This is a genomic window from Arthrobacter sp. M2012083, assembly GCF_000281065.1.
Lineage (GTDB): Bacteria > Actinomycetota > Actinomycetes > Actinomycetales > Micrococcaceae > Arthrobacter.
On sequence record NZ_AKKK01000023.1, the window covers coordinates 1 to 56,370 of the forward strand.

At 62.3% G+C, this 56,370-nt stretch carries 58 protein-coding genes (1 of these 58 only partly in view); 32 read left to right on the forward strand and 26 right to left on the reverse strand.

The features are described from left to right. Positions 1-847, reverse strand: an 847-nt coding sequence (locus A477_RS22280) for a hypothetical protein (RefSeq protein ID WP_017199211.1), incomplete at its 3' end; no start/stop codon positions are given. A 7-nt stretch (positions 848-854) separates the two neighbouring features. Then, positions 855-1,532: a DUF6318 family protein gene (locus A477_RS23310; protein ID WP_157367088.1), complete on the reverse strand. Its 678-nt coding sequence runs from the start codon at positions 1,530-1,532 to the stop codon at positions 855-857. A 174-nt stretch (positions 1,533-1,706) separates the two neighbouring features. Between A477_RS23310 and A477_RS0111880 the strand changes: the two genes are divergently transcribed. The 11 genes from A477_RS0111880 to A477_RS0111930 all read left to right on the forward strand — a co-directional run bounded on the left by A477_RS0111880 (position 1,707) and on the right by A477_RS0111930 (position 8,552). Next, entirely contained in the window at positions 1,707-2,225 is a 519-nt protein-coding gene (locus A477_RS0111880; RefSeq protein ID WP_017199213.1) for a hypothetical protein, read from the forward strand. A gap of 92 nt (positions 2,226-2,317) precedes the next feature. After that, complete coding sequence (locus A477_RS0111885; protein WP_017199214.1) at positions 2,318-2,764, forward strand: Asp23/Gls24 family envelope stress response protein; 447 nt, start codon at positions 2,318-2,320, stop codon at positions 2,762-2,764. Further along, positions 2,761-2,952, forward strand: coding sequence for a hypothetical protein (locus tag A477_RS0111890; RefSeq protein WP_014920563.1), 192 nt, complete (start codon positions 2,761-2,763; stop codon positions 2,950-2,952). Before A477_RS0111885 ends, A477_RS0111890 begins: the two co-directional genes overlap by 4 nt. Further along, positions 2,949-3,329, forward strand: coding sequence for a hypothetical protein (locus A477_RS0111895; RefSeq protein WP_017199215.1), 381 nt, complete (start codon positions 2,949-2,951; stop codon positions 3,327-3,329). The genes A477_RS0111890 and A477_RS0111895 overlap by 4 nt, the downstream gene beginning before the upstream one ends. Next, positions 3,326-3,973 carry a DUF6286 domain-containing protein gene (locus A477_RS0111900; RefSeq protein WP_017199216.1) on the forward strand — a complete coding sequence of 216 codons (648 nt, stop codon included), beginning with the start codon at positions 3,326-3,328 and terminating at the stop codon, positions 3,971-3,973. Before A477_RS0111895 ends, A477_RS0111900 begins: the two co-directional genes overlap by 4 nt. Continuing rightward, the gene (locus A477_RS0111905) at positions 3,970-4,581 is read left to right on the forward strand and encodes a hypothetical protein (protein ID WP_017199217.1); all 612 of its coding nucleotides are present in this window, start codon (positions 3,970-3,972) and stop codon (positions 4,579-4,581) included. Before A477_RS0111900 ends, A477_RS0111905 begins: the two co-directional genes overlap by 4 nt. Positions 4,582-4,687: 106 nt before the next feature. Beyond that, a complete protein-coding gene (locus tag A477_RS0111910) occupies positions 4,688-5,524 on the forward strand; it encodes a DUF4397 domain-containing protein (protein WP_017199218.1) in 837 nt (278 codons plus the stop codon). Positions 5,525-5,648: 124 nt separating this feature from the next. Next, positions 5,649-6,329 carry a class F sortase gene (locus A477_RS0111915; RefSeq protein WP_017199219.1) on the forward strand — a complete coding sequence of 227 codons (681 nt, stop codon included), beginning with the start codon at positions 5,649-5,651 and terminating at the stop codon, positions 6,327-6,329. 16 nt (positions 6,330-6,345) lie between these two features. After that, complete coding sequence (locus A477_RS0111920; protein WP_017199220.1) at positions 6,346-6,960, forward strand: RNA polymerase sigma factor; 615 nt, start codon at positions 6,346-6,348, stop codon at positions 6,958-6,960. Further along, positions 6,947-7,738, forward strand: a complete 792-nt coding sequence (locus A477_RS0111925; protein ID WP_017199221.1) for an anti-sigma factor domain-containing protein — start codon at positions 6,947-6,949, stop codon at positions 7,736-7,738. The genes A477_RS0111920 and A477_RS0111925 overlap by 14 nt, the downstream gene beginning before the upstream one ends. A 97-nt stretch (positions 7,739-7,835) precedes the next feature. Continuing rightward, positions 7,836-8,552 carry a DNA alkylation repair protein gene (locus A477_RS0111930; RefSeq protein WP_017199222.1) on the forward strand — a complete coding sequence of 239 codons (717 nt, stop codon included), beginning with the start codon at positions 7,836-7,838 and terminating at the stop codon, positions 8,550-8,552. A gap of 6 nt (positions 8,553-8,558) precedes the next feature. Here A477_RS0111930 and A477_RS0111935 read toward each other — a convergent pair whose 3' ends face one another. Continuing rightward, a complete protein-coding gene (locus A477_RS0111935) occupies positions 8,559-8,960 on the reverse strand; it encodes a helix-turn-helix domain-containing protein (RefSeq protein WP_017199223.1) in 402 nt (133 codons plus the stop codon). A 249-nt stretch (positions 8,961-9,209) separates the two neighbouring features. Here A477_RS0111935 and A477_RS0111940 point away from each other — a divergent pair, with 249 nt between their 5' ends. The 4 genes from A477_RS0111940 to A477_RS0111955 all read left to right on the forward strand — a co-directional run bounded on the left by A477_RS0111940 (position 9,210) and on the right by A477_RS0111955 (position 13,740). After that, positions 9,210-10,556 carry an ABC transporter substrate-binding protein gene (locus A477_RS0111940; protein WP_017199224.1) on the forward strand — a complete coding sequence of 449 codons (1,347 nt, stop codon included), beginning with the start codon at positions 9,210-9,212 and terminating at the stop codon, positions 10,554-10,556. A gap of 96 nt (positions 10,557-10,652) precedes the next feature. After that, entirely contained in the window at positions 10,653-11,618 is a 966-nt protein-coding gene (locus tag A477_RS0111945; RefSeq protein WP_026005566.1) for a carbohydrate ABC transporter permease, read from the forward strand. Further along, on the forward strand, positions 11,615-12,577 hold the full coding sequence (locus A477_RS0111950; RefSeq protein ID WP_017199226.1) for a carbohydrate ABC transporter permease: 963 nt from the start codon (positions 11,615-11,617) through the stop codon (positions 12,575-12,577). Before A477_RS0111945 ends, A477_RS0111950 begins: the two co-directional genes overlap by 4 nt. A 113-nt stretch (positions 12,578-12,690) precedes the next feature. Next, the gene (locus A477_RS0111955) at positions 12,691-13,740 is read left to right on the forward strand and encodes a LacI family DNA-binding transcriptional regulator (protein ID WP_017199227.1); all 1,050 of its coding nucleotides are present in this window, start codon (positions 12,691-12,693) and stop codon (positions 13,738-13,740) included. Between the two features lie 14 nt (positions 13,741-13,754). Here A477_RS0111955 and A477_RS0111960 read toward each other — a convergent pair whose 3' ends face one another. The 5 genes from A477_RS0111960 to A477_RS0111980 form a co-directional block, all read right to left on the reverse strand. After that, the gene (locus tag A477_RS0111960) at positions 13,755-14,642 is read right to left on the reverse strand and encodes a DUF8083 family protein (RefSeq protein WP_017199228.1); all 888 of its coding nucleotides are present in this window, start codon (positions 14,640-14,642) and stop codon (positions 13,755-13,757) included. 48 nt (positions 14,643-14,690) lie between these two features. After that, the gene (locus tag A477_RS0111965) at positions 14,691-15,497 is read right to left on the reverse strand and encodes an exodeoxyribonuclease III (RefSeq protein WP_026005567.1); all 807 of its coding nucleotides are present in this window, start codon (positions 15,495-15,497) and stop codon (positions 14,691-14,693) included. Between the two features lie 85 nt (positions 15,498-15,582). Further along, positions 15,583-16,149, reverse strand: coding sequence for an HdeD family acid-resistance protein (locus tag A477_RS0111970; protein ID WP_017199230.1), 567 nt, complete (start codon positions 16,147-16,149; stop codon positions 15,583-15,585). 27 nt (positions 16,150-16,176) lie between these two features. Beyond that, on the reverse strand, positions 16,177-16,803 hold the full coding sequence (locus A477_RS0111975) for a response regulator (protein WP_017199231.1): 627 nt from the start codon (positions 16,801-16,803) through the stop codon (positions 16,177-16,179). After that, on the reverse strand, positions 16,800-18,032 hold the full coding sequence (locus A477_RS0111980; RefSeq protein WP_017199232.1) for a sensor histidine kinase: 1,233 nt from the start codon (positions 18,030-18,032) through the stop codon (positions 16,800-16,802). The genes A477_RS0111975 and A477_RS0111980 overlap by 4 nt, the downstream gene beginning before the upstream one ends. 196 nt (positions 18,033-18,228) lie before the next feature. Between A477_RS0111980 and A477_RS0111985 the strand changes: the two genes are divergently transcribed. Then, on the forward strand, positions 18,229-18,804 hold the full coding sequence (locus A477_RS0111985; protein ID WP_017199233.1) for a GlcG/HbpS family heme-binding protein: 576 nt from the start codon (positions 18,229-18,231) through the stop codon (positions 18,802-18,804). Positions 18,805-18,853: 49 nt separating this feature from the next. Continuing rightward, positions 18,854-19,510, forward strand: coding sequence for an ankyrin repeat domain-containing protein (locus A477_RS0111990; RefSeq protein WP_017199234.1), 657 nt, complete (start codon positions 18,854-18,856; stop codon positions 19,508-19,510). A gap of 34 nt (positions 19,511-19,544) precedes the next feature. Here A477_RS0111990 and A477_RS0111995 read toward each other — a convergent pair whose 3' ends face one another. The 3 genes from A477_RS0111995 to A477_RS0112005 are packed head-to-tail and all read right to left on the reverse strand — an operon-like array spanning position 19,545 to position 22,197. After that, positions 19,545-20,759 (reverse strand): acetyl-CoA acetyltransferase, encoded by a 1,215-nt coding sequence (locus tag A477_RS0111995; protein WP_017199235.1) that lies wholly within the window; start codon positions 20,757-20,759, stop codon positions 19,545-19,547. After that, complete coding sequence (locus A477_RS0112000) at positions 20,756-21,460, reverse strand: CoA transferase subunit B (protein WP_026005568.1); 705 nt, start codon at positions 21,458-21,460, stop codon at positions 20,756-20,758. The genes A477_RS0111995 and A477_RS0112000 overlap by 4 nt, the downstream gene beginning before the upstream one ends. Positions 21,461-21,480: 20 nt before the next feature. Then, positions 21,481-22,197, reverse strand: a complete 717-nt coding sequence (locus A477_RS0112005) for a CoA transferase subunit A (protein WP_017199237.1) — start codon at positions 22,195-22,197, stop codon at positions 21,481-21,483. 185 nt (positions 22,198-22,382) lie between these two features. Between A477_RS0112005 and A477_RS0112010 the strand changes: the two genes are divergently transcribed. Then, positions 22,383-23,147 (forward strand): IclR family transcriptional regulator, encoded by a 765-nt coding sequence (locus tag A477_RS0112010; RefSeq protein WP_026005569.1) that lies wholly within the window; start codon positions 22,383-22,385, stop codon positions 23,145-23,147. On the opposite strand, the gene A477_RS0112015 is transcribed toward A477_RS0112010, so the two are convergent. Beyond that, complete coding sequence (locus tag A477_RS0112015) at positions 23,140-23,712, reverse strand: GNAT family N-acetyltransferase (protein ID WP_017199239.1); 573 nt, start codon at positions 23,710-23,712, stop codon at positions 23,140-23,142. The two genes, A477_RS0112010 and A477_RS0112015, sit on opposite strands and share 8 nt — an antisense overlap. A gap of 226 nt (positions 23,713-23,938) precedes the next feature. Between A477_RS0112015 and A477_RS0112020 the strand changes: the two genes are divergently transcribed. Then, positions 23,939-24,619, forward strand: a complete 681-nt coding sequence (locus A477_RS0112020; RefSeq protein ID WP_017199240.1) for a fasciclin domain-containing protein — start codon at positions 23,939-23,941, stop codon at positions 24,617-24,619. Between the two features lie 75 nt (positions 24,620-24,694). Here the strand turns inward: A477_RS0112020 and A477_RS0112025 are convergent, their stop codons facing one another. The 11 genes from A477_RS0112025 to purU all read right to left on the reverse strand — a co-directional run bounded on the left by A477_RS0112025 (position 24,695) and on the right by purU (position 39,263). Continuing rightward, positions 24,695-24,883 (reverse strand): hypothetical protein, encoded by a 189-nt coding sequence (locus tag A477_RS0112025; RefSeq protein WP_011773232.1) that lies wholly within the window; start codon positions 24,881-24,883, stop codon positions 24,695-24,697. A gap of 45 nt (positions 24,884-24,928) precedes the next feature. Further along, positions 24,929-26,908, reverse strand: coding sequence for a BCCT family transporter (locus A477_RS0112030; RefSeq protein ID WP_083848044.1), 1,980 nt, complete (start codon positions 26,906-26,908; stop codon positions 24,929-24,931). Between the two features lie 375 nt (positions 26,909-27,283). After that, on the reverse strand, positions 27,284-28,090 hold the full coding sequence (locus A477_RS0112035; protein ID WP_017199242.1) for an IclR family transcriptional regulator: 807 nt from the start codon (positions 28,088-28,090) through the stop codon (positions 27,284-27,286). A gap of 40 nt (positions 28,091-28,130) precedes the next feature. Continuing rightward, positions 28,131-29,006, reverse strand: coding sequence for a formate dehydrogenase accessory sulfurtransferase FdhD (gene fdhD / locus A477_RS0112040; RefSeq protein ID WP_017199243.1), 876 nt, complete (start codon positions 29,004-29,006; stop codon positions 28,131-28,133). Further along, positions 28,994-30,274, reverse strand: coding sequence for a molybdopterin molybdotransferase MoeA (locus tag A477_RS0112045; RefSeq protein ID WP_017199244.1), 1,281 nt, complete (start codon positions 30,272-30,274; stop codon positions 28,994-28,996). The genes fdhD and A477_RS0112045 overlap by 13 nt, the downstream gene beginning before the upstream one ends. A 124-nt stretch (positions 30,275-30,398) precedes the next feature. Then, a complete protein-coding gene (gene fdhA / locus A477_RS0112050) occupies positions 30,399-31,616 on the reverse strand; it encodes a formaldehyde dehydrogenase, glutathione-independent (protein WP_026005570.1) in 1,218 nt (405 codons plus the stop codon). A gap of 197 nt (positions 31,617-31,813) precedes the next feature. Further along, positions 31,814-34,132 (reverse strand): FdhF/YdeP family oxidoreductase, encoded by a 2,319-nt coding sequence (locus tag A477_RS0112055; RefSeq protein WP_017199246.1) that lies wholly within the window; start codon positions 34,130-34,132, stop codon positions 31,814-31,816. A 10-nt stretch (positions 34,133-34,142) separates the two neighbouring features. Beyond that, positions 34,143-35,045 (reverse strand): bifunctional 5,10-methylenetetrahydrofolate dehydrogenase/5,10-methenyltetrahydrofolate cyclohydrolase, encoded by a 903-nt coding sequence (locus A477_RS0112060; RefSeq protein ID WP_017199247.1) that lies wholly within the window; start codon positions 35,043-35,045, stop codon positions 34,143-34,145. After that, complete coding sequence (locus A477_RS0112065; protein ID WP_017199248.1) at positions 35,042-35,668, reverse strand: cyclodeaminase/cyclohydrolase family protein; 627 nt, start codon at positions 35,666-35,668, stop codon at positions 35,042-35,044. The genes A477_RS0112060 and A477_RS0112065 overlap by 4 nt, the downstream gene beginning before the upstream one ends. Positions 35,669-35,799: 131 nt before the next feature. Next, on the reverse strand, positions 35,800-38,292 hold the full coding sequence (locus tag A477_RS0112070; RefSeq protein ID WP_017199249.1) for a GcvT family protein: 2,493 nt from the start codon (positions 38,290-38,292) through the stop codon (positions 35,800-35,802). 56 nt (positions 38,293-38,348) lie between these two features. Next, positions 38,349-39,263, reverse strand: coding sequence for a formyltetrahydrofolate deformylase (gene purU, locus A477_RS0112075; RefSeq protein WP_017199250.1), 915 nt, complete (start codon positions 39,261-39,263; stop codon positions 38,349-38,351). A 119-nt stretch (positions 39,264-39,382) separates the two neighbouring features. Here purU and A477_RS0112080 point away from each other — a divergent pair, with 119 nt between their 5' ends. The 3 genes from A477_RS0112080 to A477_RS0112090 all read left to right on the forward strand — a co-directional run bounded on the left by A477_RS0112080 (position 39,383) and on the right by A477_RS0112090 (position 41,359). Further along, on the forward strand, positions 39,383-40,063 hold the full coding sequence (locus A477_RS0112080; RefSeq protein WP_017199251.1) for a GntR family transcriptional regulator: 681 nt from the start codon (positions 39,383-39,385) through the stop codon (positions 40,061-40,063). A 152-nt stretch (positions 40,064-40,215) separates the two neighbouring features. Further along, complete coding sequence (gene pdxS / locus A477_RS0112085) at positions 40,216-41,130, forward strand: pyridoxal 5'-phosphate synthase lyase subunit PdxS (protein WP_017199252.1); 915 nt, start codon at positions 40,216-40,218, stop codon at positions 41,128-41,130. Positions 41,131-41,134: 4 nt separating this feature from the next. Continuing rightward, entirely contained in the window at positions 41,135-41,359 is a 225-nt protein-coding gene (locus A477_RS0112090; RefSeq protein WP_017199253.1) for a hypothetical protein, read from the forward strand. Between the two features lie 135 nt (positions 41,360-41,494). Here the strand turns inward: A477_RS0112090 and A477_RS0112095 are convergent, their stop codons facing one another. After that, complete coding sequence (locus tag A477_RS0112095; protein ID WP_017199254.1) at positions 41,495-42,427, reverse strand: LysR family transcriptional regulator; 933 nt, start codon at positions 42,425-42,427, stop codon at positions 41,495-41,497. Positions 42,428-42,587: 160 nt separating this feature from the next. Here A477_RS0112095 and A477_RS0112100 point away from each other — a divergent pair, with 160 nt between their 5' ends. Together A477_RS0112100 and A477_RS0112105 are read left to right on the forward strand one after the other, a co-directional pair. Further along, entirely contained in the window at positions 42,588-43,889 is a 1,302-nt protein-coding gene (locus A477_RS0112100) for an aromatic ring-hydroxylating oxygenase subunit alpha (protein WP_026005572.1), read from the forward strand. Next, complete coding sequence (locus tag A477_RS0112105; protein ID WP_017199255.1) at positions 43,886-45,304, forward strand: ferredoxin reductase; 1,419 nt, start codon at positions 43,886-43,888, stop codon at positions 45,302-45,304. The genes A477_RS0112100 and A477_RS0112105 overlap by 4 nt, the downstream gene beginning before the upstream one ends. A gap of 5 nt (positions 45,305-45,309) precedes the next feature. On the opposite strand, the gene A477_RS0112110 is transcribed toward A477_RS0112105, so the two are convergent. After that, a complete protein-coding gene (locus A477_RS0112110; protein ID WP_017199256.1) occupies positions 45,310-46,584 on the reverse strand; it encodes a helix-turn-helix transcriptional regulator in 1,275 nt (424 codons plus the stop codon). Positions 46,585-46,734: 150 nt separating this feature from the next. Here A477_RS0112110 and hxlB point away from each other — a divergent pair, with 150 nt between their 5' ends. Together hxlB and hxlA are read left to right on the forward strand one after the other, a co-directional pair. Further along, complete coding sequence (hxlB, locus tag A477_RS0112115) at positions 46,735-47,325, forward strand: 6-phospho-3-hexuloisomerase (RefSeq protein ID WP_017199257.1); 591 nt, start codon at positions 46,735-46,737, stop codon at positions 47,323-47,325. Positions 47,326-47,403: 78 nt separating this feature from the next. Then, positions 47,404-48,027, forward strand: a complete 624-nt coding sequence (hxlA, locus tag A477_RS0112120; RefSeq protein WP_017199258.1) for a 3-hexulose-6-phosphate synthase — start codon at positions 47,404-47,406, stop codon at positions 48,025-48,027. A 3-nt stretch (positions 48,028-48,030) separates the two neighbouring features. Here hxlA and A477_RS0112125 read toward each other — a convergent pair whose 3' ends face one another. Further along, the gene (locus tag A477_RS0112125; RefSeq protein ID WP_017199259.1) at positions 48,031-50,184 is read right to left on the reverse strand and encodes an amylo-alpha-1,6-glucosidase; all 2,154 of its coding nucleotides are present in this window, start codon (positions 50,182-50,184) and stop codon (positions 48,031-48,033) included. A gap of 279 nt (positions 50,185-50,463) precedes the next feature. Between A477_RS0112125 and A477_RS0112130 the strand changes: the two genes are divergently transcribed. The 6 genes from A477_RS0112130 to mmsB form a co-directional block, all read left to right on the forward strand. Further along, a complete protein-coding gene (locus A477_RS0112130; RefSeq protein WP_017199260.1) occupies positions 50,464-50,802 on the forward strand; it encodes a hypothetical protein in 339 nt (112 codons plus the stop codon). 92 nt (positions 50,803-50,894) lie between these two features. Beyond that, positions 50,895-52,301, forward strand: a complete 1,407-nt coding sequence (locus A477_RS0112135; protein ID WP_017199261.1) for a cryptochrome/photolyase family protein — start codon at positions 50,895-50,897, stop codon at positions 52,299-52,301. A gap of 41 nt (positions 52,302-52,342) precedes the next feature. Further along, the gene (locus A477_RS22285; protein ID WP_017199262.1) at positions 52,343-52,915 is read left to right on the forward strand and encodes a hypothetical protein; all 573 of its coding nucleotides are present in this window, start codon (positions 52,343-52,345) and stop codon (positions 52,913-52,915) included. Positions 52,916-53,036: 121 nt separating this feature from the next. After that, positions 53,037-54,536: a CoA-acylating methylmalonate-semialdehyde dehydrogenase gene (locus A477_RS0112145; RefSeq protein WP_017199263.1), complete on the forward strand. Its 1,500-nt coding sequence runs from the start codon at positions 53,037-53,039 to the stop codon at positions 54,534-54,536. Then, positions 54,536-55,597, forward strand: a complete 1,062-nt coding sequence (locus tag A477_RS0112150) for an enoyl-CoA hydratase/isomerase family protein (protein WP_017199264.1) — start codon at positions 54,536-54,538, stop codon at positions 55,595-55,597. The genes A477_RS0112145 and A477_RS0112150 overlap by 1 nt, the downstream gene beginning before the upstream one ends. A gap of 11 nt (positions 55,598-55,608) precedes the next feature. Next, a protein-coding gene (gene mmsB, locus A477_RS0112155) for a 3-hydroxyisobutyrate dehydrogenase (RefSeq protein ID WP_017199265.1) crosses the window boundary here: on the forward strand, positions 55,609-56,370 show its 5' portion. The gene runs 180 nt beyond the window's last position; 762 of the gene's 942 nt are visible here — the first part of the coding sequence; the start codon lies at positions 55,609-55,611; the stop codon falls past the right edge of the window.

Consider the following 56,370-nt stretch of genomic DNA (forward strand, 5'->3'; position numbering starts at 1 on the left):
CGGGTGTGGTGATGTCCAGGGTTCCGTTGATGGGTAGTGGGGGTCCGTTGTTGACGGAGTAGGTGCCGGTGAAGCTTGTGGTGAGGCTGGCTTGGTAGTTGCCGGTGTCTGTGTAGGTGTGGCTGGTGCGTGTCTCGTTGTTGAGCCATTCGGCTTCGGGGATGGGGTAGCCGGCGGCGGGTGTGGGTCCGAGGGCGCTGCCGTCGCCGAAGGTGTAGGTGTAGTTGGCGGGTGTGGCTATCAGGTGTACTGCTTGGCCGAGGATGGTGACGTCGAAGCCTTGTTCGCCGGTGGTGGCGTAGAAGTTGGTGGGTCCGCCTTTGAGGGTGTGGGGGAAGGGCTGGGCTTCGAGGCTTCCCGGGTTGACGGGGAGTTGGCGGAAGTCGTTCAGGATCCTGGCCGCGATGTTGGCCAGGACGTTTTCGGGCTCGGGGTCGTAGAGGCAGGTGGGGCCGCTGACAGGGATCCAATCCGTCCAACCGGGGTTGGCGATCGCCTTTGGCGCTTCCTTCCAGATGACCGGTGTGCCTTCTTCGCCTGCGGGATTGGTGGCCGGGCAGCTGAGAGCGTCGCAGCCCGGGTCCTTAGTGTCGGGTCCGTCGGCGCGGCAGTGGGTATCGGCCAAGTACTGATTCGGATCGTCGACGGCAGGAGAGTTTGATGTTCCACCGAGACTAGGTGCCAACTGTCCGGTCGCGGGATCAATCTTGAACCGGGCACCAATATCAATTCCTTCATCGCCCGCATTGTTTGCAGCCCACGCGTCATCAGCCTTCGCGGAAGGTAATGCCAGAGCGCAGAACGCTATAAGCCAAAATGCCATCCCGATGGCTACGCGGATGACCACGGAGGTCCTACTCGATGACGCCAAGGTCTACCACCGTCCAGGCGCCTTCGACGAACCTAGCGAAGAAGGCAAAAGCATCATTTGATGCTTCCGATCTCGGTCGCCCGACGCTTCCGTCCGCGTTGTAGTAGTCGATTTGACCCTGAATGACCTGCACCTTAGCCGTCTGCAGGATGCCGGGAGACCATTGCATCTCAATGGCCGGCACTGAAATCTTGCCGCCGACCAGCCACCGTCCATCCACATACCCATCTTCGCCGGACTCCTGGAGACGAAGACAAAGCCGGCAATCCTGGGAAATCAGTGGTAGCCAGGACGACATGTCACCCGTCTCTCCCACATAGGACAGCTGCGCGTACCAATACCGTATGAACGCCTCCAGCCCCGCCTTTGAGTTCTCCTTAGCCAGGTCGGGCATCACGGGAACGGGCACGTTCTGCGCTTTCCCCTGTGCATCTGCTGGCTTGTAGACCCCGGCCGTCGGCGGAGTTGCTGTGCTCCCTGACGGCATAACGATGGGCGAAGTGCTCGAGGTGGGCGGCGCCGTCGTCGTGCCTGTTTGGGAGGCTGGGCTGCTGGGTGTTGTGCCGCCCTGGCAGGCGCTCAAGAGCATTGCAAGAGCGAGAACCAAAACCGCTGGGCGGGCGCGAACAAAAGACAAAGACATGAACGAGTGGCGTGGCATGACAGGCTCCCCAGCAGCTGTTTTGGTGGTGTGTCGGCCAGTCTAGGTGGGGCGAACAATCGCGTCCCAGTCAGGAATTCGGGCTTGTGGATAACCCGCCTATGGTCTCCGAATGTTCCCCGGCGTATTCTTGCCTCGCCGGCTTGTCATCGCACGCATCTTATTGGGGGAACCATGGTCACGATCGAACGTCCACGCCTGTCCACGTCCGGGCGCCTGCTATCGGCTGCCCTGTTGATTGTCATGCTGACACTCAACGCCTGCTCTTTCCCGATGCCTGTTGCTCAGTCCACGCCCAGTGCGGCGGCGTCGTCGGAGGCGCCAGCCGCGGATCTGGGCGCCAGCGCGAATCCCGACGCCAGCGCCGACCCCAACGCAACTGCGGCAACCGGTGGTGTCTATGGTGAGTTCGGATCCATGTCCGAGGCCTGTCTTTCGGTAAGCGCGACGATGCTGAGCGTCACCATCCTTCCGCTGGCGGCAATGGCTGGAGGCAAGCCCGAGGACATCGAGAAGGCTAAACAGGAGTTGTCCCAAATGGAGGGCAAAGTGCCGGAAGAACTGAAGCCGGCGTTCGAGAAACTTCGGGCCTTCACGGAGGCTGCGGGCTCGGACTTCAGCAAATATGGCGACGGGCAGTTTGAAGAACTGATGAAGCCCATCCAGGACTGGACCGAGAAGAACTGCAAGTAGCCGCGATCAGGCACGTTCCCTTCTCTCCGACGCTTCTCCCAAAGCGTCGGAGCTAGACGCTAGGGTGGTACTCAAGAGAAGGGGAGTGCTCCGTGGAAGACCAGAACGTGCAGCTTGATCCCGTGCCGGGGGGCGAAATCCTTGGTACCGGACGCACCATCATTTCCGAGGCGGCCGTCGCCAAAGTTGCGGGCATCGCTGCCCGCACAGTGCCCGGCGTCTACTCCTTGGGCTCGGCTCCGTCCCGCGCGCTGGGGGCCATTCGCGACGCCGTCGGAAGCTCGGACCACGCAGCAGGCGTCCGCGCCGAGGTGGGGGAGACCCAAGTGGCCGTGGACATTACGTTGGTTGCACTCTACGGTCACCCTTTGCATGGCATCGCCAACCAGGTCCGGGCGGCGGTCTACCGGGCTGTGGAGGAACTGGTTGGCCTTCAGGTGATTGAGGTCAATATCGAGATCACTGATGTCTTCATTGCACCGCCGGCCAAACCCGCGGGAAGCAAGACAGTGGTAGTGGAAAGGGAGGTTCTCCAATGAGCATGACCGTGGTGGGAATCGCTATCGGCGCTTTCGTGGCTTTCATGTCCTTCTCGTTCGGGCTATGGGGCTTCCTGATCTCCCTGCTGTTCATGGGCATCGGCGCGCTGTTTGGTCGCGCGGCTGAGGGCAAGCTGGATCTCCGCAGTGTGCTGGACGCCATTACGGGCCGGCGCTCTTCGTCATGAGCGTGGCTGAGGCTGTGGAGTACACCACCAGCCTGGCCGGCCATAACCGGATCAGTACCCAGGCATTGACATCGTTGGCTCGGGCCGCTGCAGCGGAGGCGCTCGGCGTTGAGGCCCACGACATCCGAGCTGATTGGGCGGACGACGACGGCCTGCTGGCTTTGTCCATCGTGGCACCTATCAGCGTCCCGGCTTTGACCGAGGTGTTGCGTGATCCGCAGCGTGTCCAGGGATTTGGTGGGTCCATTTGGGACCGTGCCGTGGCGGCCAAGGCTTTCGTTCTTGAAACCGTCACGCGGCTCAGCGGCTCCCAACTCAGCAGGGTGGATATCAGGATCAGTGGAGCGCACGTCACTGAGGGAGGCCGCGTCCAGTGACCCAGGATCAGGAAACACAACAAGTGAAATCAACGGACCCGAACGCGGGAGCCAGCCCGGTGGCCGGGGAAGACCCCGGGATGAGCCGGATCCTGCGCCGTGAGACGCATTCGTCCCGTGCTGGAGCGTCCGTTATTGCAGCCGTCCTGGTCATTGTTCTGTGCGTCTACGCACTCCTCGAAGCAGGTGTCCGCGCCATTGGGCAGCCACCCTGGCTGATCGACCCCACCACCGCGGCAGAGCGCATCATCGCACTTCCGGAAGGCATCTCACCCCTGCTGCTCGGTGCGAGTGGTGCGGTCATTGCCATGGTCGGCCTCTTCTTCCTCCTCCACGCTGTTCTGCCGGGCCGACGCGCCCGTCACTTGCTCCGGGACCCACGGACCGCCGTCGTGGTTGATGACGAAGTCTTGGCCTCTGCGTTGGCACGTCGTGCACGAACTGCCGCGAACGTTACCCAGGAACAAGTCATGGTAGTTGTCTCGCGACAGTTGGTTGTGGTGAATGTGCGGCCAACTTCGGGCAGCCGGGTCAGCGAAGAAGCAGTGCTGACTGCCGTGCAGGCTGAACTTGAAGAAATGTCGCCCGTGCCGATGCCTGCTGTCAGGGTCAACCTGGCGTCGTCGGGGGTGATCGGAGCGTGAACGGAACACCGCGGGCCCTCAACCGCGTACTGCTCTTCATCATCGGTGTGAAACTGCTGGCCATCGGGCTGCTTCTCCTGCTGCTGGCTACTGTGCCGGCAGTGGCTACTTGGTGGCATGGTTGGTCGGCTTCCGTGTGGGCAGGCGCCGAAAATGCTTTCCGGCAGACGCACCTCCCCGGACGCGAAGAAAGCTGGTTGTGGATTGTGGCAGGCCTGATCCTCGTGGCGATCATCATTGCGATGATCGCTTGGCTGTCACAGCAGGGCAAAGGCAGGGCCAACTTGCTGGTGGCCAGCGACGACGACAGCGACGTGGACGGTGAAGTCCGGATCGGTGGTGGCGTAGCGGAACAGGCGCTACGGGCAGCCTTGTCTGAACGGACCGACCTCGCTGGTGCATCCGTGGCGACATTGGAGGTAAAGGGCAAACCGGGCCTGCGTATTCGCATCCAACCCAGGCAAGGAGTGGCGCCCCATATCCTTGCAGCTGAAGTGTCGCAGCTTGTTGAAGCGTTGGACCTCGTGATCGGACAAAAGACCCCTGTGCTGGTGCATATGGTTTCCGGTGCCCGGTCCAGGTTCACCAAGGCCGAAAGGGTCCGCTGAGAAACATCCCAAAAAATACAGCGCTTCCGCATCCATAGCCTGCCTTTCGTCGGTAGTAGGGGTATCAGCAAAATCCCCGCACGTCGGGCCGATTGAGGAGAAGGATATGCGCAGCAGAATACTTACGGCAGGAGCAGGAGCCAGCGCCGCAGCACTGGCAGCAGCAATCGTCTTGGCTGTCCCCGCGCAGGCGGCGGAGGGTGACGCGCACCTGTCTGTCCTGCACGGTGTTCCCGGGTTGACCGTTGACGTCTGGGTCAATGGAGCACGAACCCTGGACGACTTCACTCCCGGCACTCTGGCCGGGCCGTTGGCACTTCCGCCCGGTGCCTACGATCTGGCCATTACCGCCTCGGACGCAGCCGATGCCTCCGCCCCTGTTATCGGGCCAGTGACCGTGACCTTGGCAGCGAACGGCAACTACACCGCCGTCGCCAACCTCGATGCGGCCGGGAAGCCAACCGCGAACTTCTTCACGAACGACGTCTCGCGCATCGATGCCGGCAAGGGCAAGCTGACGGTCCGGCACACGGCCGCGGCGCCAGCTGTGGATGTGCTTGCCGGCGGCACTGCCGTGGTGACCAACCTGGCCAACCCCAATGAGCAAACGCTCACCCTTGACCCGGGTACGATTTCAGCCGCTGTGGCCGCAACAGGTACGACAGCACCTGTCATTGGCCCGGCCGATGTGACGGTGGCCGAAGGCACTCACACCATCGTCTATGCGTGGGGAAGCCTTGCTGACAAGAACCTTCAACTAGCGGTGCAGACCATTGAAGGGCTGCATTCGGCTCCCGGATCGGTACCTGGCGCCTTGGACGGCTCATCGGGCGGTGTCCCGACAGGGCAGATGGTTCTGGGCGGCGGACTCGCGGCGGCAACGTTGCTGCTGATCGTCGTCGGGCTAGGAAAGGTTCGTACTTCCGCCGCAAGGAAGCCTTAAGGCCAAAGCAACAGCATGACATCAGAGCGGAACAGGTCCTGGTCGTCCGATGATGACGGCCAGGACCCCGCATCAATCACGGCAGCCGGAGCCTCCTGCCGTAGACCGCCAGGAAACAACCGTTATGACACCAAGTAAGCCAAGCCGAAGCCGCCGGATGGCGGCGCTCGCCGCGATGGCAGTGCTCGTTCTGACGGCGTGCGGAACCGCGACACCGTCGACGGCCGGTAGTGCTTTCAATGAGGCAAGCGGCCCGAACCCCAGCGGGCAGCAGACTCAGCCGTCGCTGCCCCCTGCGGAGCCTTCCCGACCACCTGCCGAATTCCCACTGAAGGGCACAACTCCTACGCAGCCCATGGCGGCTCCCCCTCCTGTGTCGCTCCAGGTGGCCGGAACGTCAATTGACATGGCCGTTATCCCCGTGGGGGTGGCACCCGGTGGGGCTATGGAGATACCGGAGACCTTCTACCAGGCCGGATGGTATCGATTCGGATCCGCCCCCGGAGCCACGGAAGGCACAGCTGTCCTGGCCGGACACATCGACACCACTTCCGACCAAGCACCGTTCTCCCAGTTGAAATCCTTGCCGGCCGGAACCTTGATAACCGTAGGACGGGAGGGTGCTCCAGCGCTCAACTATCGCGTTGTTTCCGTCACGCTGATGGCCAAGGATGCCTTTGACGGCGACGCGCTGTTCCGCCGGACCGGACCGCACGAACTCAAGGTGGTCACCTGCGGCGGCAGATGGCTGGACGAACGAATGGACTACAGCGACAATGTGATTGTCACCGCGGTCCTTGAATAAGCATCCCAACCCGGCCGTGGTCCTCGTCGCTGACGCCGGGAAGGAGTCTCCTTTGGTATCCCCAAACGAGGTTTCTTCCGCGTGGGACGATGCTTTGACCGCCTTATTCATGGCGGGGGATGAGTCTGCACTTGTGGCTGCTTACAGGCAGTTTGCCCCGCTGGTTCACACGCTCGCTTTGAGGTCCTTGAGGGACCGTGCCGCGGCCGACGACGCCACGCAAGAGGTGTTTATCCGGGTGTGGCGTTCCCGGGACACCTTCAAACCCGAGGTCGCGGGGCTGCCGGCATGGATAGTGGGCATTGCACGCCACGTCATTGCGGACGCCCACTCTGAGTCAAACCGGGAAGTTCGTAGAGTCCTTGCCGTCGCCCAGGTCCAGGACACTGGCGGGGGAGGTCCAGCGGAGGAAGCTGTCGAGGTGCTGGCCGACAGGTTGCTCCTGGACGGAGAACTGGACCGGCTTGGTGAACCGCAGGGTGCCATCATGAAATTGGCGTTCTACGAAGACCTGACGCACGAGCAGATTTCCCGCAGGCTTGAACTACCGCTTGGTACCGTCAAGAGCCACATTCGTCGTAGCTTGATCCACCTAAGAAGCAGACTGGAGGTTGACCATGCCGCACATTGATCCGGAAGAGTTGAGCCTCCTGGCGCTGTACGGTGACTGGCTCGATGAGGAGGGGCGACAGCACCTTAGCGGCTGTGATGCCTGCTCGGCGGAGTACGCCGCATTGCGCCGCGCCGTTGATGCCATGAAAACTACGCCGGACAGCAGCACCTTTGAGGTGCCCGGACCCGGCGTATGGAGTGGTATTCACCGGGAACTGGGTTTGTCGGACGCAATCCGGGAAGACCCCTTGGGCTCCGCAACGGGCTCTGCAACAGGAACTGAAACCAGCAAGCCCGGCCCCACCGCTCCGCCTGAACCAGGTCAGCTACCAGCACCACCCGCGGACATACGTTCAGGCAAGAAGCGTCCCCAAGGGTGGCAACGCCGCGGGACCTGGCTGGCGGTCGCCGCAGCTGGTGCCTTGGTCATCGCGGGTGCAACCCTATGGAACATCAACCAGGCGGCAACACCGTTGGCACGAGCAGAGTTGTCGCCACTTGCCCAGCACACTGCCACAGGATCAGCGACAGTCCTTGAGTCCTCGGATGGAACGCGAACCCTGGAAGTGAAACTGAGCAAAGAAGAAGCGCAGGGTTACCAAGAGGTCTGGCTTATTGGCAGGGACCTCACACGGCTGATCAGTCTGGGAATCATGAAGTCGGACTCAGGTACCTTCCCTCTTCCGGCGGGCCTGAATTTGGCCGATTTCCCCATCGTCGACGTTTCGGATGAACCCCTGGACGGAAATCCCGGCCACTCCAGCGTGAGCATCGTCAGGGGCTCGCTCATATCCTGAGGGCCCTTCACTGGGGTGAATCGCAGTGCCGTGGGCTGCCCTCCCGCTCACAGTAGCGGGTAGCCTGAATCCCATACCCGAAGGACAGGAGGCCCCAGTGGCTGGAACAACAGTGGCTTCAATGCCTGTGCCTGACAAATCTCTGCTCGAGACCAACGTGGCCGGGCTCTTGGCGGAGCTGGCGGCACTGGAAGAACCCCGCGCCCGCGAGGTGAATGAGAAGCATGGCGATGACCATGGGGTCAACCTCAGCAAGCTGCGCGCCGTCGCGAAGAGGCTAAAGACCCAGCAGGATCTCTCGCGGGAGCTGTGGGACACGGGTGATACAGCCGCCAGGTTGCTGGCACTCCTGATCTGCCGTCCCAAGGCCTTTGAGCGGGCCGAGTTGGATAGCATGCTGCGCGAAGCGCGGACTCCCAAAGTGCAGGACTGGCTGGTGAACTACGTCGTCAAGAAAAGCCCGCATTCCGAAGATCTGCGGCTGGCATGGTTCTCCGATCCTGATCCCGTGGTGGCAAGTGCCGGGTGGGCACTGACCTCCGAACGAGTCGTCAAGAAGCCCGACGGGCTGAACCTCGTGCAACTGCTTGACGTCATCGAGGCCGACATGAAGGACGCTCCGGACCGCCTCCAGTGGGCCATGAATCACTGCCTGGCACAGATAGGAATTGAGTTTCCGGAACACCGGGCCAGGGCCCTGGGCATCGGTGAGCGATTGGAAGTGCTGAAGGACTACCCGACGCCGCCTCACTGCACGTCGCCGTTCGCGCCGGACTGGATCAATGAGATGGTGCGGCGAAAGGCAGTCAACTAGGGCTGGTCAGCCCCTGTTCCGGTGCATCATCCGGTAGGTGAGCTCGGCAAGGAGCTCTTCGTCGGATAGGTGCGAGGCCCGGGCAACGGGAGCACTGGGCACGGTGACGCGGGGAGGTCCTGGGCGTGATTCGTCACCCGAGCGCATGTCGTCAGGGGTGATCATGTCCGGAGCGAAATTCGACTTACCTTTCAGGACCTCTGACACGGATCCTGCCCTCCAGCCCAAGGCATGCTCAAGCTTGCGCTGGTTGATCTCCTGCGTCCTGCGGGTCCCGGATTCCAGTGTTCGGACTGTCTTGATGGCAGTACCAGCCTGCTTGGCCAACTGAACCTGACTCAGGCCTTGGGCCAAGCGTTCTTCCTTGATCAGGCGGCCGATAGTCTGCAGTGCTTCAAGTTCATCCACGATTCCTAGTTTTCCATAGGCAATAGTAGGCAATCAAATCAGGGTGGAGATGAGTTCGGCATTGAGCCTTCCCGACACTTGGCGTTCCACCCCGAAAAAGGCCTCTGCGCAGGAAAGCGAAGGCTGCTTGGTATCAATGCGGTTACGTTATGTGTAAGCGCTTGCATTAGGCGAAGGATCATGGCTAGTGTGAGCGTCACCACATCAATTGCGCCGCCGAATCTTTGTACTCAGCGAGGAGTCTTTAGCATGAAGAAAACCAAGTACCTGCTACCGGTCGCAGCCGCCGGTGTTCTGGCACTTACCCTTTCCGCCTGTAGCGGAGACGGTGGCGGTGGAGGATCCACCGCCGGCTCGGATGATTGCTCCGCCTACGAAAGCTATGGCAAGCATGACGGCAAGACCGTCTCCGTCTACTCGACGATCGTCGATATCGAAGCCACAAACCTCGAAGAATCCTGGAAGCAGTTCGAAGACTGCACGGGTATCACCATTAAGTACGAGGGCAGCAAGGAATTCGAAACGCAGATCGGTGTCCGTGCCCAGTCCGGCACCGCCCCTGATGTGGCGATCTTCCCGCAGCCCGGCCTTCTTGCCACCCAGGCACGGGCAGGTTACTTGAAGCCCGCTCCGAAGACCGTCTCCGATCTCGTGGACAAGAACTGGTCCCCGGACTGGAAGAAGTACGGCACCGTGGACGGCACGTACTACGCCGCTCCGATGCTTGCGAACGTCAAGGGCTTTGTTTGGTACGCGCCCAAGACCTTCAAGGACAAGGGCTGGGAAGTTCCCAAGACTTGGGACGAAATGATCGAACTGTCCAAGAAGATCGCCGCTGACGACCCGAACGTGAAGCCTTGGTGCGCCGGTTTCGAATCCGGCGAGGCAACCGGCTGGCCCGGCACTGACTGGATCGAGGACGTCGTCCTGCGCGCCCACGGACCCGAGGTCTACGACCAGTGGGTGGCTCACCAGATCCCCTTCAACGACCCCAAGATCGTTGACTCCTTCAACAAGGCCGGCGACATCCTGCTCAACCCGGACATGGTGAACGGTGGCTTCGGCGACGTTCGCACTATCCTGAGCACCGGTTTCGCCCAGGCCGGCCAGCCCGTTCTGGATGGAACCTGCGCCATGCACCACCAGGCCAACTTCCAGGCAGCCAACTGGCCTGCAGGAACCAACGTTGCTGAGGACGGCGACGTCTGGGCCTTCATCACCCCGCCGATTGACGAAAGCAAGGGCAAGGCTGTCACCGGTGGCGGCGAGATGGTAGGCGCATACAAGGACACCGCCGAAGTTCAGTCGTTCCTGGCTTACCTGGCCAGCGCCGACTTCGCCAACAACCGCGTCAAGCTTGGCGGCGTAGTCAGTGCCAACAAGGGCCTCGATCCCAACAACGCACAGTCGGACCTCGACAAGCTGACGGTCCAGATCCTTCAGGACCCCGAGACTGTCTTCCGGTTCGATGGCTCGGACCTGATGCCGAGTGCAGTTGGTTCCAACTCGTTCTGGAAGGGAATCGTGCAGTGGATCAACGGCACGTCCTCGCAGGATGTTGCCAACAGCATCGAATCCAGCTGGCCTAAGAGCTAACTCCCAAAGTGCTGCCTCCCCTGACTGGAACTCCCAGCCGGGGAGGCAGCGCTTTTCCCGGAACTTAGTGATTCACTCACGCCCCGGAGGTTGGGTATGGAATTTATTGGAGAAAAACTCCTACAAGTAGTGATAGCCCTGGCGATATTCGCAGCGGTTATCGGCCTCATCATGCTGCTGGTGGACAGGGCACCCAAATCGGTCAAGGACAAGGTAACCGTTGCGGGCTTCCTTGCCCCCGCGGCTATCCTGATGCTCGTTGGCTTGGTATATCCGGCCGTCCGCACCTCAATGCTGGCCTTCACGGACGCCGGCGGCAACGCCAACGGCTTTGATAACTTCGTATGGATGTTCACGCAGCCCGAGGCTCTGACCACGCTGCGGAACACCGTGATTTGGACGGTCCTGGTTCCGCTGCTGTCCACGAGCTTCGGCCTTGCCTATGCGGTGTTCATCGACAAGGCCCGTGGAGAGCGGGTTCTGAAGTCACTCGTCTTCATGCCGATGGCCATCTCCTTTGTGGGCGCCGGCATCATTTGGAAGCTCGTGTATGACTACCGCGGTCCAAACATCGAGCAGACCGGTGTCATCAACTTCTTCCGGGACGCCTTGGGCATGGACCCTAAGCAGTTCCTCTTGGACGCCCCGGAAAACACGTTCTTCCTGATCATCGTCATGGTCTGGATCCAGACCGGCTTTGCCATGGTGATCCTTTCTGCAGCCATCAAGGGTGTCCCCGTGGAACTCATCGAGGCGGCCCGCCTGGATGGAGCCAACGCCTGGCAGCAGTTCCGCAACGTCACGATTCCAGGTATCCGCGGTGCCTTGGTGGTGGTTTTGACAACCATCACCATCGCCACGCTGAAGGTCTTCGACATTGTCCGAACCATGACGGCAGGCAACTACGACACGTCCGTGGTCGCCAACGAAATGTACACGCAAGCCTTCCGCGCCGGTGAGCCGGGACGTGGTGCCGCTCTGGCCCTGGTCCTGTTCCTCATGGTGCTGCCGATCGTCGTGTACAACGCTCGAGTCCTTCGCAAGCAAAGGGAGATCCATTGACAGCCACGCCAGCCCCGCAAGAGGCCTCGAAAGCCACCCGGCAGCGTCCTGGATCCGACCCCACGGAGGACGCCCAGCCGATCATGCGTCGGGTCAAAACGAAGCTCACCTCCAAGTGGGCAACAGCGGCAGCGATCATCATCGCCGTCGTATGGTCCGTGCCGACGTTCGGCCTCTTTGTCACCTCGTTCCGTCCCGCAGCCAAGCAGGTGGGTCCCCGCTCCGACGGCTGGTGGAATGCCTTTATTGACTGGGACTTCACGTTCAAGAACTATGTGGATGTCCTGACTCCCGCAGGTTCACAGTCCGCCAACCTCTCGCAGTACTTCGTCAACTCCATCGCGATCGTCATCCCGGTCACCATCTTTGTGCTGGTGCTGGCGTCCATGGCCGCGTACGTTTTCGCGTGGGGTAAGTTCAAGGGCCGCGACGCACTCTTCATCTTCGTCTTTGCCCTGCAGATCATTCCGCTCCAGATGGCGCTGATTCCGCTCCTGCAGTTCTTCACGCAGACCCTGCAGCTCCCGGCAGGCTCCTACGCGCAGCTGTGGATTGCCCACACCATGTTCGGCCTCCCGCTGGGCATCTTCCTGCTCCACAACTTCATCTCGGAAATTCCCGGTGAAGTCATCGAGGCAGCAAGGGTGGACGGCGCTGGGCACAGCACCATCTTCTGGCGGATTATCCTGCCGCTATCGGTTCCTGCACTCGCCTCCCTGGCCATCTTCCAGTTCCTCTGGGTCTGGAATGACTTGCTGGTGGCATTGGTGTTCTCCGGTGGAACGGCAGACGTTGCTCCCATCACGCAGCGTTTGGCGGAGATCTCCGGCACGCGTGGTGCCAGGGACTACCTGAACCCTGCAGCAGCATTCGTCTCCATCATCATTCCGCTCCTGGTGTTCTTCGGATTGCAGCGCTACTTCGTGCGCGGCCTGCTTTCCGGTGGCCTCAAGGGTTAGGAACTGCACCCTCGGTTGCGCAGCGCATTACATCGCAGCGTAACCGAGGGCTGCAAAGCACAAGTCCACATTTATGGTGAAGGCGGAGCAACGGCGGCCGGAGAGGGGAGCCTGTGTCAAAAACAACGGGTAGGTCCCAACGCGGCGGCCATGCCGGCGTCAGTATCGAGGACGTTGCCGCTGCTGCCGGAGTTTCCACTGCGACAGTTTCCAGGGCGGTCCGGGGACTGCCCCGGGTGTCGCCCACGACCCGGGAAAAGATTCTCCAAGTAGCCAGTTCCCTAGGGTACGTGGCGTCATCGTCGGCCTCGGGACTCGCAACGGGCCGAACACGCACCATAGGCGTGCTGGCCCCTTTCGTCAGCCGTTGGTTCTTTTCCAAGGCCATCGAAGGGGCGGACCGGGAGTTGCATTCCCGCAAGTACAACCTTTCGCTGTTCAATCTGGGCGGCCACGGCAGCAACAGGGAGCGGCTCTTCAGTTCCACCATGGTCTACAAACAAATCGACGCCCTGCTGGTGCTGTGTATGTCGTTGACCGAGGAAGAGCTGGAACACCTCCATAAGATCGATATCCCGCTGGTAGTGGTGGGTGGTCACGTTGAGGACTGTGCGTACATCGGCATCAATGATTACGACGCCGCTTCCACCGCCGTGCGGCATCTGCTGGACCTGGGCCATAAGGACATCGCGCTGCTCCATGGCGACGACGAAACGGACCTGAACTTCGACGTCCCCCGAGTGCGTATCCGTGCCTTCCAGGAAGTCATGACCGACGCTGGCCTGGAAGTCCGCCCGGAGTGGGACCAATGGGGGGATTTCACGGTAGCCAGCGGTCAGCAGGCCTTCACCCGCCTCTGGAGTCAGCCCGGCCGCAAGCCAACGGCCATTTTCTGTTCCTCGGACGAGATGGCGATGGGTGTCATGTTCGAAGCCGCCCGCCACGGGGTCCGGGTACCGGAGGACCTCTCGGTCATCGGGATCGACGACCACGACTTCTCGTCGTCAGTGGGTCTCACCACGGTAGGGCAGCGTCCCGACAACCAGGCCGAGCTCGCCACCAAGATGCTGTTGGATGAGCTGGACGGCAACGCGGGAGCGGTGCATTCAGAGGTGGCCCCCCACAAACTGATCGTGCGCGAAACAACGGCCCCGCCGAGCTAGCGCCAAAGCCGGAGCTAGGAAGCGCGCGCCAGCTGCCGGATGGGGATCCACCGCGAGGCTAGCCGACGGTAGGCAGCGGCCGCTCCGGTCATGTCGCCTTCAGCGAGGCACTCGATCCCCAAACGAACATCCATGGGGGATTCGTCCGGGTACACCTTGTCAGCTACGGCCCCATAATCCAGCTCCACCATGGACTGGACATGGAAAAGTTCCAGCCATTCCGTGAGCTGTGTCAGGTCATCCAACATGTCCAAATCCGGTGCTGCCAGCGCCAAATGGGCCACCGCGAACCGTGCCCGGTCCAGGGCCTCAGTCAGGGGCGTCCATACCCGGACGGTCAGGATGCGCCCCTCGGATTCCACCACGTCCTTGCGGTCGGACTCGTTGAAAAGCGAGAACCAACTGAACGGGATTCCCCATGTTGAGGCCCGGGTATGCACGCGTTTGGCGGCCTCCCCGGCGTTGATGCGATCGATCCTAGCCTGGTGCTTGTCGCGCTGCGAGACCGGAATGAGGAGGTCGGCCAGCGGACTGTGCACTCCGTCCATCAGCGCGTTGGCCGCCAAGCCAGCCCGAATCACTAGTTGGCTGGGGCAGTAAAGCAACCGTCCGGCGTCGTTATCTTCTTTCTCGGACACCGCGGCGTGGCGCCCGCTGGGCACGCGCGTCATGCGGACCAAGTCCGTGCGGCCCGTGGGGAAAGGATCGCCGCCGGAGCGCGTGATGCGTCCCAGCGAGGCCTGGAGCTCCGCATTCTCGACGGCGGCCCGGGATCCGTTCTTGCTGCCCTCCGCAACAAGTTGGCGCTGCTGTTCAGGAGGGAACGCCTCCAGGGGCTCGTAAATGCGCAGGGAAGAAGAGAACGGCAGACCTGCCTGGCCCCGATACAGGTTTCCAGTCATGTCAGCCGCTCCTTTCGTTAGTGACCTTGTACTTGGTTTGCGAGGTACTTAGTCTGCGAGCTCCACAATGACGGGAGCGTGGTCCGAAGCACCCTTGCCCTTGCGCTCTTCGCGGTCGATGGAGGCTCCGGTGACGCGCGATGCCAGCGCCGGGGAGGCGAGGCAGAAGTCGATGCGCATGCCTTCCTTCTTGGGGAAGCGCAGCTGAGTGTAGTCCCAGTACGTGTACACGCCGGGGCCCGGCGTGTAAGGGCGGACGACGTCGGTGAACCCTGCGGTTTCGAAGGCGTGGAAGGCGGCGCGCTCGGGTTCGCTGACGTGGGTGTAGTTGTTGTTGCGGAAGAGCTCGATGTCCCACACGTCGTCGTCGAACGGGGCGATGTTCCAGTCACCCATGAGCGCGATCCGGGCGGTCGGGTCGGACTTCACCCATTCGGCTGCGTGGCCCTGCAGAACGTCAAGCCACTTGATCTTGTACGGCATGTGTTCGTCGTCCAATGAGCGGCCGTTGGGAACGTAGAGGCTCCAGATTCGGATGCCGCCGCAAGTGGCTGCGATGGCGCGGGCTTCCTGCGCGGGATCCTTGCCTGCCTTGCCGAACGAAGGCTGGTCCAGGAAAGTGCGCTGCACGTCCTCCAAGCCCACTCGGGAAGCGATGGCAACTCCGTTCCACTGGTTCACGCCAAAGTGCGCAACCTCGTAACCCATGCGCTCGAACAGCTCCCAGGGGAAGTTCTCGTCCTTGCACTTGGTTTCCTGGATGGCCAGGACATCGCAGTCGCTGCGCTCAAGCCAGGCTTCTACGCGGTCGGCACGGGCGCGGAGGGAGTTCACATTCCAGGTTGCTATCTTCACAGCCACTAACTTACCGAACTTGGCGCTGAGCGCATCCCCTGCTGCCCTTTTTGCGGTTCACAACCAGCGCAGAACCAGCGCACGACTAGCGCGCGAACAGCGGCGGCGAACTGGCCAGCTTGCGGAGCCCGATGCCAGAGGCGATGAGGAGCAACCCTGTCAGGATCGCGAACCCGGCCAACATCCACACCAGGCTCAGGAAGCCCAGCCCAGGGTTGAAAAGGACAACAACCCCGAACACCGTAGTGACGAGTCCCGTGACGAACCAGATACCCCAGTGTCGAATGAAGCTCCTGGCAGCCAGCGACAGAATGATCTGGGAAAGACCCAGGACCAAGGCCCATAACCCGATGAGGACACCGATTGCTGCTGCGGTAATTCCAGGCAAGGCAATTGCCACAATGCCGGCGGCGATGGAGATCAGGCCGCCCACTATGGTCCAGCGGGAACGGCCGGCGGGGTCGTAGAAATAATGCGCCACGCTGGTAATGCCGTCAATGATCGCGAAAACGCCGAACATGACGACTACCACCAAGGCAGTAGCGCTCGGTAAAACAATGATCAAGAGGCCAAAAACTATGGAAAGGGCTCCCCGGACCAGCAAGGCAGTTCCCGGGTTTTTGAACATTTTGCGATCCGCTGCGTCCGACATACGGTCAGCGTAACCAACGGCGTGCCTTTACCGCATCCCCTCGCGCCGGATAGCTGTGGCAATTGCTGCGGCCCGCGTCTCCACACCCAGTTTGGCGTAGATGTGGGCGAGGTGGGTTTTGACTGTTGCCTCGGAAATGAACAGGCGTTTTCCAAGATCGCGGTTGCTGAGTCCTTCTGTGAGGAGGCTGAGCAACTCGGCTTCGCGGGGAGTGAGGATCTCGTCAGGATTCCGCAATTGCTGGAACAAACGTGAGGCCACCGGTGCACTCATCACGCTCTTCCCCTGCACAGCGCCGCGCACGGCTGCGAAGATCTCCTCCGGTGCGGCGTCCTTGAGTAAATAGCCCATGGCCCCGGCATCCACTGCGCGGACGATGTCGGCGTCGGAGTCGTAGGTGGTAAATACGATCACGGCCTGCTTGGGGTTCCACTGCCTGAGCAGCTTGATGGCCTCGATGCCATCCATTCCAGCGCCCATCGCGAGGTCCATGAGGACAACCGCGGGCGTATGCTCGTGCGCAGCTTCCAGCGCTTCCTCGCCGGAGGATGCTTCCCCGACGACGGCGATATCGCCTTGGGTGCCCAACAGCGCCTTGAGCCCGCTCCGGACCACGGTGTGGTCGTCCACGAGGAGCACGGAGATGGTGTTCACCGTGCCTCCTTCAGGACAATTGCAGGATCAGCAAGCCGGGTCAGCGGGAACTGCGCCGCAATGATGGTTCCTTCGCCTGGCGAGCTCTCCACAGACAATTCTCCGCCCAACTGTTCCACACGCTGTCGCATGGCCCGCAGGCCGTATCCTCCGTGTGCCGACGGCGGAGGTACCGCTGCGGGATCAAAGCCGCGGCCGTCGTCGAACACGTCCAAGGTGACCGCGTCCGGTAGGTACCCCAGGGTCACACTGGCGTGCTCCGCGTGTGCATGGAGTTTGATGTTGGCCACGGCGCTTTGGGTGACGCGGAGCAGGGCGTGCCGCACCTCGGAAGGAAGGGGGTAGGGGTCGCCAGTGACGCGGATGCTGACCGCCTCAAAGTACTGCCGGGCGGCGTGTTCCAAGGCCTCCGGGAGCGGGCCTGTCTCAAGGCCCGGGGCGGAAAGTTCGTGCACCAGGCTACGGGTATCGGCGAGGTTGCGCCGGAGCAAGTCTGTTGCCTTGCGTACGTCCTGGTGGGCGGTTTCGGCGGGCCACGCGCGCTGGGCGGCCTCGAGGAGGAGCAGGCTACTGGCCAAGCCTTGGGTGACGGTGTCGTGGATCTCGCGGGAAACACGCTCGCGCTCAGTAGCGATTCCGGCTTCGCGTTGCTTGGTGGCGAGCTGCTCCTGGGCTCGGGTGACGTCGTCGAACAGCCTGCGTTGCAGGGCCGCGTCGCGCTCGATCTTGTCGTAGATCAGCGTGAGCAGGGCGCCCGCTGCGAGCGGGCCGAGCAGCATGGCGATGTCCGTCCAGTCGCTCATCCGGAAGAGCCCGACGGCGGTAGCGGCCGCCGTCGCGCCTCCTGCCACGTAGCCGGCCCAGCCTCGGAAGGCCGTCCGCGTGAGGAAGAAGATGGCAAAGGAACACCACGCGAAGCTCGGGGCGATCACCACCAACGTGGCCCAGGCTGCAACCAACGCCACCATCCACGGAATCCACAGCTGTTGCTTGCGTTGCCCGGGATGCTGACGGTGGACCAACACGGCGGTGACCGCGTACAGCGCACACACCGCGAGGGCCAGGGCAACGGTCCACAAGTTGTCCGCGGGGGAGTGGCGCATGACGTACCTGACCGCAGAGGCCACCATCAGGACGGCAAAGCCCAAGTGCACTACTACATCAATGCGGCCATCAATCCGGTTGCTGGTCCCGTTGCTGGGCTCTGGCCATGGACGTGCTGTTGGCATGGGTGGTTCCCGTTCCCGGTTTCGGTGGAAGGCGTTCTTTCCATGCTAGGTCCCGACGCCGTCATTGGTCTCTCCACCTTTTGGCTGATACCGGTGGCGTAAAGGCTGAGGCCGGGAAGGGCGCCCGGCCGATGTGGCTGCGGGCCATCCGCGGAAGCATGGAGCTGTACCCGATGCTTACAACGAGGAGAGCCCCATGAAGAAGTCCAACAAGATGATTGCCGCCGCTGCTGCCGGAGCATTGTTGCTCACCGGCGGTGTTACTGCCGTGGCCAACGCCGTGTCACCCGCCGCCGCGCCTGCTGCCGCACCGGTGCAGGTTGCCGCGGACGTTCTGCCTGCCCCGGAGAACGTCGTAGCCCAGAACCGCATCTCTGTAGGTGCGTCCAGCAAGGCCGTCAATGCCGCGCTCGCAAAGTGCCAGGCAGACAAGTTGCCGTTCGTGACAGTGGCACTTGTTGACCGCTTCGGAACCGTGCAGGCGCTCCTTCGAGGTGACAACGCCGCCGAGCACACCATCGAAGCCGCCAAGCAGAAGGCCTACACGGCAGCAGCTTTCGGTGCTCCCACCAGCGAACTCGCCAAGCGCGTCAACGGTAACGGCCCGTCCATCGCCGACCTCCCGGGCACCTTGTTCCTGCCGGGCGGCGTTCCGCTGAAGGTCAACGGCGTTTCAGTGGCGGGCATCGGAGTTGGTGGCGCACCCGACGGCGCCCTCGACGAAGCCTGCGCCACCGCCGGTGCTGATGCGTTGGCTGCGGCCGCGAAGTAGCCTCGACAGTATGGATCCCCTCAAGGGGCGGGGCCTGGCCGCGGGTTCGATGATCGGTGCTGGATTGCTGATCGCCGGTCTCGTGGCTGGCTGCGCGCCGCCGTCGCCGTCTGACACTGCCAGTGCAGGCACGACGCCGGCCGCCTCGCCGTCGAGCGTAAGTCCTGGGCCGACGTCGTCGGCTGTATTGCCACCCGCACTCTCACCGGAGGCCCAAATCGAAACCGACCGGCTCCTGATCCTCGCCGCGAAGGCCAACGATGTTGCCCGAGTCCGTGAACTTATTGCGGCGGGTGGGAACGTCAACGCGAAGGACGAGATCCAGGACTCAGCGTTCCTCTACGCGGGCGCTGAAGGCTTCAACGAGGTCCTGCAGCTGACGTTGGCTGCTGGAGCGGATGTTCACAGCACCAATCGGTACGGCGGCACCGCGCTGATCCCTGCGAGCGAGCATGGACACACCGAAACTGTCAGGATCCTGATTGCAGCGGGTGTGCCCGTGGACCACGTCAACAACCTGGGCTGGACCGCCATGCAGGAAGCCATCCTGCTCAACAACGGCGGGCCGAATCAGCAGGACGTGGTCCGGCAACTCCTGGCAGCGGGAGCCACCCCGGACATCCGCGACCCCCAAGGCCGAACCGCCCTGCAGAACGCAGAGCGGCTCGGGTTTACGGAAATCGCGGCGCTGATCCGGAACCGCTGAGATGGGCTACCCAACTGATTTGCTCCTCATTGGGTTACAGGGCTTCCAGCACGCTCACATAATTGGCGATGCCCACTCCGCCCATGTTCTGGACCGCGCCCCGTCGGGCATTGGACAACTGCATGGCGCCTGCCGTGCCGCTGAGCTGCATCGCGGCGATGACGTGCTGCGACACACCGGTGGCTCCCACCGGGTGGCCCTTCGCCTTGAGTCCGCCGGAAACGTTGACGGGAAGCTTGCCGCCCTTGTGAACCCAGCCCTCCTGGACCGCTCGCACGCCCTCGCCGCGGGGAGTGAGGCCCATGGCTTCGTACATGATGAGTTCGGCGATGGTGAAGCAGTCGTGCACCTCCGCGAAGTCCAAGTCCCGGAGCCCAACACCAGCCATGCCCAGCGCACGCTCCCACGAAGCCCTGGTGGCCGCAAACTCGGTGGGATCGCGCTTCTCCGCCGGGAAGAAGTCGTTGGCGTGGCCGAAACCAGCCAAGCGCACAGGCGCGGTTGTTCCTCCGGTTGCCGAGGTGGAAAGCACGACGGCGGCGGCACCGTCCGAGACCGGTGAACAGTCCGTGCGGCGCAGGGGGTCGGCCACCATGGGGTTCTTCTCTGAGATGGTCCGGCAGAACTCCTCGCCGAAATCGCGGTGCATTTGGGCGTACGGGTTGTCCATGCCGTTGTGGTGGTTCTTGGCAGCAATGGAACCGAGGACATCACCGAGGCCGCCGGGATACTTGTCGGCGTCGATGTTTGCCCCATAGCGCTTCCCATAGTGTTTGGCGACCTCAGCGAACAACCCCGTGAATCCCGTGGAAGAGGCTTTTCCTGCCATCTCGTACGAAGCGCCGAGCAGGGCCGCCCCCACAACGTCGGCGCCGGCGTCGGTCATTTTCTCCGCCCCGATCACGAGGACGTTGCGGGCAGTTCCGGCGAGGACGGCTTTGACTCCCTGCTGGAAAGCCGCGGAACCGGAAGCGCAGGCATTTTCTGTGCGCGTTGCGGGAACGTTGGCCAAGTCTGCGGACAACTGAAGTGCCAGCGATGACGTAAATCCCAGGGGCTGCATTCCGGAGTTGAACTGCCCGAGGTAAATTTCGTCGATGTCCTTGGGATCGAGCCCCGAGTTCTTCATCGCTTCGCCGGCAACCTGGACAATGAGCGACTCCAAGGTGTCATCAGCCAGTTTGCCGAACTTGCTGTGCCCCCACCCTGTGAGCAGGATGTCCTTGCCGAATTGGTCCTTCAGGCTCATGCGTTTACTCCTTCAAGTGTGTGTTCCTCAGAGGCGAGCGCCACCGTGAACTCTGCCTCGGTCTTGCTGCGGATCTCTTCCACCGTGACGCCAGGGGCGAGGCGGGTCAGCAGCAGCTGCGTGCCGCCGTAGGGTGTTTCCGCCGTGGACGGTGTTTCCTCGATGTCGAAAACGGCGAGGTCCGTGATGATCCGGTCAACGCACTTGAGTCCCGTAAGCGGGAGCGTGCATTCGGCGACGATCTTGGCCGAACCGTCCTTGGCGTTGTGCTCAGTGAGGACCACCACCCTTGGTGTCCCCGCCACCAGGTCCATGGCTCCGCCCATGCCCTTGACCATCTTGCCGGGGATGGTCCAGTTGGCCAGGTCCCCCGAGCCGGACACCTGCATGGCGCCCAGGATGGCCACCTTCACGTGTCCGCCGCGGATCATGCCGAACGACGTGGCTGAGTCGAAGATGCTACCGCCGGGGGTGATGGTGACGGTCTGCTTACCGGCGTTGATAAGGTCGGCGTCTTCCTCGCCCTCATAGGGGAAAGGGCCCATGCCGAGCAGGCCGTTCTCACTTTGGAGGACCACCCGCACGCCGTCGGGCAGGTTGTTGGCCACCAACGTCGGAATGCCGATGCCGAGGTTGACGTAATCGCCGTCGTGCAGTTCTTCGGCCGCGATGGCGGCCATTTGGTCTCGTGTCCATGCCATGGTCATGTGCTCCTTAGCTTCTAAACCGTGAGTGCTTCGCGCCGGGGCCGGACCGTGCGCTGTTCAATGTCCTTGACCCGGTTTGTGGCTTGGACCAGCCGCTGGATGTAAACGCCCGGGGTGACGATGTGGTTAGGGTCCAACTGACCGGGTTGAACAATGACCTCAGCCTCGGCGATGGTCACTGCACCCGCTGTGGCAACCACCGGGTTGAAGTTGCGGGCCGTGTAGCGATAAACCAAGTTCCCGTCCGTATCCGCAGTGTGGGCATGGACCAGGGCGACGTCGGCGGTGATGGCGCGCTCGCGGACGTACGTCACGCTGTCGAACTCTTCCAGCGGCTTGCCTTCGGCCACCAAGGTTCCCACTCCGGTTCGGGTGTAGAACGCCGGAATGCCGGCGCCGCCAGCGCGGAGACGCTCGGCGAGCGTACCCTGCGGCGTGAACTCCACCTCCAGCTGGCCCGCGAGGTATTGCTCGGCGAAGAGCTTGTTTTCGCCCACGTAGGAAGCGATGACCTTCCGGACCTGGCCCGCCTCAATGAGGACGCCGAGCCCCTTGCCGTCCACGCCCATGTTGTTGGACACGATGGTGAGGTCCTTGGCGCCGGACTCGCGGACGGCGTCGATCAGGTCGGCGGGGATGCCGCTGAGTCCAAAACCTCCGACGGCGATGGTCAGGCCGTCTGCCATCAGGTCATGCAGCGCTTGGTCGGCACTCGCCTGGATCTTGATCATGCTCCACTCCTCTTTGAGTTCTTTGCCGGTGCATCCACTTTGTGGACTGCTCTCACTCCTGAGAAGGAGCCTAGGTGGCACGGAGTGGGTGGTCAACGTAGTGAGGCGCCACATACTCAGGGTGTGGACACTAGGATGGAGGGTGTCCATATTATGGATGAAATATCTTCTTGGAGGGTGCCGTGGTGGTTCAGGGAGCACAAGTGGTGGGCCGGGCAGCCCTGCTGCTTCGACTAGTGGGACGTAAGCCCGAAGGCACGTCCCTGGCGGGCTTGGTGCGGGAGTCCGGTTTGACCCGGCCAACCGTCCACCGGCTTCTGACCTCCTTGGCCGCGGAGGGTTTACTGGAACACGATCCGGCCTCCGGGAAGTGGGTGTTGGGGCCGGAGATCTTCCTGCTGGGATCAGTGGCCGCTGCACGTTTTCCCATGGAGGATATTGCGCGGCCATCACTACGCAGGTTGGCTGCAGAGACCGGGGAGAGCGCCTTCTTCTCCATTCGTCGTGGCAACGAAACAGTGTGCGTGCTGCGGGAAGAGGGCTCGTTCCCGGTGCGGTCCTTTGTGCTGCACGAAGGCGTACGCTTTCCGCTGGGGGTCGCTTCGGCCGGCACTGCCATCATGGCTTTCCTGCCTCCCGACGAACAGGAAGCGCTGTTGGAAGACTGGGCTGCGCACGCCGGAGACTTTGCGGCGGGACACCCTGCAGATGTGGTGCGGGGCAATCTGGAACGGACACGGCTGGCCGGCTACTCCGTCAATCCCGGGTTGATCCTGGAAGGCAGTTGGGGCATGGGTGCGGCTGTGTTTGATCAGCGGGGAAAGCCGGCGTGGGCTCTTTCCTTGACGGGAATCGAGCCCAGGTTCCGGCCGGACCGCCAGGAGTTCCTTGGGAAACTGTTGCTCGAGGAAGCGCACAGGATGACGGCGCGCCTGCAGGGAGCTAGCTGAGGTCCAGCCGCATCAGCACTCTCGGGAAACCGTTAAGCACCGACGTCGTCTCGGCCACCTTCTTAAAGCCGGCCTTCTCGAATAGCCTTCGCGTGCCAACGTACGCCATGGTCAGGTCCACCTTGCCGCCTTTGTTGTCCACGGGGTAACCCTCTATCGCAGGCGCACCGTGGCTCTTTGCGAAGTCAATCGCGCCGCGGAGCAGCTCGTGGGAAATGCCCTTGCCACGATGCCCGGGCTTCACCCGAATGCACCAGACTGACCACACCTTCGCATCGTCCACGTGGGGGATCTTCCGGTTCTTCGCAAAAGTGGTGTCCGCACGAGGGTGGACCGCTGCCCACCCAACTACTTCGTCGCCGTCGTACGCCAGAACGCCGGGAGGCGGGTCCTCGGAAACCAGCTTTTGAACGTACTTTCCGCGTTCCTGTTTTTGGAGCTCCTGGTTCAGCTTCGATGGAATCCGGTAGCTGAGGCACCAGCACACGTTGGAGTCGGGGCTCTTGGGCCCCACCATGGTTTTCACGTCGTCGAACACCGTCGCGGGTCGAACCTCGATGGCCATGCGGACCATCCTGTCACCGGGGCTGGATGCAGGCAACGGTCGCCGGGTGAGCCGAACACTTCCAGGCGGGTTTAAAAACTTTTTCAATCCGGACCCATCCACCCCCTCCCATCCTCCGAATAGATGGTGAGACACAAACCGCAGGTGATGCAAAAGCAACACCAGCAACCCGCGTCCCACCAACCAATGGATCCAACGCCCTGGTTCCAAAAACAAGGAGAATGACATGTTGTCCACAAAGCGCCCCGCCCTCGCCTTCGTTGGCCTCACTGCAGCCGCCCTTCTCGGACTCACTGCTTGTGGTGGTTCAAGCACCACCAGCACCCCGGCTGCTTCCTCTGCTGCTCCGGAAACCTCCATGGCGGCACCGTCGCCGTCCTCCTCAGCCATGAGCAGCGCCGCAATGGATCCGGCCGCCAACCTTGTGGGCCCCGGCTGCGCCGGTTACGCCGCACAGGTTCCGGACGGTGCCGGTTCGGTAGTGGGCATGGCCCAGGACCCGGTAGCCGTAGCAGCGTCGAACAACCCGCTGCTCAAGACCCTGACCGCCGCTGTTTCCGGCCAGCTCAACCCCAAGGTTGACCTTGTTTCCACCCTGAACGGCAGCGAATTCACGGTCTTTGCTCCGGTTGACGACGCTTTCGCGAAGATCGACCCCGCAACAATCGAGACGCTCAAGACGGACGATGCCCTGCTGAGCAAGATTCTCACGTACCACGTAGTCCCCGGTCAGCTGACCCCGGATGAGATCGTGGGCACCCACAAGACTGTCCAGGGTGGCGAAGTGACGGTTGCCGGCACCAAGGATGCCCTCACGGTTGACGGAGCTTCCAACGTGATCTGCGGTGGCGTCAAGACCGCCAACGCCACGGTCTACCTGATCGACTCGGTGCTGATGCCCAAATAGGCCTTAGCTTCCACCAGCAACACACAGCAAAGCAGGCGCCGGAAACCCGGCGCCTGCTTTGCTGTGTGTTGCTGTTTAGCGGCTGAAGTCAGTGTCCACGTATGAGCCGGCCCGGTTGTGTTCGGACCCGCAGGGGCAGTGGTCAACCTCAATACGCACGGTCATTGGTTTGGATGAGTCCAAGGTAAGAGTCACATCCTTGCCGGCCTGGGCGCTGGACTGGGTGTTGAGGCGAAGGGTGCCCTGGGTAGCGATTTTGGACATGGTAAACCTTCCTGATGTCTTAAGTGAGGGTCCGTTGAAGCCGGGCTATTTGTCGTCTGATTCCAGTTGGGGTTTGCCCACCAGGGGAATGGTTCCCGTGGGCGTTCCCCCGGCGCAATCGGAGTCCGTGCACTTTTCGGCGCAATCGTGTTTGGTGACAAGGTCGAATTGAACGCCGCCATGTTGCTCAACACCCGTTCGGATGGCTCGCTCCACCACCGAAGTGGCCAAACGCTTGTGCAACTGGAGCGGGTCCCGGCGAAGGTCCTTGACCAGTGCGAAGCAGAGCAGCAGCATGACGATCACGAACGGCAGGGCTGCCACGATGGTTACTCTTTGCAGGCCCGACAAGGCTTCCGATGGTTTATCGCCGCCAGCAAGCAGCATGACTGCTGCCACTGCGCCCGTGAGGCTTCCCCAGAAGATCACCACTCCTCGACGCGGGTGCTCAGCACCATTGGAGCTGAGCGATCCCATCACGATGGAGGCTGCATCGGCGCCGGTGACGAAGAAGATCGCCACCAGGACCATGGCCAGGACGATGACCGCTGCTGTCAGCCAGCCAGGCATGCCCAGGTTCTTCACGAGGTCGAAGAGTGCGCCATCGAAGTTGATGGAGGGTGCGCCGTCCACCATAGTCACAAGCCCGGGCGTGCCGGCCTTGTCTGCTTCTTGCTGGACGTGGAAAGCGGCGCCGCCGAAGATTCCGAACCAGATGACGCTGACAACGCTGGGCACCAGCAGAACGCCGGTGACGAACTGGCGGATGGTGCGTCCACGGCTGATGCGGGCGATGAACATGCCGACGAAGGGCGTCCAGGAGATCCACCAAGCCCAGTAGAAGATGGTCCAGCTGGTCATCCAGCTGCGCAGGGACTCGTCTCCTACGGCTTCGGTGCGTGACGACATTTCGGCGAGGTCCCTGGCGTAGTCGCCTACAGCGGAAGGGATCAGGTTAAGGATGAACAGGGTTGGTCCCGCGACGAACACAATCAGGGCGAGAACAACAGCCAGGACCATATTGATGTTGGAAAGCCACTGGATGCCCCGGCTGATGCCTGACACAGCGGATGCCACGAAGCAGAAAGTCAGGATAGCCACAATGACCACGAGCACGGGGGTGCCGATCTCACCCAGCCAACCATTCGACGTCATGCCGCTGCCGATCTGGAGGGCGCCGAGACCCAGCGAAGCGGCAGTTCCGAAGAGGGTGGCGAAGATGGCCAGGATGTTGATGAACTTTCCGAGCGGCCCTTCCACCATGCGGATGCCGAAAAGCGAGGTGAAGGCTGCCGAAACCAGTTGCTTGCGGCCCAGGCGGTAGGTGCCGTATGCCATGGCGATACCGACCACTGCGTACATGGCCCAAGGGTGCAGGGTCCAGTGGAAGATCGATGTGGCCATGGCAGTCTGGATGGCTGCCGGGGTGCGGCCGTCCACCGTTCCCGGCGGCGGCGAGATGTAGTGGTACAACGGTTCGGCCACACCGTAGAACATGAGCCCGATGCCCATGCCGGCGGCGAACATCATGGCCACCCAGGAAATGGTCCGGAACTCGGGCTTCTCGCCGTCCTTGCCCAGCGGGATGTTGCCAAACTTGCCGAGGGCAAGCCATAGGACGAAGACGACGAACAATGAAGCGAGGACCATGAAGAGCCAGCCGGTGTACTCCATAACCCAGTTCAGGGCGCCTTTGGAGGTATCTGACAGGCTGTCCCGTCCGACAAATCCCCAGACCACGAAGGCGACGGCGATGGCGCCCGTGATCCCGAAGGTGACTTTGTCGAGGGTAAGTTTGCGGTTCCGGCGGGCCGAAACGGCCTGCTCGGTCTTGGCATGGCGCAGCTCTTCCATGATCTGTTCGTATTCTTCAGAACCGGGAAGGGTCTCAGCGCCTCCGTCCTCAGCGTCGAGGGCGGCCAAGTTTGTGTCGTCGGGGGAGATCCTGATGATTTCCTCAGGGTTCTCCGCTTGGGCAGGTAACTCCTCGGGTGTTAGAGGTTTTGTGTCGCTGTTTATAGCCATGAGCGGGTCCTTTGCTCGGCGAGTCATGGGTTTGCGTTTATACATGGCCCTGGAAGGTGAGGCCGAAGGGAAGGCTGGGGGGCTTCCCCGCTGACCATGATTTGCTGTCCCGGTTCTGCACTTTACGAGCGTAGACGGGCAGTTTCATGGGGCACCTCTTTGGTCGGACGGGTTGGTTGAACGCCGGGCTCCTGGAGCCCTGAAGGGCGTTCCGCATGAATCAACAACATTCGCGCTAAGCAACAGAGTGCGCCCCGTCACACCCAAAGTCAAGGCTTTTCTGCTCTTTGACGCAACTTGATATATCAATTGGCCTTGAGGGCTGGAGTTGCGCTTAACGGTTGCTGTTGTGCTTGTACCTGGTGTAAATGAGGGCTAGCGGTGCCTGTAACCCATCCGGGCGCTGATGGCCAGCCCGGCCTCCCGGAGCCCTTCAATGAGCCCCGGCTGGTCCTCAGGGGAGAAGCGGAACGCGGGGCCCGAGATGCTTACCGCGGCGATAACACTTCCCGAGTGGTTGAAAATTGGCACGGCAATAGCGGTAAGGCCGATCTCAAACTCTTCGTGGACAGTGGCGTAGCCGTTGCGGGCCACGTCCAGCAGCTGCTTTTCCAGCTCCCCGCGGTTTGTCACCGTACGTGGCGTTCGCGCCGGCAATCCCACTGCCTTGAGGACCTGGGTTCGCTCGTCGGCGGTCAACGCGGCAAGAAGGACCTTGCCGCTGGATGTGGCGTGCAGCGGCGTCAGGCTGCCCACCCAGTCGTAGGTGGCCAGTGTTGAGGGCCCCATCGCCTGGTCCACGTTGACGGCATAGTTGGACCGCAACACAGCCAAGTTGACGGTTTCCTTGTATTCGGCCGCCAGGGCCTCCAGGACTTGGCGCGCCTCATGAACCACACTCAGCCTTCCAGGGATGGAAGAAGCCAAGCGGAGGATTCCAAAGCCCAACTGGTACTTGCCGCGTTCACTGTTCTGCCGGACCAGTTCGCGATTGACCAAGGAGCCAACCAGCCGGGACACGGTGGACTTGTGGACGCCCATTTCCTCAGCGATATCGCTCACGCCGGCATCGCCTTCCCTGGCCAGGATTTCCAGGATTTGGAGTGCGCGGTCTACTGACTGAACGCCTCCGCCCTGGGCGTCTGCGTCCTTGTCAGTATCCGGGTTGCTGCGTGCGGCCATGATGCTCATCCTAGACTGACCAGCAGCAACGGCCTGAAAGTCAGCGACCCATGAGGGCTTCCTCCTTGACACGTGGACGGGCCAGGCGCTCCCTTCCGGCATAGACGTTGAGGCTATGTCCCCGGCTGAAGCCAACCAGGGTCACCCCGGTCTCGGTGGCAAGATCGACAGCGAGGCTGGAGGGCGCGCTGACGGCCGCGAGAACCGGAATGCCGGCCAAGGCTGCCTTCTGGACGAGTTCGAACGATGCCCTGCCCGAGACCTGCAGGACCAGTCCGGCCAACGGCAGCAGGTCCTGCCGAAGGGCCCAGCCCACCACTTTGTCCACCGCATTGTGGCGGCCGACGTCTTCCCGCAGGCACAGCAGCTCAGGGCTGGGACCATCCACCCTGAACAGTCCAGCTGCGTGGACTCCTCCGGTTCTGTCGAAGACGGCCTGCGCTTCGCGGAGGCGGTCCGGGAGCCCGGCCAGGACATCCACTGGAACCTGTAGACGGTCCAAGGCTGTATCGAAGTGGATGGTCTTTCGTACGGCTTCAATGGAGTCCGTGCCGCAGATGCCACACGAACTCGACGTATATACGTGGCGCATGGTGTCCGGCAAGGGAACGTCCGGCCGTAGCTGGGCTTCCACTACATTAAAGGTCTGCACTCCGTCCTTCTCGCCCGCACAGAACCGGAGGGAGATCAGCTCCGAAGGGTTGCGGATGATGCCCTCGGACACCAGGAATCCAGCCACCAAGTCAAAGTCGTCGCCCGGCGTCCTCATGGTCACGGCAAAGGATGTGCCCCCAATCCTGATTTCCAAGGGTTCTTCGGCGGCCAGGACATCCTCCTTGAACCGCACGGACTGTTCGGTGTCCGCTGCGTCCAAGCGGAAACGATGGATCTTCCTGCGCTGGGTCATGCGCGCCATGTGGCGTACCCTCCTGATTGGTCCGGAGAATTGATGGGTGCCGTCCACGGCAGCGGCAGGACAGGTACGGGCGCGCCGGCCGCGACGCCTTCAGGGGGAACAGCCATATATCCGTCTGCCCAGGCAAGCCCGCGCATCATCCCTGGACCCGTGCGGGAGGCAGGGAACGCGAGACCGTGGATCAGGGTGCAGGGCATGAGGCGTGTCCGTCCTGGGTCCGCGTCAATGTCGGCTCCGGACGTCATGGGCACGGCTCCCTTGAGAGGCCTGCCTTCCATGGCGGCCAGCAAGGGTTCCCCAAGGGTCATCAGCGCCATCATCGCGGCCAGGGGATTGCCCGGAAGCCCGATGACGAAACGCCCATCAGGAAGTTCCGCCAACACTGCCGGATGCCCCGGCCGCATGGCGATTTCGTCCAGGAGGAGCCGACCCCCGAGTGCCACGATGGCATCGCGGAAGTGGTCTGTCCCGGATTTTCCCGTCCCGCCGGTGGTGATCGTCACGTCGGGCGGTAAGCCATCAGGATCGCGGCCAAGCGCCGCCATCCACTCTTGGTACGAGTCGCCTATTCTGAGCTGACCGTTGGGCTCCCCGCCCAACTGTGAAATCACGGCATCCAGCTGCGGGCCGAATGCGTCGCGGACCTGTCCTGGCGCCGGCTCGCCTGAGGTGACCACTTCAGAACCGGTAAGTACGACGGCGACCCTCGGCTTGCGCTGCACCTGAACGTGATCGTGGCCTGCCACAGCGGCCAGGGCAATATGAGCCGGATTGAGGAGCGTGCCGGCGGGTATGAGGACATCTCCGGCTGCGGCTTCTTCTCCGGCTGGACGAATGTGCCGGCCAAGGCGTGTCTCGCCCGGCTTGGCGTCGTGCCTGAGCGAGAGGTGCCCACCCCCGGCTACCTGGCCGCTTTCCTTACGCAGGACTGCCGTGGCGCCGGCTGGAACGAGGCCGCCGGTGGCGATGAGGCTGGCTTCGCCCGGCGACAGCGGCAGCCCCGCCGTCGTTAATATCCAAGGACCGCTGCCGTTGATGGCCCAGCCGTCCATGGCGGACGACGCATAGTGGGGCAGGTTCCGTTGAGCGGTGACGGGGCTGGTCAGGGTGCGCCCGATCGCCTCGCCGAGGGTGACATTGGACGACGGGAGTGGGCGGGTGCAGTGGTATGCCAGCTCACGTGCTTCGGCCCACGAGGGTGCGTGCCGCGGTTCATCGCTCAACGGGGACCCCGCATGGGCGTTGGTGAAGGTTGCTTGTGCAAGCATGGGTGCCCGCTTCCTGAGGTGGTGCTTCCGGTGAAACGCAGATACCGGGGACTGCCCGGCCTTCCCGTAATTCTTGCCGCGCAGTCCCCGGTATCCGTGTGGTGCGTACTGAGCCGGACGTGTATTAAGCCTTCACGTAGCCGTTGGGGTTCAGCACGAACTTTGTTGCCGCTCCGGCGTCGAATTCGGCGTAGCCGCGCGGAGCGTCTTCGAGCGGGATGGCTTGGGCGTTGACTGCCTTGGCGATCTGGACCTTGTCATGGAGGATGGCCATCATCAGCTGCCGGTTGTACTTCATGACCGGGCACTGGCCGGTGGTGAAGGACAGGGATTTGGCCCAGCCGGTACCAAGGGACAGCGAGAGCGAGCCGTGCTTGGCGGCATCGTCGATTCCACCCGGATCGCCGGTGACGTAGAGCCCCGGGATGCCCAGGGATCCGCCGGCGGCAGTGATGTCCATGAGGGAGTTCAACACAGTGGCTGGAGCCTCGTGTGAGGCATCCTTGCCGTGACCGCGGGCTTCGAAGCCCACCGCGTCCACGCCGCAGTCCACTTCCGGAACGCCGAGGATCTGGGCGATCTGCTCCTTCGGATCGCCGTTGGACACGTTGACTGTTTCGCAGCCGAAGGAACGTGCCTGTGCCAGGCGGTCCTCGTTCATATCGCCCACAATCACGACGGCGGCGCCAAGCAGTTGTGCGCCCACGGCGGCAGCAAGGCCCACAGGCCCGGCACCTGCGACGTAAACTGTGGACCCCACGCCCACGCCGGCGGTGACGGCACCATGGAAGCCGGTGGGGAAGATGTCCGAGAGCATGGTCAGGTCCATGATCTTTTCCAGGGCCTGATCGCGGTCCGGGAAGCGCAGCAGGTTCCAGTCGGCGTAGGGGACCAGGACGAACTCTGCTTGTCCGCCCACCCAGCCTCCCATGTCCACGTAGCCGTAGGCGCTGCCGGGGCGGTCGGGGTTGACGTTGAGGCAGATGCCGGTCTTCTGCTCCTTGCAGTTCCGGCAACGGCCACAGGAAATGTTGAACGGCACCGAGACGATGTCGCCTACCTTGATGAACTCGACGTCGGGTCCCACCTCCACCACTTCGCCGGTGATTTCGTGGCCGAGGACCAGGTCCTGCGGAGCCGTGGTGCGGCCCCGAACCATGTGCTGGTCCGAACCGCAAATGTTGGTGGTTACAGTGCGGAGGATCGCGCCATGAGGCACCTTCCGGCCGACGTTGGCCGGGTTGACGCCCGGTCCGTCCTTAAGCTCAAACGTTGGGTAGTCGGTGTCGATGATCTCGACGACACCAGGTTCCTTGTAGGCGACTGCTCTGTTTCCTGACATGGTCACTCCCTCTTCTTTGGCTATTGCTGAACTGCTGCCCAATGGTCCGAAAGCGGTGCTTCGATGAGGAAATACCTCCCCAGGTTTCAGGCCATCGAAGCACCATTCACGGACAACCGGACAGCTGATATTTCCATCAAGATGCGATAGATATATCAGTCATACTATGTGACACAACTCATGGTGTACAGCGGCTCCTAGGCCTTCTCCAACCGGATGATCACGGATTTGGAGGTGGGCGTTCCGCTGGTGTCCGCCACGGAGTCCAGGGGCACCAGGACATTCGTCTCCGGATAGTACGCAGCGGCGCAGCCTTTCGGAGTCGAATAGGAGACGATGCGGAAGTTCTCGGCCCGCCGGTCCGTTCCCTGGAATTCGGAGATCAGGTGCACCATCTCGCCGTCGGCGAAGCCCAGCTCGGTGATGTCGTCAGCGTTGATGAGCACCACGCGACGTCCACCATGGATGCCACGGTAGCGATCGTCCTTGCCGTAGATGGTGGTGTTGTACTGGTCGTGTGAACGCAGGGTTTGCAGGACCAAGCGGCCAGGAGGGATCTTGATGAACTCCAGCTCATTGCCGGTGAAGTGCGCTTTTCCTGATGCGGTGTCGAACTTCCTGGCATCGCGCGGCGGGTGTGGCAGGACAAAACCGCCCGGGTGCTGGATCCGTGCTTCGAAGTCTTCAAAGCCGTCGAATACCGCTTCGATATGTTTGCGGATCAGCGAGTAGTCGTCCCTCATGGCCAGCCAGGAAGCCTGCGGGGTGTTGGGCAGGCGTTGGTGACCGTCTTTGAACAGCCTGTCTGCAAGGTTGCACACAATAGCTACTTCGGAGTGGAGATGTTCACTTGCAGGCTTGAGGCGTCCCCGTGATGCGTGGACGGCGCTCATGGAGTCTTCCACGGTGACCCGCTGGTCGCCGGTCCGCTGGGTATCCTTCTCGGTGCGTCCCAGGGTAGGCAGGATCAGCGCCCGGCGACCCGTGGACAAGTGCGAGTGGTTCAATTTCGTGGAGATCTGAACGGTCAGCCGGGTGTTTGCCAGGGCTTGCTCGGTGACGTCGGAATCGGGGGCAGCCCGGACGAAGTTGCCGCCCATGCCCATGAAGAAACGGACTTTGCCGTCCCGCATGGCGCGAATGGCTGCCACGGTGTCATAGCCGTGCTCGCGAGGAGACCGGAACTCGAATTCCTGGTCAAGCCGGTCGTGGAAGGTCTCAGGCATTTTCTCGAAGATGCCCATGGTGCGGTCACCCTGGACGTTCGAGTGGCCGCGCACAGGACAAACGCCGGCGCCGGGCTTGCCGATGTTGCCTTGAAGCAGGAGAACGTTGACTACATCGCGAAGGGTGGGTACGGAGTGTTTGTGTTGGGTCAGGCCCATGGCCCAGCACACGATGGTGGCGCTGGAGTCCAGCATCCGTTCACCTGTCGAATGGATCTGCTCAAGGGTGAGGCCGGTTGCCTCCACAATGTCTTCCCACTCCACCTTTTCCAGGTACCGCAGGTAGTCGTCGATGCCCACGGTGTGGTTGTTGATGAAGTCATGGTCCAAGACCGTTCGCAGCCCCGGGGTGTTCCGTCCGGCAGCTTCGGCTTCAAGCAGGTATTTGCCCAGGCCTTGGAAGAGGGCTTGGTCGCCGCCGGCGCGGATCTGCAGGAAGTCGTCCGTCAGTTGGGTCCCTTGAATCATGCCTGCCACATGCTGCGGGTTCTCAAAGTGCAGGAGACCTGCTTCGGGAAGGGGGTTGACGGACACGATGACTGCGCCGTTTTTCTTCGCCTTCTCCAGCGCACTGAGCATGCGCGGGTGGTTGGTACCGGGATTCTGCCCGGCCACGAAGATCAGCGACGCCGTCTCCAGGTCCATCAGGCTGACGGAACCCTTGCCGATGCCGATGGTTTCCACCAGGGCGGAACCTGAGGACTCGTGGCACATGTTGGAGCAGTCCGGGAGGTTGTTGGTGCCCAGGCCGCGAACCAAGAGTTGGTAAACGAATGCTGCTTCATTGGAGGTCCGGCCGGAGGTGTAGAAGACGGCTTCGTCAGGATGTTCCAGGCTTCGCAGCTCCTCAGCCATGAGGTCATAGGCCTCCTCCCAGTCGATGGCCCTGTAGTGGGTAGCGCCTTCGTCCAGGAACATCGGGTGGGTGAGCCGGCCTTGCTGGCCCAGCCAGAAGTCGTCGCGCGTCTTGAGGTCGGCGATGGAATGCTGAGCGAAAAACTCCGGCGTGACACGGCGCCGGGTGGCTTCCTCGGCTACTGCTTTGGCACCGTTCTCGCAGAACTCTGCCGCGTTGCGCTTTTCGTGCTCGGGCCAGGCGCACCCCATGCAGTCGAAGCCGTCCAGCTGGTTCACTGCCAGCAGTGTCTGAACGCTGCGCAGTGGTCCCATCTGTTCCAGCGAAATCTTCAAGGCGTTGGCAACAGCGGGGATACCCACGGCCTTGGTCTTGGGTTTGGTGACGGTCAGCTTTGACTCGTCGATGTTCTCGCGGGGGGCTTTGGAATGCATGGGGAACCCTTCAGATCCGGGAAGTGAAAGCAGTGAGCAGCGTGGTGCGGGACTGTTGCCGGGCGGCTTCAACCGTGTGCAGCAGCAAAAGCGCGGTGGTCACTGACCCGACGCCTCCAGGGACCGGGCTCAGGCCGGCCGCGACGCCGGTGACGCTGGCTTCGTCAACATCACCCACCAACGAACCGTCGGGCAGGACGTTCGTGCCGACGTCGATCACCACAGTCTCCGGGGAAAGGTGGCTGCCCTTCAGCAGCCCGGTCCGTCCGGCGGCAACAACCACGACGTCGGCCGGCTGGGTATAGCGCTCCAGCGGTCCTGATTTGGAATGGCAGGTGGTGACCGTGGCGTCCCTTTCGAGGAGGAGCAGGGACAGTGGCTTGCCCACCACGGCGGAACGCCCGACGACGGCCACGTTGCGCCCCGCGACGGGAATCTGGAAGTGGTCCAGCAACTCCACCACGGCCTGGGCTGTAGCGGGTGCGAAGGCGGGCTGCCCCACGGCCAAGCGGCCGAGGCTGAGCGGATTGGCGCCGTCGATGTCCTTTTCCGGAGCGATGAGGCCCACCAGACGGTCGGCCCGGACAGCCGCAGGCAGGGGAGTCTGGAGGATGATGCCGTGGACGGATGGCTCGGTGCTGAGGTCGGCCAGGACGCTGGCCAGCACTTGTTCGGTGGCATCGTGACCAAGATCGACAATCCTGCAACCAATACCGGCTCGTCCGGCTGCACGCTCGATGGAACGGACATACCAGTGCGTCGATTCGTCGTCCGTTGCAACAACAACAGCCAGGACCGGGCGAATGCCCTCGTCATCCAGGAGGGCGGTCTCCTCATGGGCGCGCTGCTGGATAAGGGCAGCGAGCGGCTTGCCGGAAAGCAGTTTGGTGTTCCCGCGCACTTCGGTGGTCATGAGAGGATCCTTTCGCGGACGCGCTGCACCAGGGCATCGGCGGCGAGAACCACTTTGTCCTCAATCCCGTTCGTCTGTTCCGCCAGGCGGGAACGGGCTTCGCCGTGCTTGATGGCGACAATGTTGATGTCGATGTTGACCCGGGCCGTGGTGGCAGCTGCGCGGGCTGCATCGGCAGCAGCGGCGATGTCGCTGATGACGTTGGGGTTCGCCACGTCAAAGAGTTCCGTGGCAAGATCCACCACTGCGCCGGCAACGTTGATGAGCTGCGCGGGAGTATGGGCGGCCTGAACCAGGGCGTCCTGGATGGCTGCGGTCTTTATTGCTTTGAGTTCGTCGGATTCCGAGGGGAGCTTGTAGGAGTCGATGACCGACTGGAAGGCGTGCTCGTCGGCGTCCGCGAGACGCAGGGCCTCGACGATCAGGTGGTCGGCGGCGCTGGTGATCCGGGTTACCAGTGCGGCGTGCTCCTCATACTTGGCGCCGGTGGTGTACCTGGCCACCATGGCTACCAAGGCAGCACCTTGGGCGGCATGCAAGGCAGCGGCTGCTCCTCCACCGGGAGTGGGCTGACGTGAAGCGAGCCTGGAGAGGTAATCATGGATGGTTTCTGAACTGATCATGGGTCTTCCTGGCTGACTGAAGAAGAGAGTGACTGAGAAAGCTGTCTTAAGAAGGGGAAGGCAGCGGCCCGGACCCGGTCGGTGCGAGGGGAAGGGTCCGGGCTGCATGCCCTTGGTGGCTGTGTGGGCTGTTAGCCCCGGAGCCGGCTCATGGTGGGGTCGTACAGCGGATCCTCGGTAACTGTGGCCTGGATGCGGCGTCCGAAGTACTCAATTTCCACGGAGTCTCCGAGGGACACTGCAGAAGGCAGGTACGCGTAGGCAATCGGCTTGCGGACCGAGTAACCGTAGGCCGCGCTGGTGACGTAACCCACCGCCTGGTCCTTGTAGAACACCGGTTCCTTGCCCAGTACCAGGCTCCTGCCGTCGTCGACAGTCAAGCAGCGCAGGCGGCGGGCCGAGCTTTCCTCGCTGCGCCCTTCCAAGGCGGCTTTACCGACGAAGTTCTCCTTGGTCATCTTTACGGCGAAGCCAAGGCCGGCCTCGTACGGGTCGTGCTCAGTGGTCATGTCCGAGCCCCAGGAACGGTAGCCCTTCTCGAGTCGCAGCGAGCTGAAGGCGGCACGACCGGCGGCGATGACGCCGAACGGCTGGCCGGCCTTCCACAAGGCGTCCCAGAGTCGCTGCCCGTTGTCGGCACTGGTGTAGAGCTCCCAGCCGAGTTCGCCCACGTAGGAGAGCCGCATCGCGGTGACAGTGACGCCTCCGATGGTGACCTTCTTGGCACGGAAGTACTTCAGGCCGTCATTGGAGAAGTCGTCGCTGCTCACCGTGCTGATGAGGTCTCGGGCGAGGGGACCCCACAAGCCGATGCAGCAGGTGCCACCCGTGGTGTCGCGAACCTGGACCCAGTCTCCGGCGCCTCCATTTTCGGTCTGGTGCCGGGCTGCGCGCTCGAAGTAGGCGGTGTCCATGTTGCCGTTGGCGCCAAGCTGGAAGGTGTCTTCGCTCAGACGGGCCACGGTGATGTCGCTTCGTACGCCACCGGCTTCATCCAGAAGCAGCGTGTAGGTCACGGCGCCGGGCTTCTTTGCAAGGTCGCCGGTGGTCAGTTCCTGCAGCAACTTCAAGGCGCCAGGGCCGGAAACTTCGAGGCGCTTCAGCGGCGTCATGTCGTACATCGCCACTGCTGTACGGGTCTTCCATGCCTCAGCCGCGGCGATGGGCGAGCTGAACATTCCGGACCAGGCGTCGCGGGCCGGCGGCTGCCAGTCGTCCGGCATTTCCTTCAGGAGTTCGGCATTGGCTTCGAACCAGTAGGGGCGCTCCCATCCGGCACCTTCCAGGAAGTAGCCGCCCAGCTGCTTGTGGCGGGCGTGGAAGGGGCTGACGCGAAGGTTGCGGGGAGAAAGCTTGGGCTGGAGCGGGTGCATTACATCGTAGATCTCCACGAAGTTCTGCTGGGAGGTTTCGCTGACGTATTCGGGGGTCAGCTGGACCTCTTCGAAGCGGTGGATGTCGCAGTCTCCCAGATCAATTTGCGACTTTCCGGTGGTCAGCAACTCGGCAACTGCGCGGGCGATACCGGCCGAGTGGGTGACCCACACGGCTTCGGCCACGAAGAATCCGTCCACTTCCTTGGATTCGCCCACCAGCGAGCCGCCGTCAGGGGTGAAGGAGAAGATGCCGTTGAAGCCATCCTCGATTTCGCTTTCCCGCAGTGCCGGCAGGATCTGCTTGGTTGCTTCCCACGCGGGAAGGAAGTCTTCCAGCGTGAAGTCCAGGCGCGACGGCATGTTGTGTTCGGTGATGCTGCTCGGCTCGTAGCTTCCCAGTTCATCGAGGTCCACGGGCATGGGGCGGTGGGCGTAGGAGCCGATACCGTAACGGTCACCGTGCTCGCGGTAGTACAGGTCCTGGTCCTGGTGGCGCAGGATCGGCAGCCGGGCGCCGTTGGGAAGTTCGTTCTTACCCTTCTGGGCGGGAACCGGCGTCGTCTTTACATACTGGTGAGCCAGCGGGAGGAGCGGAACGGACATGCCGATCAACTCGCCCACCTTGGCGCCCCAGAAGCCGGCGCAGGAAACCACGATGTCCGCGGGGATCACGCCGTCGGGGGTCTCGACGCCGGTCACGCGGCGGTTTGACTGCTCAATTCCGGTCACCTCGGTGTTGCCGATGTACTTTACACCGGCGGCCTCAGTGCGCTTGATGAGCAACTGCACGGCGCGGGCAGCAAGAGCCAGGCCATCGGTGGGGACGTGGAGGCCACCCAGGATGTCTTCCTCGTTGATCAGGGGGTAGAGCTCCTTGCATTCCTCGCGGGAGAGGATCTTGCCGTCGATGCCCCACGACTGTGCGTAGCCGAGCTTGCGCTTCAGGTCAGCCAGGCGGGTTTCCGTGGTGGCAACTTCAAGGCCGCCCACTTGGTTGAAGCAGCTTTGGCCATCCTCCGTGAGGGACAGCAGCTTCTCCACTGTGTACTTGGCGAAGAGTGCCATGGACTTTGAGGGGTTGGTCTGGAAAACCAGGCCCGGTGCGTGGGACGTTGAGCCACCGGGCATGTTCAAGGGTCCTTGGTCCAGGACGGTGATGTTGTTCCAACCGCGGGTGACCAGTTCGTCGGCGAGGTTGGTGCCAACAATCCCAGCTCCGATGATGACAATGCGAGGCGTGGATGCCATGGGGGTTCTCCTGCTGAAGTTAATAGGTGTGAGTCTGCTGGTGTTCTGGTGCTTGGTTAGCGGAAAACCACGGTGCTGGTCTGGTCCAGCAGCACGCGGTGTTCGCAGTGCCACCTGACAGCGCGGGACAATGCCAAGGCTTCGGCGTCCTGGCCCACGGTTGAGAGTGTGGTGGGACCGTAGCTGTGATCGACGCGGATGACTTCCTGCTCGATGATCGGTCCCTCGTCCAAGTCAGCGGTGACGTAGTGGGCAGTGGCACCCACCAGCTTCACGCCGCGGTCATAGGCCTGGTGGTAGGGGCGGGCGCCCTTGAATCCCGGCAGGAAGGAGTGGTGGATGTTGATGGCGCGTCCTTCGAGGGCACGGCACAGATCGTCCGAAAGTACCTGCATGTAGCGTGCCAGCACTACGAGGTCCACGTTGTACTCTTCCACCAGGTCCAGGAGCCGTTGCTCAGCCTCTGCCTTTGTATCCGGAGTGACTGGAATGTAGACAAAGGGCAGGCCAGCGGCTTCAGCCATGGCGCGGTGGGTCTCATGGTTGGAGGCAACCACTACGAGGTCACCACCCAGGCTGCCGCCCCGCCAGCGGAAGATGAGGTCATTGAGGCAGTGCCCGAACTTGGACACCATGACCAGGACCCGCTTCTTGGTTTGGTCGTGGAAGCTGAACTTCATCTCGAAGCGGTCAGCAATCGCCCTGAATTCCTCTTCGAGGCGCTCCGGGGAGTAGGACAGCGGGCCGGAGAAAGCAGTCCGCAGGTGCAGTGTCTGGCGGAGTCCGTCGTCGAACTGCTGGTGTTCTTCGATGTTGAAACCGCGCTCGAAAAGGAAGGTAGTGACTGCCTGAACAATCCCGGCGCGTTCGACGCACGACAGTGTGAGTACGAACTTCTGTGCTTGCTCTTCTTTGAGCATGTCGGGCTTCGGTAGGGTGCTTACCGGTGAGTCTGTCGCCACGAGGGTCATGTCTCCTCCTTAAGATATATTCCTGGGTCCTGTACTGATATATTAGGATTGGATTCAGCGTATACTGGTGTTCAGGGTAGGTCAATAGATTTTTTGGTTGTGAAGAAAGGGATGGCGCTGTGGCTTTTGGAACTCTGGCAGTCACCGGCGAGGCCACGAAGAAATCCTTGGCTGACGTCGCGTACGAACGTCTCCGGGATCGCTTGTTGATGCTGGACATCAAGCCTGGCGACCTCCTCAACGATGACCAACTCGCCAGGGACCTGGAGATTGGCCGGACGCCGGTGCGTGAAGCATTGAAGCGCCTGGAGTTGGATCGGCTTGTCATTACTTATCCGAGGCGGGGGACCTTTGCCACCCGCGTGGAAGTAACTGACCTGGCCTTTATATCTGAGATTCGGGCGCAGTTGGAACCCTTGGCTGCCGCGAGGGCTGCTCGGGTCGCCTCGGCTGCCACTAAAGAGCACCTCCGTGAAGTAATGCGCGCAGTGGAGGACTTTGACGTCAGTGCGGCATCGGTGGTTGAAACCCTGCGCTTGGACGCGAGTGTTCACCAAGGCATCTACGCGGCGGCCGCGAACCCGCACCTCGAAGACATCCTGATTCGCTATGACAATCTGGCCACCCGGATTTGGTGCATGGTCTTGGACCGGTTGCCCGATCTCGAGCATCATGTGCGCGAGCACCTTGATCTGTTGAGGGCCGTTATTGATGGTGATGAGGATCAGGCTGCCGAGTTGGCCCGCGTCCATGTCAGCGGCTTCGAGCACGCTGTGCGGCAGGCACTTTTCGCAGCCTAGGTCGGCGCCGATCCCGCTGTTGACTCCGGGCTTCTGTGCTTGCATACTGAAGTCTCCCACTAATATATCACCCGGATATCACGCGCTCATATATCCCCGCCGAATCCGGGCGCTGGTGATGCAATCACAGCCTTCAGCCTTTGGAGTATCACGTGACGACAAGACCCCACCTTTTTGAACACATCCCCTTGACGGGCAGCAGCCGTGTTAAGCGGGGCATGGCGGAGATGCTCAAGGGCGGCGTCATCATGGACGTCGTTAACGTCGAGCAGGCCCGCATCGCCGAGGATGCCGGTGCCGTGGCTGTCATGGCGCTCGAGCGTGTCCCGGCCGACATCCGCGCCCAGGGCGGCGTGTCCCGCATGTCGGATCCGGACATGATCGATGCGATCATCGCTGCCGTGTCCATCCCGGTCATGGCCAAGGCGCGCATCGGCCACTTCGTCGAAGCCCAGGTGCTGCAGTCCCTCGGCGTCGACTACATCGACGAGTCCGAGGTCCTGACCCCGGCCGACTACATCAACCACATCGACAAGTGGAACTTCACCGTTCCCTTCGTTTGTGGCGCCACCAACCTCGGTGAGGCCCTGCGCCGCATCAACGAGGGCGCGGCGATGATCCGTTCCAAGGGCGAGGCCGGTACCGGGGATGTTTCCAACGCCACCGGTCACATGCGCAAGATCCGCTCCGAGATTGCCAAGCTCGCAGCCCTTCCGGAGGACGAGCTGTACGTTGCGGCCAAGGAGCTGCAGGCCCCGTACGAGCTGGTCAAGGAAGTCGCCGCGACCGGTAAGCTCCCCGTGGTTCTGTTCACCGCCGGTGGCATCGCGACCCCGGCTGACGCTGCGATGATGATGCAGCTCGGCGCCGACGGCGTGTTCGTTGGTTCCGGGATCTTCAAGTCCGGCAACCCGGCTGAGCGCGCCGCCGCCGTCGTCAACGCCACTGCTTACTATGACGATCCCGACGTCATTGCCAAGGTCTCCCGCGGCCTGGGCGAAGCCATGATCGGCATCAACGTCGACGACATCCCCCAGCCCCACCGCCTCGCAGAACGCGGCTGGTAGAGGCATGACGGATCTTGCCCTCGTCAAAACCGTTCACGGCCGTGGCCTGCGGAAGGACTGGGCTCAGCTGACCGGCCACACGGTGGAGGTGTGGTTGATGGGGCACCATGTTCTCACCGGCGTGGTGGAGCAGGCTTCCGACGACGACTCCGTGCTGTGGATCGCCGCGGAGGGTCTCTCTACGAGGAAACTGTTCGACAAGTCGACGGGATACCAGGTCTGGGCCTGAGCAGCTCTTGGCCGCACCCGTCGGTCCTGTGGGCCGTTGACGACGCGCATATTCGTATGGGCCACCCGTGGGGACCGTCGATGCCCGGATACTGGTGGCGTGCTGGAAGAAGTGTGACAGCCGCCGATTGGAGTGTCAGCGGTCGTCTTCGGGGCGGGCTGTGAGGATCCGGTGGGCGCTCTCCTGAAGAATGCCGAGCGACTCCTGAACCAGGGGTGATGCAATACTGCCCCTGCGCACCGCTGCCACAATGCGTCGCGCGGGCTTTCCCTTGCCGGTAATGCGGAGCCGGACCACGTTCTCGGCATTATGCAACGGTGCCAATCGCGGAAGCAGGCCTACTCCCAGTCCAGCGCCCACGAAAGCGATTTGGGTTTCCCATTCCACCGCCTCATGGGCAATGCGCGGTGTTACCCCCACAGCCGTGAACGCCGCCGTGAAGAGCGCGTGATAGGTGGACCCGGCGGATTCGGTGATCCATGGCTCAGACGCCAGCTCTTCCAGCGTGACCGTTTCCCGTGACGCCAACGGATGGTCACCCGGAATGATCACGTCCAAGGGGTCGTCGAGCAGCACCGTCTGTTCGAAGCGCGGATCGTCCTCAACGTATGTGTCGGACTGCATGGCAACGATGACCGCAAGGTCGATCCGCTCGGCGACCAACAAGTCGAAGCAGCGGGCCGGGTTCGCCTCGAGTACCTGTACCTCCAGCAGGGGGCGTGTTGTGCGCAAAGTAGCGGCTAGCGGAGCCAGCAACTGGGCCGCCGCCGTCGAGAATCCGCCGAGACCGAAACGGGACTGTACCTGGTCGCCGGCCTCCATGGCTGCTGCGCGCAGGCGCTCCCATTCGGCGATAAGTGTGTCCGAACCGGCCACCAGGAATCGTCCCGTGGCGGTCAGCCGCACGCCCCGGCCGTCCTTGGTCAGCAGCTGCATTCCGAGCATCCGCTGGAGCTCGCGCAGCTGTGCGGAGACGGCGGAGGGAGAATAGCCGGTGAGCTCCGCGGTGGCACCGATGGTGCCGCAACGGGCAAAAACTCGAAGTGTGATGAGCCTCGCATCAATCATGCACCTATTGTGCACGGTTATCTTCTGAATCTTGCGCTTTTGTTGCAGCTCATTCATCTCTAATCTCGTACTACGAAGACTTCGATAATGCCGCTTGCGACGATGCACCCGCGGTCCCCAATGAACTACACACTTATCCACGCCTCCTGGGAGGAAACACATGTCTGCTCCAGTCTTGCCCCTCAACTCACGCGGAAAACTCGCTTCATCTTTGCCTGCTGAGCAGCTGGCGGAGATCAGCGAACTGTTCGAGTTCCGGCGCAAGGGATATTCCCTCGATGCGCCTTTCTACACCGATGCCACGATCTTCAAGATCGATATGGAGGCCATTTTTGGCCAACACTGGATCTTTGCCGGCAGCGTCGCGGAACTCCCGGAGCCGGGTGACTACATCACCGTGGACTACGGCCCCTACTCGCTGATCGTGCTTCGCAATGACGACGGCGGCGTGAACGTCCTGCACAATGTGTGCCGTCACCGCGGTGCCCGCGTCCTGACTGAGGCCACGGGGTCCACAGGAAACCTCGTGTGCGGCTACCACTCCTGGACCTATTCCCCCGAAGGCAACCTGATCCACGCCTCCGCTCCCGGCGAAGCCAAATTCGATAAGAACTGCTTCGCCCTCAAACGTGCGCACAGCCGTGAAGTGGCCGGCCTCATCTTTGTTTGCATCGCGGACGAACCGCCCACCGATTTTGACGAGACCTCCAAGATCTTCGAGCCGTACCTCGCGCCCCACGATCTGTCCAAGACGAAGATCGCATACCAGCAGAACATCATTGAAGAGGGCAACTGGAAGCTCGTCATGGAGAACAACCGTGAGTGCTACCACTGCGACGGGCACCCGGAGCTCGCCTGCTCCCTGTTCCCCACCTGGGGGCTGACGGAGGGGCTGATCCCGGCACACCTTGAAGAAGTGTGGGACCGCAACAAGGAAGCGCAGGCGTCGCTCGAGGAGCGTTGCCGCCGCTACGGCCTGCCTTACGAAGTGGTAGAGGAGCTTGATACCCGGATTGCTGGAATCCGCATCTCACGCGAATCGCTCGACGGCGAGGGTGAGTCGTTCTCGGCTGACGGGCGTAGGCTCTCCAAGAAACTTCTCGGCGATTTGCCAGACTTCCGCCTTGGCCGCTGCTCGATGCACCTTCAGCCCAACAGCTGGTTCCACTTCCAGAGCGACCACGTCATCACGTTCGGGGTCTTCCCCATCAACGAACACCAGTCCCTGGTTCGCACTACGTGGCTGGTAGCCGACGACGCCGTCGAAGGCGTTGACTACGACCTGGAAAAGCTTACGTACACCTGGAAGCAGACCAACCTGCAGGACAAGGCCTTCGTGGAGCTGTGCCAGACGGGTGCCGGCAGCCCCGCGTACGAGCCCGGCCCGTACATGAAGAGCGAATACCAGGTGGAGGCATTCATCAACTGGTACGTGCAGCGTGTCCAGGAGCACTTGGCATGACGGAACTCCTCACTGAGACGTTAGTCCAGGAGCCACATCGCATTCGCGGTCTTGAGATGCCGTGGAACAGGGTCATGGGCAGCACCGAAGGACCCGCCAGCGCGGCACGTGCGTTGGGTCCTTGGCACCCGCAGGAGTTCATGGCCGAATGCGTCGAGATTGTTCCCGAAGTGGGCGGCATGATGACCTTCGTGTTCCGCCGCGCCGATGGCGCCCCGTTGGCGTTCCGTGCAGGCCAGTACGTTAATGTTGCTTTCCCGGTGAATGGCGAGGACGAGGATCCGGTGGACCGCAGCTACTCGCTGTCCAGTGCTCCCACCAAGCCGTGGACCTTCGACATCACAGTCAAGCGCGATGCCACGGGCCTGGTTTCACCGTGGGTGCACGAGAACATCAAACCCGGCACCGTTCTGGACATGCTCGGACCGGTAGGGGCATTCCACCTGCCCGACGCCGACCGTCGGGCCCGGTATCTCCTGCTGGCAGCCGGTGCAGGCATCACTCCCATCATGTCCATGGTGCGGACCATTCACTCCCTGCCCGGACAGGCCGATGTGGTGGTGCTTTACCACGGGGCAGAGGCCGGAGGCTTTGCCTTCAACAAGGAGCTGGCCTACATCGCGTCCGTTGACTCGCGCATCAAGGTCTTCTACTCCTTGGGCGACCGCAGCAAGCCCGAGGGCTGGGAAGGCCTTAGTGGAAGGCTGACGGCAGCAATGCTGGAGGAGGTTGCCCCCGATGCCAACGGCCGGCAGGTATATGCCTGTGGACCCGAGGGCTACCTGAACACGGCCACGGAACTCCTCAAGAAGGTTGGCGTGGACGATACCTCCATCTACATGGAGTTCTTCTCAGGTGATCGCCAGATGCTCCTCGAATATGCGGCGGAGGTGGCCCTCGCCACGGACATCGCAGAAGAAATTGCCGAGGAAATTGCCGACTCCGCCGAGGATTACTTCGAGAGCCAGCCTGCGGCTTTCGGTCTCTACGAGCCGAGGTACGACGCGGACGGCACCTTGGAGGCCACAGGCCTGCCGCTCGAAGCGGTCGACGCTGATTCGACGTCCGATCCGGAAGCCAGCGACGGCGGTTCGGGCACCTCCCCGGAGGCTTCAGTCCCTGATGCATCGAGCTTCGAGACAGTGGGAACGGGAAGCCTCACCCTGTCCTTCATGCGTACGGGCATCAATGTGCGCATCGACCCAACCGAGCACATCCTCGGTCCGGCCCAGCGTGCCGGGGTCAGGATCGGCGCGAACTGCAAGGAAGGGATGTGCGGCTCCTGCAAGGTGGTCAAGCTTTCGGGTGAAGTGGAGATGAACCACCAAGGTGGCATCCGCGCCCGGGAGATCGATGCGGGCAAGTTCCTGCCCTGCTGTTCCACCGCGCAGACCGATATGGTGATCGACGCGTAGTACGGCTACCGGAGTCCCGCACTGTGGGCCAGGGCAATGGCCTCAGTGCGGGACCGGACGTCAAGCTTCCGGAAGAGGTTCCGGAGGTGAAACTTCACAGTATTTTCGCTGATGCCAAGGTCAGCGGCAATCGAGCGATTACGCTGGCCGGCAGCCAGCAACTGAAGAACCTCGAGTTCCCTGCCGGCCAGCCCCCACTCTGCAACGTCCCCCGCGGGAACTGACGGCGGATCCAACGGCAGGACCACGGAAATATCGGCGCCCCATCCCTGCATGACGTCCACGTTCATGGTCCCGTCCACGGCCTGCACACGTTGAAGCAACCGTTCCAAGGTGGGCCCTTCAGGGGAAAGCTCCCCGCCGCCGTCATCCCTGACATTGATCAGCAGGTTCTCCCCGTCGCAGTCCCATTGCGTCCGGACCCGATGCACATCAGACTGCTCGGCGATAGCCAGGACCAACCCTCGAACCACAGCCCTGGCGGCGTGGGCCACCTCGCCAGGCAGTGCCCTTCCGTTGGCAGGCGGTTCGATGAACTGGATGTCGATGTTGCTGAAGTGCATGAGCGGCCTGAGGTCTTCCCGAAGCCTCTCGAACGCCTTGGCCACAGGCTCTTCCACAAGGTTGCTGGTGCGGTCACTAAGGGTCCGGAGGCCTACCAGGGCTTTGGCGGTGAGATCAGTAACGAACGTACGGGCCGCACGGTCGTCCAGTGAGTTTGAACGTAACGCCGCCAGGACGGTCTCGAGCGTGGTTGAGTGTTGGTCTACCAGCTCGCCGGTGACTCGTACACGCTCTGCCGAAGCTGCCCGCGACTCCAGAAGATACGACGGCGGAGCGTCGCTCACTTTCTCTTGGATGCGCGCCGCTGCAAGATCCCAAAGGTAGCCCACCATCCGGAGGGGTCCGCTGTCCGCCTCGATTGGGGTTGGCGCCGGATCGGTAAGGACCAGCAGGGCGTTGCTTGGTGCGTAGCGGAACGCGAGGACCTCCCGCTGCTGGCCGCCAACCATAGCGGCCCCCCGCCATGGCCCGTCCCCGCCCACTGAGGCGCGCAGGCGTTCCAGTTCCGGGATGGAAACCCTGCTGACGATGTCCTCTGCCCCGGCCTTTTTTTGTGGGCGGCCCGTGCAGTCCTCAGTGAAGATGACCAAGGCACTCGATGACAGGAACGGCAGGGTGGCCGCGCGAAGCTCTTCGGCTATGCCCATCAAGGGGGCTTTTGCAATGGACGAAACCGAGTCCAGAAGGGGCCAGTGGAAGTCGTTGGGCTGTGGCATGCAACCAAGCCTAAAGGAGTTCCATCGACATGCCTACCCGAAAGGGTGGTTATTACTGTCCATTTTTGGCGTTACCCCTACCTGAAGTAACCGGAACAATTGATATAGGCCCTATGAGGGAAGAGGCACCCACCTGCAAAAGGAGTGAAAGTGAACGTCACCGCAGAAACAGCAACAACCACCAGTGACGACGTAGCCGGTAACGTCTCCCTGATCTTGGGCGAGATGGGACGCACGGCCTCCGGCATTGACTACGGACAAGTGTCCCGCCTGGCCGACGAGATCAGCGGTGCTGAACGCGTCTTCCTCGCCGGAGCCGGTCGGAGCGGCTTGGTCCTACGGATGGCAGCCATGCGACTCATGCACCTCGGAAAAACCGTCCATGTTGCGGGTGATACCACAACACCCGCCATCAACGCAGGGGACCTGCTGATTGTCGCTTCCGGTTCGGGTACTACTTCGGGAGTAGTCAAAGCGGCTCAAACAGCGCTGTCGGCGGGATCCCAGGTTGCCGCAATCACCACGAACCCGTCTTCTGCGTTGGCTGGTCTTGCCCAGGCGGTGGTGGTTGTCCCGGCGGCCCAGAAGACGGACCATGGCTCTGATGTTTCGCAGCAGTACTCCGGCAGCCTCTTCGAACAGTCGCTCTTCCTGGTGACCGAGGCTGTTTTCCATTCTCTCTGGGGCGCCACTGACGAGCCTGCTGAGCAGCTCTGGTTGCGCCACGCAAACCTGGAGTAGAACCCCACGCCCTGAGATTCGCGCAACACCCTCATACCCACCCGATTCACCAACCAGTCCAAAGAAGGAAACAACATTATGAAACTGCAAGTTGCACTCGACCTCCTCACCATCGAAGACGCCCTGGAACTCGCCGGCAAAGTAGCCGAGCACGTGGACATCATCGAGCTGGGCACCCCGCTGATCAAGGCCGAGGGTCTCTCGGCCGTTACGGCAATCAAGGAAGCCCACCCCACCAAAATAGTGTTCGCGGACATGAAGACCATGGACGCAGGCGAGCTTGAGGCCGACATCGCCTTCAAGGCAGGCGCCGACCTGGTGTCCGTCCTCGGAACGGCGGACGACTCCACCATTGCCGGTGCAGTCAAGGCGGCACAGTCCCACAACAAGGGCATAGTGGTGGACCTGATTGGCGTGGCCGACAAGGTTTCCCGCGCCAAGGAGGCCCGCGCCCTGGGCGCAAAGTTCATCGAGTTCCACGCTGGACTCGATGAGCAAGCCCAGCCTGGTTACGACCTGCGTGGACTGCTGAACGCCGGCGAAGAGGCCCGCGTACCGTTCTCTGTGGCCGGTGGAGTGAACGCATCAACCATCGGAGCTGTGCAGTTGGCCGGTGCCGACGTCGCGGTCGCTGGCAGCGCAATTTACAGCGCAGCTGATCCGGAACTGGCTGCCAAGGAACTCAAGGCAGCAATTCAGTAGTTCCTAGGGTTCTGTCCGTCGGAGCTCGGCCCTCTCCACGAGCTCAGTGATCCAGGGCCGTTGCGCACGGTGGAGTACCAGGCCCTCCGGGAGCCCCTGAACCTGGGATGTGGAACCGGCGACATCAATGGTGATGCGCCCGCTCCCCATCGGGGCGTTGCTGATGTGCAGGTCACCGTAAGATTCCGGCAATACCGGATCCAGCCAAACGCCGCCCAGCGAAATATGGGCGTCGTAACGCATGAGTCCGGTGATCAGCTGGATGGGAGTGGTGGCAGCCCATGCCTGGGGGGAGCAGGCAGTCGGATACGGCACGGGCTCCCTGAACTGTCCGCGGTCAAAACCGCAGAACAGTTCAGGGAGCCTGCCGCCCGAAAACTCGGCAGCTTCGAGGAGGGCAGTGGCAATACGCTGCGCTTCCTCCACGAAGCCATAGCGGAGCAGCCCCGCCGCTATCAGGGCGTTGTCATGTGGCCAGACCGACCCATTGTGGTAGCTGGCCGGGTTGTAGGCCCCCATATCGCTGGCCAGTGTCCGGACACCCCAGCCGCTGAACATTTCCGGGGACATCAGCCGTTCGGCCACGAGGGGTGCCTTGTCTTCATCCACCAGCCCAAACCACAGGCAGTGCCCCATGTTTGAAGCACACGCATCCACGGGTCGCTTGTCCTTGTCCAAGGCCACCGCATAGTAGCCCTTGTCCGGGAGCCAAAACTCCTCGTTGAACTTCTTCTTGAGGCGAGCCGCGCGTTCCCGAAGCTCGGCTGCCAAGGTGAGATCGCCGTCGTCGTAAGCCATCCAAGCGCGCGCCATGTAGGCGCCATGCACATACGCCTGGACTTCGCACAGTGCCAGTGGCGGCTCGGCAATGGTGCCGTCGGCAAAGTTAATGCCGTCCCAGGAGTCCTTCCAGCCCTGGTTGATGAGGCCGTGCTCGTTGGGACGTCCATACTCCACATAGCCGTCGCCGTCCCGGTCGCCGTAGTCCCTGATCCATTCGAGCGCGCGATCCGCGTTGGGGAGGAGCTCCGCGATCACATCCTTGGCGAAACCCCACCGGCTGACGGAGCCCAGGACAATGACGAACAGGGGAGTGGCGTCCACGCTGCCGAAGTACGCGGACTGGCCGCCCAAGGCCAAGCCGCTGGAGACGTCCAGCCGAACTTCATGCAGGATCTTGCCCGGTTCTTCTTCGCTGTTGATGTCCACTACCGTTCCCTGGCGGTCAGCCAGCGTGCGGAGGGTGCCCAATGCCAGCGACGGGTCAACGGGCAGTGCCATCTCTGACGCCCACAAGGAGTCGCGGCCGAACAACGTCATGAACCAGGGCGCCCCGGCGGCAACAACCACCCTGTCCGGATGGTCAGGATCCTGGATCCTCAACGCGCCCAGGTCTTCGTAGCTACGCCTTAGGGTGCGTTCGATGGAGCGATTCCCAACCTGCAGGCGGGGAATTTTGGCCACCCATTCTTCCCGGCGACGATCGCTGGGGGACAACTCGCCGCGGGCCGGATGGGCGAAAGGCGTCCCTGCACCGTCAAGGGTGGGGACGACGCTCACGCGCGTGCTCCAGCTCCCGTAAGGCGGAATCTCGGCCGTGAATCCCAACGCTCGAGCCCCGGCGCCGGCGCCCTCAGCCCGGATGACAACACTCTTCCGGATGCCCTCCCACTTTCCGCGGATCTCCAAGGAGTCGCCCTGCGGGATGCGGGTTTCCGTCCATTCCCGGGTGATGCGCGCTTCCTTCACCTCAAAGAGGTCCGCGAAATCCGATTCGGCAGTCAGCAGGATCCGGCACTCTGCAGGCCGTTTGGAGTAGTTCCGGACTGTAATTTCTTCCAGGATTCCCGCCCCGACCTCCCGCAGCCGTTCCACCAGGAGCGGGCTGTCCGCGTACCCGTCCGACCGTGGTACCCGCCCTGCGAACAGTGCACGGTAAGGTTCCCGGGTTTCAGCTGCCAGGGTTTCGATCATCTGGCCGTTGACGGTCAGCTCCCATCGGGAAAGTATTCGGGTGTCCAAATGGAAGACGCCATGGGGAAGTTCGGGGTGGATGTCCCCATTGGTCGAAGAAATGCAGAAGGACGAGCCCTCCACCAAGGTGACCGTTCCGGAGCCCAGCGGCCCCGCTGCCGTGTCAGCATTCCATCCAGCCACTTGATGCTCCTTATCAGTGAGCTCGCGGATCGCTTGAGCTCCAGCGGCTGCCCAGTGGGCGGCCCTCTGCATGGATGTAAATGACGGTACGCCGGTGTGGGTGTGGGCGCCAGAGCCCTGCCAGGCCCAGCGCATTTGCGGAGGGCAAACACCCCGCAACCCAGAGTTAATCTCCTTTTCCCTCGTCCGGGCAACCAGAACGGGTCTATAGTGAGGGATAGGACATTCGCTGATGCAGCCCGGCGGCCCGCATTTTCTTCCGACGCCGGAGGCCCCGTAATGACCGACACCCAAATTGGCAGCTTTATTCGTGACTGTGTGGTGTTTGAGGACGACACTGAGAACGGCTTGGACTTTGACACTTTCTACGGCCTCTACATCAGCTGGTGCGTTCTCGGACGCAAAATCCCCATCCCTGACTCCGCTTTCAAAACAGCCCTTGAACTCCAGGGACTGAAACCCATCAAGGTCAGTGGCCAGAGAGTTTATCCCGGTATGAGCATGGTAGGTGCAGCCGCGCGGGACTACGTCGTTAATAGTGTTCCCATGTGGAGCGAGACCGCCACCGACATTCCGGTTTCCGAAATTCGCCAACAGGCAGTGGCATCCATCGCCTGACCTCATTCCAGCAAGCATTCAGCCCATGCCCCTAGGATTCTTTAGGGGCATGGGCTGTTCCTGTTTCCGGAGGTTCTCGCTGAAAGGCTCTAATGAAACCGTCCATCGTTTGGTTTCGCGACGATTTGAGGGTCGCCGATAACCCGGCCTTGCGTGCCGCCGTCGACGACGGCGCGGCCGTTGCCCTCTACATCCTTGACGAGGAATCGCCGGGTATCCGCCCCCACGGTGGCGCCGCGCGCTGGTGGCTCCACCACTCGTTGACCGCCCTCCGTGAAGATCTGGACAGGCTTGGTGTTCCCCTGCTGCTCGGTCGTGGACCAGCTGCTGACGTCGTCCAAGAGATCACGACGGCGATGGGTGCCGGTGGGCTGTACTGGAACCGGCGGTACGGTTCCGCTGAGCGAACGGTCGACGCCGGTATCAAGGCTTGGGCGGGCGAGGCTGGACTGCATGTCTCGAGTTTTCAGGCTTCCCTGCTCCATGAGCCGTGGGAAGTGACCACCAAAACGGGCGGGCAATACAAGGTCTTCACCCCTTTCTGGCGGACTGTTTCCGCGCAGGACTTCCGCGAGCCGCTGGCCGTCCCGGAAGCGGGGCACGGTTTCACCGGAAAGCTACCCGTCCATGACCACTTGGAATCGTGGCAACTGCTTCCCACCGCCCCGGACTGGTCCGGCGGATTGGCCGAAATGTGGACGCCGGGTGCTGCCGCCGGGCACAAGCGGCTCGACAAGTTCGTGGCGGACGGCCTTTCCCATTACAGCGAGGGCCGCAACCGTCCGGATACTGATGGGAGCAGTTGCCTCTCGCCCTACTTGCGTTGGGGTGAGTTGAGCCCCTTTGAGGTGTGGCATGCTCTGGGCTCCAGGCGATCGGAAAGCGCCTCTATCTATGCTTCCGAGTTGGGCTGGCGCGAGTTCTGCTGGCACCAGTACTTCCACAATCCAACCCTTGCAACGGCCAACCTTCGCCCGGAGTTTGATCGCTTTCCCTGGGCGTGGCCCGGCTCTAACCGTAACGGCAGCAGCAACAGCAACGGCAAGCACCCCGGCCACGAGTCAGCGCCGGAGGAATTCCTGGCCTGGCAGCAAGGCCGCACCGGCTTTCCCCTGGTGGACGCGGGGCAACGGCAGCTTTGGCATACGGGCTGGATGCACAACCGCGTCCGCATGGTTGCCGCCAGTTTCCTGGTGAAAAACCTCGGCATTCATTGGCAACTGGGGGAGCAATGGTTCTGGGACACCTTGGTGGATGCCGATCCGGCGTCGAATCCAGCCAACTGGCAATGGGTAGCCGGCTCCGGGGCGGATGCTTCGCCCTTCTTCAGGATCTTCAATCCGGAGGCCCAGCGCGTGAAGTTCGATCCCCAGGGGAAGTACATCGCCCACTGGATTCCCGAGTTCGGAACACCGGAGTACGCGGAGGAAATCGTGGACCTGAAGACAACACGGGCGGAAGCGCTGGAAGCGTACAAGGAGATGAGGGAAGTCCACTAAGGGCTCCCCGAGGTTTGGCTGGGCGACTATAGGCTGGGGGCATGTCAACCGAGCTCATCCTAAAAATCGCCACCGGGGCTCTGGTCGCAGGGCTCCTGGCAGTGGCTGCTTGGTGGGCGCGGAAGCACCCCAACAGGTCCAAGGAGTATCCGGAACAGGTACGCCTACCCAAAGTGGTGCCGTTCATTGGCTGGCTTTTCCTTGGTTTCGGCCTCCTCATGGGCTTGGTCTCGTTCGCCTATGCTCCTTCTCCCTTGGGTTCCCGAATCACCGCGGTTGCCATCTTCCTGGCCGGCCTTGCTTTCGTGCTGATGTACCGCAACTGGTATGTGGCTCCGCGCGCCCACGAGGTTGCCTTCCGTACCGTGCTCGGCAAGGAACACGTGGTTCCGTACGGCGACATTGCGCACTACCGCGTTCAGGTGATGAAGGGGCAGCCAATCCTGACGGTCAAGTCCGTTCATGGTGCAAAGCTCAGCCTTAATATCCGCACCTTCGACGTGGCACACCTCATGACGGCCATCGATTTCCATAAGGTGACCGGCCACTGGCCTGCCCGCGCTGACGAGGTGGGCGGAGGTCCCGCGGCAGAAAAATACCCCTCTGGAAATTAGTAGGAAGTCCGAGTATATTCGGATTCAGAGATGACCTGGATCACAGCTGGTCACGTGTTCCGCAACGGTCCCAGCACCCGGCGGCACGGCAGTCATTCACGATGCAAAGGAGCATTCCACCATGGTGCGCGAGCTTTCCCACTACGTAGACGGCCAGAGGATCGAAGGCACGTCCGGTCGATTCAGTGATGTCTATGATCCCTGCACGGGCGAAGTCCAGGCGCGGCTTCCGCTGGCCAGCGCGGACGAGGTTCGCAACGCCGTCGCAAATGCCGAAAAGGGTCAGCTCGAATGGGCGGCAATGAACCCGCAACGCCGGGGACGCATCCTGCTCAAGTTCGTGGACCTGGTCAACCAGAACATGGACGAGCTCGCACAACTCCTATCCTCCGAACACGGCAAGACCTTCGCCGACGCCAAGGGCGACATCCAGCGCGGCATCGAGGTAGTGGAGTTCTCCGCCGGGGCGCCGCATCTGCTCAAGGGCGAGTTCTCGGACAACGCCGGCCAAGGGATCGACGTCCATTCGCTCCGCCAGCCGCTGGGCGTCGTCGCGGGCATTACGCCCTTCAACTTCCCGGCCATGATCCCGCTGTGGAAGTCAGGACCGGCGCTCGCAGCCGGCAACGCGTTCATCCTCAAGCCCTCCGAGCGGGACCCCTCCGTGCCGCTGCGCCTGGCCGAGCTGTACAGCGAAGCCGGTGTGCCGAACGGCGTCTTCAACGTGATCAACGGCGACAAGGAAGCCGTGGATGCTCTGCTCGAAGATCCGCGGGTGAAGGCCATCGGATTCGTGGGATCCACCCCCATTGCGCAGTACATCTATGCCACGGCAGCTGCGCATGGAAAGCGCGCCCAATGCTTCGGCGGTGCGAAGAACCACATGGTGATCATGCCCGACGCCGATCTCGACATGGCTGCCGACGCCCTGATTGGTGCCGGGTACGGATCCGCCGGTGAACGATGCATGGCTATCTCCGTTGCCGTGCCCGTTGGCCAGGAAACCGCAGACGCTCTGGTGGCCAAGCTGACCGAGCGTGTGAAGGACCTGAAGGTAGGCCACAGCCTGGATAAGGATTCGGACTTCGGTCCCGTGGTGGCTGCTTCAGCCAAAGAACGGATCGAAGGCTACATCCAATCCGGCGTGGACGAAGGCGCAACACTGGTCACCGATGGTCGCGGCCTCACGGTGGACGGCTACGACGGCGGGTTCTGGGTGGGCCCAACGCTCTTCGACAATGTCACCAAGGACATGAAGATCTACAAGGAAGAAATCTTCGGTCCCGTCCTCAGCGTGCTGCGGGCGGCTGACTACGACGAAGCGCTTAGGCTCTGCAGCGAACACGAGTTCGGCAACGGCGTCGCAATTTTCACCCGCGACGGCGACTCCGCACGCGACTTCGCCAGCCGGGTAGAGGTAGGCATGGTGGGCATCAACGTGCCGATTCCGGTGCCGATCGCGTACTACACGTTCGGCGGCTGGAAGGCGTCCGGTTTCGGCGACCTCAACCAGCATGGCGCCGATGCGTTCCGCTTCTACACCAAGACCAAAACCGTGACGTCGCGGTGGCCTTCCGGCATTCGCCAGGGTGCCAGCTTCATCATGCCGGCAGGCAGCTGATGGGGGCCTTGGAAACAGAAGACGTTCTCTTTGAGCGTCGCGGCCATCTCGGCATCGTGACACTCAACCGCCCGAAGGCAGTCAATGCGCTGAACGATGGAATGGTGAAAGCCATGCTCCGGCAGCTGGCCGAGTGGGCTGACGACGACGCCGTTGCCACCGTCCTGGTGCGCGGCGCGGGCGACCGCGGACTTTGCGCGGGTGGCGATATCGTTGCCATCTACAAAGACATGCTGCACGGTGGCACCGCGACAGCCGGGTTCTGGGCCGAGGAATACCGGCTCAACGCGCTGATCTCCCACTACCCCAAACCATACGTCGCCTTCATGGACGGGCTCGTCCTGGGCGGCGGGGTCGGCATCTCTGCACATGGCTCGGTTCGCGTCGTCACCGAGCGGACGCGCACCGGCATGCCGGAAACCACCATTGGATTCGTGCCCGACGTCGGCGGGACCCTTCTGCTTTCACGCTCACCAGGGGAGGCAGGAACGCATGCCGCGTTGACTGGGGCACATTTGTCCGGCGCGGACGCACTGTTCCTCGGGCTTGCGGATCATTTCGTGCCGTCGTCCGAGCTGCCCGCTATGGCGGAAGCGTTGGAAAGCTCGACGGCGGAGGCCGCCGTCGAGCGCTTTGCCCAAGCCGCGCCGGAGTCAGCGTTGGCGGCGCAGCGGGAGTGGATCGATGCCGCCTACGTCCATGAGGATGCCGAAGAGATCGTCCGGAGCCTGCGCGCTTTGGGCGGCGAGGCAGCCGCTGCAGCAGACACGATCGAGGCGAAATCTCCCACATCGGTGAAGGTCGCGCTTGAGTCGCTGCGGCGGGTCCGGGGGCTCTCTTTGGAGGAGGCGCTGGATCAGGAATATCGGGTAGGGCTCCACTGCCTGGCCGGACCCGATTTTCGGGAGGGTATCCGCGCGCAGGTGGTGGACAAGGACCGCAACCCGCAGTGGAAGCCACCGACTCTCGCCGAAGTCCGGGAGTCCGACGTCGAGGGCTACTTTGCGCCGCTCGGCGAACGGGAGCTGGGGCTTTCAGCAAGTGCAGTCCAGTCGAATTGAAGGAGACGAGCATGACAGAGAACGCAGCCGTGCCAGATATCCAAGCCCCGGCAACGGGACTCATCGCTTTCCTTGGCCTGGGCCATATGGGTGGTCCCATGGCGGCCAACCTGATCAAAGCCGGACACAATGTGATTGGCTATGACCCCGTGCCGGCGGCCGTCGAGGCAGCCCGGGCTCACGGAATTCCCATGGCATCGACGGCTCATGAGGCTGCTGCGGAAGCGGCCGTGGTGTTGACCATGCTGCCCAGCGGCAAGCATGTGCTGGATGCCTACCGCGGTGTGGACGGCCCCGGGCTGCTTTCTGTTGCGAAGCCGAACACCTTGTTCCTGGACTGTTCCACCATCAACGTGGACGAAGCCCGCGAGGCCGCCGTGATCGCCCTGGAAGCCGGTCACCGTTCTGTGGACGCCCCTGTTTCAGGCGGTGTGGTGGGGGCCGAAGCCGGCACCCTGACCTTCATGGTGGGCGCTTTGCCGGAGGACTTCGAGTCCGTGAAGCCCATTTTGGAACTCATGGGCAAAAGGATCGTCCACTGCGGAGACCATGGCGCCGGGCAAGCCGCCAAGGTTTGCAACAACATGATCCTGGGGGTGTCCATGATCGCCGTTGCCGAAGCCTTCGTGCTCGGGGAGAAGCTAGGGCTCACGCACCAGGCATTGTTCGATGTCGCCTCCAACGCGTCCGGCCAGTGCTGGGCGCTGACCACCAACTGTCCCGTTCCCGGCCCCGTTCCCACCAGCCCCGCCAACCGCGACTACCAGCCCGGC

Bases quoted from the DNA above. Each gene is read 5' to 3' on its own strand.
- A477_RS23310 (WP_157367088.1), bottom strand. From the start codon at position 1,532: ATGCCACGCCACTCGTTCATGTCTTTGTCTTTTGTTCGCGCCCGCCCA.
- A477_RS0111880 (WP_017199213.1), top strand. From the start codon at position 1,707: ATGGTCACGATCGAACGTCCACGCCTGTCCACGTCCGGGCGCCTGCTA.
- A477_RS0111890 (WP_014920563.1), top strand. From the start codon at position 2,761: ATGAGCATGACCGTGGTGGGAATCGCTATCGGCGCTTTCGTGGCTTTC.
- A477_RS0111895 (WP_017199215.1), top strand. From the start codon at position 2,949: ATGAGCGTGGCTGAGGCTGTGGAGTACACCACCAGCCTGGCCGGCCAT.
- A477_RS0111910 (WP_017199218.1), top strand. From the start codon at position 4,688: ATGCGCAGCAGAATACTTACGGCAGGAGCAGGAGCCAGCGCCGCAGCA.
- A477_RS0111915 (WP_017199219.1), top strand. From the start codon at position 5,649: ATGACACCAAGTAAGCCAAGCCGAAGCCGCCGGATGGCGGCGCTCGCC.
- A477_RS0111925 (WP_017199221.1), top strand. From the start codon at position 6,947: ATGCCGCACATTGATCCGGAAGAGTTGAGCCTCCTGGCGCTGTACGGT.
- A477_RS0111940 (WP_017199224.1), top strand. From the start codon at position 9,210: ATGAAGAAAACCAAGTACCTGCTACCGGTCGCAGCCGCCGGTGTTCTG.
- A477_RS0111945 (WP_026005566.1), top strand. From the start codon at position 10,653: ATGGAATTTATTGGAGAAAAACTCCTACAAGTAGTGATAGCCCTGGCG.
- A477_RS0111960 (WP_017199228.1), bottom strand. From the start codon at position 14,642: ATGACTGGAAACCTGTATCGGGGCCAGGCAGGTCTGCCGTTCTCTTCT.
- A477_RS0111970 (WP_017199230.1), bottom strand. From the start codon at position 16,149: ATGTCGGACGCAGCGGATCGCAAAATGTTCAAAAACCCGGGAACTGCC.
- A477_RS0111980 (WP_017199232.1), bottom strand. From the start codon at position 18,032: ATGCCAACAGCACGTCCATGGCCAGAGCCCAGCAACGGGACCAGCAAC.
- A477_RS0111985 (WP_017199233.1), top strand. From the start codon at position 18,229: ATGAAGAAGTCCAACAAGATGATTGCCGCCGCTGCTGCCGGAGCATTG.
- A477_RS0111990 (WP_017199234.1), top strand. From the start codon at position 18,854: ATGATCGGTGCTGGATTGCTGATCGCCGGTCTCGTGGCTGGCTGCGCG.
- A477_RS0111995 (WP_017199235.1), bottom strand. From the start codon at position 20,759: ATGAGCCTGAAGGACCAATTCGGCAAGGACATCCTGCTCACAGGGTGG.
- A477_RS0112000 (WP_026005568.1), bottom strand. From the start codon at position 21,460: ATGGCATGGACACGAGACCAAATGGCCGCCATCGCGGCCGAAGAACTG.
- A477_RS0112005 (WP_017199237.1), bottom strand. From the start codon at position 22,197: ATGATCAAGATCCAGGCGAGTGCCGACCAAGCGCTGCATGACCTGATG.
- A477_RS0112015 (WP_017199239.1), bottom strand. From the start codon at position 23,712: ATGGCCATCGAGGTTCGACCCGCGACGGTGTTCGACGACGTGAAAACC.
- A477_RS0112020 (WP_017199240.1), top strand. From the start codon at position 23,939: ATGTTGTCCACAAAGCGCCCCGCCCTCGCCTTCGTTGGCCTCACTGCA.
- A477_RS0112025 (WP_011773232.1), bottom strand. From the start codon at position 24,883: ATGTCCAAAATCGCTACCCAGGGCACCCTTCGCCTCAACACCCAGTCC.
- A477_RS0112030 (WP_083848044.1), bottom strand. From the start codon at position 26,908: ATGGCTATAAACAGCGACACAAAACCTCTAACACCCGAGGAGTTACCT.
- A477_RS0112035 (WP_017199242.1), bottom strand. From the start codon at position 28,090: ATGGCCGCACGCAGCAACCCGGATACTGACAAGGACGCAGACGCCCAG.
- fdhD (WP_017199243.1), bottom strand. From the start codon at position 29,006: ATGGCGCGCATGACCCAGCGCAGGAAGATCCATCGTTTCCGCTTGGAC.
- A477_RS0112045 (WP_017199244.1), bottom strand. From the start codon at position 30,274: ATGCTTGCACAAGCAACCTTCACCAACGCCCATGCGGGGTCCCCGTTG.
- fdhA (WP_026005570.1), bottom strand. From the start codon at position 31,616: ATGTCAGGAAACAGAGCAGTCGCCTACAAGGAACCTGGTGTCGTCGAG.
- A477_RS0112055 (WP_017199246.1), bottom strand. From the start codon at position 34,132: ATGCATTCCAAAGCCCCCCGCGAGAACATCGACGAGTCAAAGCTGACC.
- A477_RS0112060 (WP_017199247.1), bottom strand. From the start codon at position 35,045: ATGACCACCGAAGTGCGCGGGAACACCAAACTGCTTTCCGGCAAGCCG.
- A477_RS0112065 (WP_017199248.1), bottom strand. From the start codon at position 35,668: ATGATCAGTTCAGAAACCATCCATGATTACCTCTCCAGGCTCGCTTCA.
- A477_RS0112070 (WP_017199249.1), bottom strand. From the start codon at position 38,292: ATGGCATCCACGCCTCGCATTGTCATCATCGGAGCTGGGATTGTTGGC.
- purU (WP_017199250.1), bottom strand. From the start codon at position 39,263: ATGACCCTCGTGGCGACAGACTCACCGGTAAGCACCCTACCGAAGCCC.
- A477_RS0112090 (WP_017199253.1), top strand. From the start codon at position 41,135: ATGACGGATCTTGCCCTCGTCAAAACCGTTCACGGCCGTGGCCTGCGG.
- A477_RS0112095 (WP_017199254.1), bottom strand. From the start codon at position 42,427: ATGATTGATGCGAGGCTCATCACACTTCGAGTTTTTGCCCGTTGCGGC.
- A477_RS0112100 (WP_026005572.1), top strand. From the start codon at position 42,588: ATGTCTGCTCCAGTCTTGCCCCTCAACTCACGCGGAAAACTCGCTTCA.
- A477_RS0112105 (WP_017199255.1), top strand. From the start codon at position 43,886: ATGACGGAACTCCTCACTGAGACGTTAGTCCAGGAGCCACATCGCATT.
- A477_RS0112110 (WP_017199256.1), bottom strand. From the start codon at position 46,584: ATGCCACAGCCCAACGACTTCCACTGGCCCCTTCTGGACTCGGTTTCG.
- hxlA (WP_017199258.1), top strand. From the start codon at position 47,404: ATGAAACTGCAAGTTGCACTCGACCTCCTCACCATCGAAGACGCCCTG.
- A477_RS0112130 (WP_017199260.1), top strand. From the start codon at position 50,464: ATGACCGACACCCAAATTGGCAGCTTTATTCGTGACTGTGTGGTGTTT.
- A477_RS0112135 (WP_017199261.1), top strand. From the start codon at position 50,895: ATGAAACCGTCCATCGTTTGGTTTCGCGACGATTTGAGGGTCGCCGAT.
- A477_RS22285 (WP_017199262.1), top strand. From the start codon at position 52,343: ATGTCAACCGAGCTCATCCTAAAAATCGCCACCGGGGCTCTGGTCGCA.
- A477_RS0112145 (WP_017199263.1), top strand. From the start codon at position 53,037: ATGGTGCGCGAGCTTTCCCACTACGTAGACGGCCAGAGGATCGAAGGC.
- A477_RS0112150 (WP_017199264.1), top strand. From the start codon at position 54,536: ATGGGGGCCTTGGAAACAGAAGACGTTCTCTTTGAGCGTCGCGGCCAT.